General features: G+C 38.5%; 66 protein-coding genes and 2 riboswitches (1 of these 68 running past the window's edge). Of the genes, 52 read left to right on the top strand and 14 right to left on the bottom strand.

Annotated features, from left to right (window positions below):
* From DX933_RS03705 to DX933_RS03535, 34 genes are all read left to right on the top strand, one after another.
* Positions 1-69: the final stretch of an acetyl-CoA C-acetyltransferase gene (locus DX933_RS03705; RefSeq protein ID WP_123315132.1), read on the top strand. 1107 nt of this gene lie to the left of the window's left edge; 69 of the gene's 1176 nt are visible here — the last part of the coding sequence; its start codon lies off the left edge, out of view; its stop codon occupies positions 67-69.
* 49 nt (positions 70-118) lie between these two features.
* Positions 119-1903: an acyl-CoA dehydrogenase family protein gene (locus DX933_RS03700; protein WP_123315131.1), complete on the top strand. Its 1785-nt coding sequence runs from the start codon at positions 119-121 to the stop codon at positions 1901-1903.
* Positions 1904-2063: 160 nt separating this feature from the next.
* Complete coding sequence (locus DX933_RS03695; RefSeq protein WP_123315130.1) at positions 2064-2432, top strand: arsenate reductase family protein; 369 nt, start codon at positions 2064-2066, stop codon at positions 2430-2432.
* 63 nt (positions 2433-2495) lie between these two features.
* Positions 2496-2879 (top strand): glycine cleavage system protein GcvH, encoded by a 384-nt coding sequence (gcvH, locus tag DX933_RS03690; protein WP_123315129.1) that lies wholly within the window; start codon positions 2496-2498, stop codon positions 2877-2879.
* Positions 2880-3194: 315 nt separating this feature from the next.
* Entirely contained in the window at positions 3195-3548 is a 354-nt protein-coding gene (locus tag DX933_RS03685) for a toprim domain-containing protein (RefSeq protein WP_223805860.1), read from the top strand.
* Positions 3549-3564: 16 nt separating this feature from the next.
* Positions 3565-3888 (top strand): thioredoxin family protein, encoded by a 324-nt coding sequence (locus DX933_RS03680; RefSeq protein ID WP_123315127.1) that lies wholly within the window; start codon positions 3565-3567, stop codon positions 3886-3888.
* Between the two features lie 61 nt (positions 3889-3949).
* Positions 3950-4057: riboswitch (SAM riboswitch) on the top strand.
* Positions 4058-4199: 142 nt separating this feature from the next.
* The gene (locus DX933_RS03675; RefSeq protein ID WP_123315126.1) at positions 4200-5231 is read left to right on the top strand and encodes a methionine ABC transporter ATP-binding protein; all 1032 of its coding nucleotides are present in this window, start codon (positions 4200-4202) and stop codon (positions 5229-5231) included.
* The gene (locus tag DX933_RS03670) at positions 5221-5889 is read left to right on the top strand and encodes a methionine ABC transporter permease (protein ID WP_123315125.1); all 669 of its coding nucleotides are present in this window, start codon (positions 5221-5223) and stop codon (positions 5887-5889) included. Before DX933_RS03675 ends, DX933_RS03670 begins: the two co-directional genes overlap by 11 nt.
* Positions 5890-5938: 49 nt before the next feature.
* Positions 5939-6799 carry a MetQ/NlpA family ABC transporter substrate-binding protein gene (locus DX933_RS03665; protein ID WP_123315124.1) on the top strand — a complete coding sequence of 287 codons (861 nt, stop codon included), beginning with the start codon at positions 5939-5941 and terminating at the stop codon, positions 6797-6799.
* Positions 6800-7026: 227 nt separating this feature from the next.
* Positions 7027-7812 carry a Fe-S cluster assembly ATPase SufC gene (gene sufC / locus DX933_RS03660; protein WP_123315123.1) on the top strand — a complete coding sequence of 262 codons (786 nt, stop codon included), beginning with the start codon at positions 7027-7029 and terminating at the stop codon, positions 7810-7812.
* 16 nt (positions 7813-7828) lie between these two features.
* Positions 7829-9139 (top strand): Fe-S cluster assembly protein SufD, encoded by a 1311-nt coding sequence (gene sufD / locus DX933_RS03655; RefSeq protein ID WP_123315122.1) that lies wholly within the window; start codon positions 7829-7831, stop codon positions 9137-9139.
* Between the two features lie 2 nt (positions 9140-9141).
* A complete protein-coding gene (locus DX933_RS03650; RefSeq protein ID WP_123315121.1) occupies positions 9142-10362 on the top strand; it encodes a cysteine desulfurase in 1221 nt (406 codons plus the stop codon).
* On the top strand, positions 10352-10786 hold the full coding sequence (gene sufU / locus DX933_RS03645; protein ID WP_123315120.1) for a Fe-S cluster assembly sulfur transfer protein SufU: 435 nt from the start codon (positions 10352-10354) through the stop codon (positions 10784-10786). The genes DX933_RS03650 and sufU overlap by 11 nt, the downstream gene beginning before the upstream one ends.
* Before the next feature lie 65 nt (positions 10787-10851).
* Positions 10852-12249, top strand: a complete 1398-nt coding sequence (gene sufB / locus DX933_RS03640) for a Fe-S cluster assembly protein SufB (protein WP_123315119.1) — start codon at positions 10852-10854, stop codon at positions 12247-12249.
* 271 nt (positions 12250-12520) lie between these two features.
* Complete coding sequence (locus tag DX933_RS03635) at positions 12521-13240, top strand: PepSY domain-containing protein (RefSeq protein ID WP_123315118.1); 720 nt, start codon at positions 12521-12523, stop codon at positions 13238-13240.
* Positions 13241-13441: 201 nt separating this feature from the next.
* A complete protein-coding gene (locus tag DX933_RS03630) occupies positions 13442-14278 on the top strand; it encodes a class II fructose-bisphosphate aldolase (RefSeq protein ID WP_123315117.1) in 837 nt (278 codons plus the stop codon).
* Positions 14263-14988: a triose-phosphate isomerase gene (locus DX933_RS03625; RefSeq protein ID WP_223805862.1), complete on the top strand. Its 726-nt coding sequence runs from the start codon at positions 14263-14265 to the stop codon at positions 14986-14988. The genes DX933_RS03630 and DX933_RS03625 overlap by 16 nt, the downstream gene beginning before the upstream one ends.
* 3 nt (positions 14989-14991) lie before the next feature.
* Complete coding sequence (locus DX933_RS03620) at positions 14992-15504, top strand: YjbQ family protein (RefSeq protein WP_123315115.1); 513 nt, start codon at positions 14992-14994, stop codon at positions 15502-15504.
* Between the two features lie 47 nt (positions 15505-15551).
* Positions 15552-17582: a BglG family transcription antiterminator gene (locus DX933_RS03615; protein WP_123315114.1), complete on the top strand. Its 2031-nt coding sequence runs from the start codon at positions 15552-15554 to the stop codon at positions 17580-17582.
* Between the two features lie 48 nt (positions 17583-17630).
* The gene (locus DX933_RS03610; protein WP_123315113.1) at positions 17631-18092 is read left to right on the top strand and encodes a PTS sugar transporter subunit IIA; all 462 of its coding nucleotides are present in this window, start codon (positions 17631-17633) and stop codon (positions 18090-18092) included.
* Between the two features lie 17 nt (positions 18093-18109).
* Positions 18110-18394: a PTS sugar transporter subunit IIB gene (locus DX933_RS03605; protein ID WP_123315112.1), complete on the top strand. Its 285-nt coding sequence runs from the start codon at positions 18110-18112 to the stop codon at positions 18392-18394.
* A 14-nt stretch (positions 18395-18408) separates the two neighbouring features.
* Positions 18409-19731, top strand: a complete 1323-nt coding sequence (locus DX933_RS03600; RefSeq protein ID WP_123315111.1) for a PTS galactitol transporter subunit IIC — start codon at positions 18409-18411, stop codon at positions 19729-19731.
* Between the two features lie 24 nt (positions 19732-19755).
* Positions 19756-20397 carry a ribulose-phosphate 3-epimerase gene (gene rpe / locus DX933_RS03595; protein ID WP_123315110.1) on the top strand — a complete coding sequence of 214 codons (642 nt, stop codon included), beginning with the start codon at positions 19756-19758 and terminating at the stop codon, positions 20395-20397.
* A 184-nt stretch (positions 20398-20581) separates the two neighbouring features.
* A complete protein-coding gene (locus DX933_RS03590) occupies positions 20582-22063 on the top strand; it encodes an aldehyde dehydrogenase family protein (RefSeq protein WP_123315141.1) in 1482 nt (493 codons plus the stop codon).
* Between the two features lie 183 nt (positions 22064-22246).
* Positions 22247-22618 (top strand): GntR family transcriptional regulator, encoded by a 372-nt coding sequence (locus tag DX933_RS03585; protein WP_123315109.1) that lies wholly within the window; start codon positions 22247-22249, stop codon positions 22616-22618.
* Positions 22619-22624: 6 nt separating this feature from the next.
* Positions 22625-23497, top strand: coding sequence for an ABC transporter ATP-binding protein (locus tag DX933_RS03580; RefSeq protein ID WP_123315108.1), 873 nt, complete (start codon positions 22625-22627; stop codon positions 23495-23497).
* Positions 23481-24098 (top strand): ABC-2 transporter permease, encoded by a 618-nt coding sequence (locus DX933_RS03575; protein ID WP_123315107.1) that lies wholly within the window; start codon positions 23481-23483, stop codon positions 24096-24098. The genes DX933_RS03580 and DX933_RS03575 overlap by 17 nt, the downstream gene beginning before the upstream one ends.
* 25 nt (positions 24099-24123) lie before the next feature.
* Complete coding sequence (locus DX933_RS03570) at positions 24124-24411, top strand: hypothetical protein (RefSeq protein ID WP_123315106.1); 288 nt, start codon at positions 24124-24126, stop codon at positions 24409-24411.
* Between the two features lie 85 nt (positions 24412-24496).
* Positions 24497-25906, top strand: coding sequence for a bifunctional metallophosphatase/5'-nucleotidase (locus tag DX933_RS03565; protein WP_123315105.1), 1410 nt, complete (start codon positions 24497-24499; stop codon positions 25904-25906).
* A gap of 71 nt (positions 25907-25977) precedes the next feature.
* Positions 25978-26280: a YunC family protein gene (locus DX933_RS03560; protein WP_123315104.1), complete on the top strand. Its 303-nt coding sequence runs from the start codon at positions 25978-25980 to the stop codon at positions 26278-26280.
* Positions 26281-26371: 91 nt separating this feature from the next.
* A complete protein-coding gene (yunB, locus tag DX933_RS03555; RefSeq protein WP_223805859.1) occupies positions 26372-27145 on the top strand; it encodes a sporulation protein YunB in 774 nt (257 codons plus the stop codon).
* A 50-nt stretch (positions 27146-27195) separates the two neighbouring features.
* Positions 27196-27398: riboswitch (Lysine riboswitch) on the top strand.
* A 143-nt stretch (positions 27399-27541) separates the two neighbouring features.
* On the top strand, positions 27542-29101 hold the full coding sequence (locus DX933_RS03545) for a Na+/H+ antiporter NhaC family protein (protein ID WP_123315102.1): 1560 nt from the start codon (positions 27542-27544) through the stop codon (positions 29099-29101).
* Positions 29102-29358: 257 nt separating this feature from the next.
* A complete protein-coding gene (locus DX933_RS03540; RefSeq protein ID WP_123315101.1) occupies positions 29359-30894 on the top strand; it encodes a sodium-dependent transporter in 1536 nt (511 codons plus the stop codon).
* Between the two features lie 2 nt (positions 30895-30896).
* Positions 30897-31004, top strand: a complete 108-nt coding sequence (locus DX933_RS03535; RefSeq protein ID WP_123315100.1) for a methionine/alanine import family NSS transporter small subunit — start codon at positions 30897-30899, stop codon at positions 31002-31004.
* Between the two features lie 65 nt (positions 31005-31069).
* On the opposite strand, the gene DX933_RS03530 is transcribed toward DX933_RS03535, so the two are convergent.
* Together DX933_RS03530 and DX933_RS03525 are read right to left on the bottom strand one after the other, a co-directional pair.
* Positions 31070-32056 (bottom strand): M23 family metallopeptidase, encoded by a 987-nt coding sequence (locus tag DX933_RS03530; RefSeq protein ID WP_190279397.1) that lies wholly within the window; start codon positions 32054-32056, stop codon positions 31070-31072.
* A gap of 50 nt (positions 32057-32106) precedes the next feature.
* The gene (locus tag DX933_RS03525) at positions 32107-32664 is read right to left on the bottom strand and encodes a YhcN/YlaJ family sporulation lipoprotein (RefSeq protein WP_190279395.1); all 558 of its coding nucleotides are present in this window, start codon (positions 32662-32664) and stop codon (positions 32107-32109) included.
* 132 nt (positions 32665-32796) lie between these two features.
* On the opposite strand from DX933_RS03525, the gene DX933_RS03520 reads away from it, so the two are divergent.
* Positions 32797-33078 carry a YutD family protein gene (locus DX933_RS03520; protein ID WP_123315098.1) on the top strand — a complete coding sequence of 94 codons (282 nt, stop codon included), beginning with the start codon at positions 32797-32799 and terminating at the stop codon, positions 33076-33078.
* A gap of 181 nt (positions 33079-33259) precedes the next feature.
* Here DX933_RS03520 and DX933_RS03515 read toward each other — a convergent pair whose 3' ends face one another.
* A complete protein-coding gene (locus tag DX933_RS03515) occupies positions 33260-33526 on the bottom strand; it encodes a cytosolic protein (RefSeq protein ID WP_123315097.1) in 267 nt (88 codons plus the stop codon).
* Between the two features lie 87 nt (positions 33527-33613).
* The gene (locus DX933_RS03510) at positions 33614-35035 is read right to left on the bottom strand and encodes an amidase (RefSeq protein ID WP_223805858.1); all 1422 of its coding nucleotides are present in this window, start codon (positions 35033-35035) and stop codon (positions 33614-33616) included.
* Positions 35036-35265: 230 nt separating this feature from the next.
* Between DX933_RS03510 and DX933_RS03505 the strand changes: the two genes are divergently transcribed.
* Positions 35266-35706 carry a DUF86 domain-containing protein gene (locus tag DX933_RS03505; protein ID WP_123315096.1) on the top strand — a complete coding sequence of 147 codons (441 nt, stop codon included), beginning with the start codon at positions 35266-35268 and terminating at the stop codon, positions 35704-35706.
* 11 nt (positions 35707-35717) lie between these two features.
* Complete coding sequence (locus tag DX933_RS03500) at positions 35718-36362, top strand: helix-turn-helix transcriptional regulator (RefSeq protein ID WP_190279394.1); 645 nt, start codon at positions 35718-35720, stop codon at positions 36360-36362.
* 100 nt (positions 36363-36462) lie between these two features.
* Here DX933_RS03500 and DX933_RS03495 read toward each other — a convergent pair whose 3' ends face one another.
* Positions 36463-36975, bottom strand: a complete 513-nt coding sequence (locus tag DX933_RS03495; RefSeq protein ID WP_123315094.1) for a phosphatidylglycerophosphatase A family protein — start codon at positions 36973-36975, stop codon at positions 36463-36465.
* 82 nt (positions 36976-37057) lie between these two features.
* On the opposite strand from DX933_RS03495, the gene DX933_RS03490 reads away from it, so the two are divergent.
* Complete coding sequence (locus DX933_RS03490; protein ID WP_123315093.1) at positions 37058-38023, top strand: protein kinase family protein; 966 nt, start codon at positions 37058-37060, stop codon at positions 38021-38023.
* A gap of 63 nt (positions 38024-38086) precedes the next feature.
* The gene (locus tag DX933_RS03485) at positions 38087-39055 is read left to right on the top strand and encodes a 2-hydroxyacid dehydrogenase (protein WP_223805857.1); all 969 of its coding nucleotides are present in this window, start codon (positions 38087-38089) and stop codon (positions 39053-39055) included.
* Positions 39056-39114: 59 nt separating this feature from the next.
* Here DX933_RS03485 and DX933_RS03480 read toward each other — a convergent pair whose 3' ends face one another.
* Entirely contained in the window at positions 39115-39339 is a 225-nt protein-coding gene (locus DX933_RS03480) for a NifU family protein (RefSeq protein ID WP_123315091.1), read from the bottom strand.
* 200 nt (positions 39340-39539) lie between these two features.
* Between DX933_RS03480 and DX933_RS03475 the strand changes: the two genes are divergently transcribed.
* From DX933_RS03475 to DX933_RS03465, 3 genes are all read left to right on the top strand, one after another.
* On the top strand, positions 39540-39872 hold the full coding sequence (locus tag DX933_RS03475) for a YuzD family protein (protein WP_123315090.1): 333 nt from the start codon (positions 39540-39542) through the stop codon (positions 39870-39872).
* Between the two features lie 109 nt (positions 39873-39981).
* Positions 39982-40341: a HesB/IscA family protein gene (locus tag DX933_RS03470; RefSeq protein ID WP_123315089.1), complete on the top strand. Its 360-nt coding sequence runs from the start codon at positions 39982-39984 to the stop codon at positions 40339-40341.
* Positions 40342-40456: 115 nt separating this feature from the next.
* A complete protein-coding gene (locus tag DX933_RS03465) occupies positions 40457-41161 on the top strand; it encodes a Crp/Fnr family transcriptional regulator (protein ID WP_123315088.1) in 705 nt (234 codons plus the stop codon).
* A 507-nt stretch (positions 41162-41668) separates the two neighbouring features.
* On the opposite strand, the gene DX933_RS03460 is transcribed toward DX933_RS03465, so the two are convergent.
* Complete coding sequence (locus DX933_RS03460; RefSeq protein WP_123315087.1) at positions 41669-42655, bottom strand: NAD(P)/FAD-dependent oxidoreductase; 987 nt, start codon at positions 42653-42655, stop codon at positions 41669-41671.
* Between the two features lie 324 nt (positions 42656-42979).
* Here DX933_RS03460 and DX933_RS03455 point away from each other — a divergent pair, with 324 nt between their 5' ends.
* The 3 genes from DX933_RS03455 (at position 42980) to DX933_RS03445 (ending at position 45393) form a co-directional block, all read left to right on the top strand.
* A complete protein-coding gene (locus DX933_RS03455; protein WP_123315086.1) occupies positions 42980-44200 on the top strand; it encodes an NAD(P)/FAD-dependent oxidoreductase in 1221 nt (406 codons plus the stop codon).
* Between the two features lie 107 nt (positions 44201-44307).
* Positions 44308-44619, top strand: coding sequence for a YuiB family protein (locus tag DX933_RS03450; RefSeq protein ID WP_123315085.1), 312 nt, complete (start codon positions 44308-44310; stop codon positions 44617-44619).
* A gap of 87 nt (positions 44620-44706) precedes the next feature.
* A complete protein-coding gene (locus tag DX933_RS03445) occupies positions 44707-45393 on the top strand; it encodes a 3D domain-containing protein (protein ID WP_397315788.1) in 687 nt (228 codons plus the stop codon).
* 47 nt (positions 45394-45440) lie between these two features.
* On the opposite strand, the gene DX933_RS03440 is transcribed toward DX933_RS03445, so the two are convergent.
* The 3 genes from DX933_RS03440 to deoD form a co-directional block, all read right to left on the bottom strand.
* Positions 45441-45917 carry a divergent PAP2 family protein gene (locus tag DX933_RS03440; RefSeq protein ID WP_123315084.1) on the bottom strand — a complete coding sequence of 159 codons (477 nt, stop codon included), beginning with the start codon at positions 45915-45917 and terminating at the stop codon, positions 45441-45443.
* A gap of 122 nt (positions 45918-46039) precedes the next feature.
* Positions 46040-46645 (bottom strand): biotin transporter BioY, encoded by a 606-nt coding sequence (locus DX933_RS03435; protein ID WP_123315083.1) that lies wholly within the window; start codon positions 46643-46645, stop codon positions 46040-46042.
* A gap of 385 nt (positions 46646-47030) precedes the next feature.
* On the bottom strand, positions 47031-47738 hold the full coding sequence (deoD, locus tag DX933_RS03425) for a purine-nucleoside phosphorylase (RefSeq protein WP_123315081.1): 708 nt from the start codon (positions 47736-47738) through the stop codon (positions 47031-47033).
* A 213-nt stretch (positions 47739-47951) separates the two neighbouring features.
* Here deoD and DX933_RS03420 point away from each other — a divergent pair, with 213 nt between their 5' ends.
* From DX933_RS03420 to DX933_RS03410, 3 genes are all read left to right on the top strand, one after another.
* The gene (locus tag DX933_RS03420) at positions 47952-48215 is read left to right on the top strand and encodes a phosphocarrier protein HPr (protein WP_123315136.1); all 264 of its coding nucleotides are present in this window, start codon (positions 47952-47954) and stop codon (positions 48213-48215) included.
* 203 nt (positions 48216-48418) lie between these two features.
* Positions 48419-48907: a cation:proton antiporter regulatory subunit gene (locus DX933_RS03415; RefSeq protein ID WP_123315080.1), complete on the top strand. Its 489-nt coding sequence runs from the start codon at positions 48419-48421 to the stop codon at positions 48905-48907.
* A 6-nt stretch (positions 48908-48913) separates the two neighbouring features.
* Complete coding sequence (locus DX933_RS03410) at positions 48914-50089, top strand: cation:proton antiporter (protein ID WP_123315079.1); 1176 nt, start codon at positions 48914-48916, stop codon at positions 50087-50089.
* A gap of 252 nt (positions 50090-50341) precedes the next feature.
* On the opposite strand, the gene kapB is transcribed toward DX933_RS03410, so the two are convergent.
* Positions 50342-50737: a sporulation phosphorelay system protein KapB gene (gene kapB, locus DX933_RS03405; protein ID WP_123315078.1), complete on the bottom strand. Its 396-nt coding sequence runs from the start codon at positions 50735-50737 to the stop codon at positions 50342-50344.
* A gap of 152 nt (positions 50738-50889) precedes the next feature.
* Here kapB and DX933_RS03400 point away from each other — a divergent pair, with 152 nt between their 5' ends.
* On the top strand, positions 50890-51093 hold the full coding sequence (locus tag DX933_RS03400) for a hypothetical protein (protein ID WP_190279393.1): 204 nt from the start codon (positions 50890-50892) through the stop codon (positions 51091-51093).
* Between the two features lie 144 nt (positions 51094-51237).
* Positions 51238-51825, top strand: a complete 588-nt coding sequence (locus DX933_RS03395; protein WP_317843076.1) for a superoxide dismutase family protein — start codon at positions 51238-51240, stop codon at positions 51823-51825.
* A gap of 42 nt (positions 51826-51867) precedes the next feature.
* Here DX933_RS03395 and DX933_RS03390 read toward each other — a convergent pair whose 3' ends face one another.
* The 3 genes from DX933_RS03390 to yugI all read right to left on the bottom strand — a co-directional run bounded on the left by DX933_RS03390 (position 51868) and on the right by yugI (position 55312).
* Positions 51868-53043, bottom strand: a complete 1176-nt coding sequence (locus tag DX933_RS03390; RefSeq protein WP_123315077.1) for a MalY/PatB family protein — start codon at positions 53041-53043, stop codon at positions 51868-51870.
* Between the two features lie 343 nt (positions 53044-53386).
* Entirely contained in the window at positions 53387-54736 is a 1350-nt protein-coding gene (locus tag DX933_RS03385; protein ID WP_123315076.1) for a glucose-6-phosphate isomerase, read from the bottom strand.
* 186 nt (positions 54737-54922) lie between these two features.
* Complete coding sequence (gene yugI, locus DX933_RS03380) at positions 54923-55312, bottom strand: S1 domain-containing post-transcriptional regulator GSP13 (RefSeq protein WP_123315075.1); 390 nt, start codon at positions 55310-55312, stop codon at positions 54923-54925.
* Positions 55313-55623: 311 nt separating this feature from the next.
* Between yugI and DX933_RS03375 the strand changes: the two genes are divergently transcribed.
* Both DX933_RS03375 and DX933_RS03370 read left to right on the top strand, forming a co-directional pair.
* On the top strand, positions 55624-56250 hold the full coding sequence (locus DX933_RS03375) for a hypothetical protein (protein WP_123315074.1): 627 nt from the start codon (positions 55624-55626) through the stop codon (positions 56248-56250).
* Between the two features lie 159 nt (positions 56251-56409).
* A complete protein-coding gene (locus DX933_RS03370) occupies positions 56410-56724 on the top strand; it encodes a 2-acyl-glycerophospho-ethanolamine acyltransferase (RefSeq protein WP_123315073.1) in 315 nt (104 codons plus the stop codon).
* Positions 56725-57671 lie beyond the last annotated feature (947 nt).

The following is a 57671-nucleotide window of genomic DNA, read 5'->3' as shown; positions in this document are numbered from 1 at the left end:
CAATTCGGAGTGGTGACGATGTGTATTGGTGGCGGCATGGGTGCTGCAGGTGTATTTGAACTGATTTAATCAGCTAATCAATAGAAGGAATTATTTTAAAAGGAAAGGAATGGAGAGCATGGGAGAAACAAAAGAAAGTTTATTCAAAGGTGGCGCATTTCTAATTGAAGATTTAACTGGTGAGGATATCATTACACCAGAAGATTTTACAGATGAGCATAAGATGATTGCCAAGACAACGGAAGATTTCGTTGTTGGCGATGTGTTACCAAAGGTCGATAACCTGGAGAATCATGAATTCGAACATTCCGTTGAACTATTGAAAAAAGCAGGGGAGCTAGGACTACTTGGCGCAGATGTACCTGAGGAATACGGCGGGCTTGCATTGGATAAAATTAGCTCGTCCCTCATCACTGAAAAATTTGCACGTGCAGGTGGTTTTTCCATTACTCATGGGGCACATGTCGGAATTGGATCATTACCGATTGTATTTTTTGGGAATGACGAACAAAAAGAAAAATATTTACCTAAGCTGGCAACTGGTGAATTATTGGCAGCATATGCATTGACAGAGCCCTCATCCGGGTCAGATGCACTTGGCGCCAAAGCAACTGCTAAATTAAATGAAGCTGGTACACATTATATTTTAAATGGAGAGAAGCAATGGATTACGAACTCAGCCTTTGCGGATGTATTTATCGTTTATGCGAAAATTGATGGAGAGCATTTCTCGGCATTTATTGTTGAAAGAGATTATCCAGGCGTATCCACGGGACCAGAAGAGAAGAAAATGGGAATTAAGAGCTCTTCTACGCGTACATTGGTTTTAGAAGACGCAGAAGTACCAGTTGAAAATTTACTCGGTGAAAAGGGCCGTGGCCACATTATCGCATTCAACATTTTAAATGTTGGGCGCTATAAGCTTGCTATAGGTGGCGTGGGTGGTGCCAAGCGTGCACTGGAGCTAGCGGTTGGTTATACGAATCAACGCAAGCAATTTAACACTCCGATCTCCAGTTTTTCTTTGACAAAGGAAAAGCTCGGAACAATGGGGGCACATACGTACGCAAATGAAAGTGCAGTTTACCGGACAGTAGGCTTATTTGAGCAACGGATGGGATCATTGACAGATGAACAGCTTAAGGATGGTCGGGAAGTTGCACGGGCTATTGCTGAATACCAAATCGAATGCTCGATGAATAAATATATGTGTACGGAGCTACTTGATTTCGTAGCAGATGAAGCGGTTCAATTGCACGGTGGTTACGGGTTTATGCAGGAGTATGAAGTGGAGCGAATCTATCGAGACTCCCGTATAAACCGCATTTTCGAAGGCACAAATGAGATAAACCGCTTGCTCGTTCCAGGCACCTTACTGAAGAAAGCCATGAAGGGTGAATTGCCGTTATTTGAAAAAGCGACAACATTACAGGAAGAGCTCATGATGATGATGCCGGAGGAAGTCGGAACCGAAACACTGGAACAGGAAAAGTACCTTGTTCGCAATGCAAAGAAAATGGTTTTGCTTGGAGCTGGTTTAGCAGCCCAGAAATATATGCAAAAAATTGAACAGGAGCAGGAAATCTTAGTGAACCTCGCAGATATGGTAGCAGAAGTATATAATATGGAATCCGCTATCCTTCGCACTGAAAAAGCAATTCAACAATCCGGTGAGGAGAAAAATAATCTCAAAGTCTTGTATACACAGGTTTACGTACAAGAGGCATTTAACCGTATTGAAGCAGATGCAAAGGAAACACTTATTGCTGTCGAAGAAGGAGATACATTGCGGATGATGTTATCATCGCTTAGAAAACTAACACGTCATACGCCAACAAATGTGATTGCCAAAAAACGTGAAATCGCTGCACAAATCATTGAAGCTGAAAAATATATTGTATAATTGAAAGTCAAAAGCCTTCCATCTCTTTTGGAAGGTTTTTGACGTGTATGATTTAATCACTTTCCGAACGAAAAACAAAACTTGTAATAGCATGTTCGTGTTTTTTAACAAGCTTTTCTGGTATACTTCAAGTTAGAAAATGTAGATGGGAGGGAATGTCATGCGCCTATCATTTTATTGGTATCCCAATTGCAGCACCTGCAAAAATGCGAAAAAATGGTTAGATGAACATGAAGTGGATTACACTGCTATACATATTGTTGAGGAAACACCATCGCAGGAAGAAATCCTTCATTTTATTGAAACAAGTGGATTACCAGCTAAACGCTTCTTCAACACAAACGGAAAGAAATATCGTGAACTAAATATGAAAGAAAAAATCAAGGACGCCACCATAGAAGAAATGGCTGCCTTCCTTGCATCTGATGGAATGCTTATCAAACGACCAATCACCACAGATGGCAAGAAAACAACGGTAGGATTTAAACCAGAAATTTTTGAAGAAACATGGGCCGCAAACGATAATTAAAGCTAGCATTCTATAAGATAAACTTGTATAGTTAAGATGCAATCAATTTACGGAGGGATTCAAATGAATTTACCAAACGATCTATTGTATTCAGAAGAACATGAGTGGGTAAAAAAAGAAGGAAATAAAGTACGTATTGGCATTACTGATTTTGCTCAAGATGAACTTGGAGATATTGTATTTGTTGAGCTTCCAGAGGTTGGAGAAGAAATTGATGCGGATGAACCATTTGGTAGTGTTGAATCGGTTAAAACCGTGTCCGAGCTATATGCACCAGTAAGTGGAACTGTAGTTGAAATAAATGAAGAATTGGAAGATAGCCCGGAATTTGTAAACGAATCCCCTTATGAAAATGCATGGATGATTGTAGTTGAGCTTTCAGATGAAGCTGAACTGGATAAATTACTATCCCCAGAAGCATACCAAGCATTTGTAGAAGAGGACTAATATAGTGAAACTTCAATCAGTGGGGGCTTTTAGCTCTTTCTCCACTGATTGTTAGTTGAACCAATCGGGCCTTTACTGGCTGTTGATCCCCCATTTACCATTCTGGTTATCAGCAAAAATCTTGATGTGTGGGTCTTACAGCCAGTTAATCTGTGATAAAGAGGAAGCTGTTTATACAGGATGACTCCCTTATTTGGAGAGAGTCATCTTTTTTATTGGTGGCGTAAACTGCGAACATTTAAATTTTACATCAATATGCTATAATAAGACCAATTGATGTTTAGAATGATGAAACATATGGGAGTGCTATGTGACGTGTCGGTTGATTCGGATAAAGTCATCATTGTAGAAGGCTTAACGGATAAAAGGCAGCTTAGCAAGATCATCTCAGAGCAATTAGAGATAATTTGTACCAATGGAACCTTTGGAATAGGTAAATTTGACGAATTATTAGAACAATATGATTTGGATAATAAGCATGTATTTATATTTGTGGATGAGGACAAATCTGGAATTGCGCTCAGGAAAGAGTTAACAAAAGAGCTTCCACATGCAGAGCATTTATATGTTAGCAGTGATTATCGGGAGGTTGCAGCTACCCCAGAGCATATTCTGGCAGTTGCACTCACTGCAAAGTACATTGCAGTAGACCCAAAATATTTAATTTGATGAACCAGGTGATTTTTTGCAGCAGATAACAGAGACAGTTTTGACACAAGATCATTATTTACTATATATTCATACTCCATTTTGTGGAACTTGTCATGTAGCGAGAAGTATGCTTGCTGAGATTGAACGAGCCCATCAACAGGATATTTTCTTTGAAATGAATGCATCGCTTCACCCGGAATTTATGCAAACAAATCAAGTGGAAAGTGTTCCTTGCTTATTCATAAAAGATAAGGGAAAGGCAGCAGAGAAAATCTATGCTTTCCAATCGATTCCAAATATATATTCGTATTTACTGAAATACGAGCCTGCCTTATTTTCCCCTGCTAAAAATCAATAATTGACAGGTGCATGAATCGGTGCTATGATTTGAATGATGATTTTAATTGAATACGTGATATCTCTTATTTCGAGCGGTGGAGGGACTGGCCCTGTGATACCGCGGCAACCTCAATTATGATTTGAAAGGTGCTAATTCCTGCAAGGCAATGTGCTTTGAGTGATAAGGGAACTTAAAGATTTTATAATTTACGTCTTTCTGTTCACTTAGCAGAAGGCGTTTTTATTTTGTGTAGATTGTAGGTCATAAGTCTTGTAAGGGATGAAACAGAAGCAATATAGGCACGGTAAAGGCAACAGGGAGGATTCGCTTTGATTTCAATAAATAATTTAAGTAAGCAATTTACGATAAAAAAACAAAAGATAAAAGCTGTGGACCAGCTCACCCTCGACATCAAGGAGGGCGAAATATTTGGTGTTATTGGCTATAGTGGTGCAGGTAAGAGTACGTTTGTACGACTTTTGAACCGATTAGAAGAGCCAACAACCGGTGAAATTAAAATAGCAGGAAAAAATATCACCGCCATGAAAGGGAAGGAGCTTCGCTTAGCTCGTCAGGAAATAGGCATGATCTTTCAACATTTCAATCTGCTGTGGTCAAGAACAGTGGAACAGAATATTGCATTTCCACTTGAGATTGCTGGAGTCCCGAAAACGGAGCGTGCCAAACGCGTTCAAGAGCTTATTCAGTTGGTTGACCTATCAGGTCGAGAAAACGCCTATCCATCTCAGCTGAGCGGTGGTCAAAAGCAACGGGTCGGGATTGCACGTGCCTTAGCTAATAATCCAAAGGTTTTACTCTGTGACGAAGCAACTTCCGCACTTGATCCGGAAACAACCAATGCAATTCTTGATCTACTTGTAGATATAAATGAAAAACTTGGACTAACCATCATTTTAATTACCCATGAAATGCATGTCATACGAAAGATTTGTCATCAGGTTGCAGTAATGGAAAATGGTTCGATTGTAGAGCAGGGAGATGTGTTGGACGTATTTCATCGACCACAACAGGCTGTCACAAAGAAATTCGTCGAACAGATTATGGGGCTTACAGATGATGAAGATGAAGTAGAGCCGATATTGGCTACTTATAATCAGGGGAAAATGATTCGTTTACATTTTCTTGGAGAAACGACGAATCAAGCTCTAATCAGTCAGTTATCCAAGCAATTTGCTATTGAAATAAATATTGTACAAGGAAAAATAACCCACACGAAACGGGGAGCATATGGAACATTATTCGTGCAGATGCTGGGGGAACAAGCAGAAATGGATGCTGCAATTGCCTATGTTACCAATGAAACATCAGTAGAAGTGGAGGTGATTCAGCATGTGGAATGAATTGTTTCCTAATGTAAAGGCAGATGCATTATGGGAAGCCACTTATGAAACTTTCTATATGACAATCATTTCGATTGCTGGGACCTTTATTTTAGGAATTTTATTGGGATTATTACTTTATCTAACCAAAAAGAATGGAATTTGGGAAAACAAATGGCTGCATTTCATCACGGCTGCATTTGTAAATGTATTTCGTGCCATTCCGTTTATTATCCTTATCTTTTTGTTATTTCCGGTAACACTAATTATCGTTGGTACGATCCGTGGTCCAGAAGCTGCACTACCAGCACTTATACTAGGCGCTGCACCATTTTACGGTCGTTTGGTTGAAATTGCGTTAACGGAAGTAGATAAAGGTGTTGTAGAAGCCGCGAAAGCGATGGGGGCAAAGACACGTACAATCCTATTTAAAGTACTGCTGCCTGAATCCATGCCGGCACTTGTATCTGGAATTACAGTTACAGCCATTGCTTTAATTGGTTATACCGCAATGGCAGGTGCTATTGGTGCAGGTGGCCTTGGGAATTATGCATATTACTTCGGATTTCAACGACGTGACTATGACATCGTATTGGTTTCCACAATTGTTATTGTATGTATCGTGTTTATCTTTCAATTTATCGGTGACATGATTGCCAAGAAATTGGATAAGCGCTAAATCATAAAAAAAATGAGATGTAAAACATCGGGAAAGAGGAGAAATAAAGATGAAAAAGCTTTGGACGATTTTGTTTTTATCATTGATTTTATTACTAGCTGCATGTGGAAAAGGGGATGCAGACAAGTCAGCTGATGGAGATAAAGATTCCGGTAATGCAGATGGAGAAAATACTGAAATTATTGTCGGCGCTTCAAGTGAGCCGCATGCAGAAATCTTAGAAGAGGCTAAGCCACTTTTAGAAGAAAAGGGAATCGCTTTGGAAATTGAACCATATCAGGATTATGTATTTCCTAATGATGATTTAGAAAGTGGTAAATTAGACGCTAACTTTTTCCAGCACATTCCATACCTAAAAGAAACGATTGATAAAACGGGCTATGACCTTGATTATATCGATGGTATTCATATCGAACCGATGGGTGTATACTCTAAGGATATCGCGAGTATAGATGATATCCAGAAAGGTACAGAGGTTATCATGAGTAACTCTGTTGCTGATCATGGACGTATTCTTTCTTTGTTTGAGAAAAACGGTTTACTGAAGCTTGATCCAGAAGTAGATAAAGGTTCGGCAACCTTGGAGGATGTTGTAGAGAATCCCAAGGAACTGAAATTTTCACCAGAATATGAACCAGCATTATTGCCTGAATTTTATCATTCAGAAAAAAATGTTCTAGTAGCAATTAACACAAACTATGCGATTGGCGCTGATTTGAATCCGTTAGAAGATGCACTATTCATTGAAGATGAAGATTCAGAGTATGTGAACGTTATTGCAGTTCGTTCCGAGGATAAAGACAATGAAGCATTGAAAACACTTGTTGAAGTATTGCATTCTAAAGAAATACAAGATTTTATTCTTGAAAAATATGACGGTGCGGTCGTACCTGTTGGTGGCAATAATTAATTAACTGAGAAAAAGTGCTGGTTTCCTACAATTGGGGACCAGCATTTTCCTTGCACATCATATTCGTGTTTGTATAGAAACCCAATTAAATCTTATGATTGCTATTGTTTTGGTAAACCTAAAAAAGTTGATATTAAATTTGAAATGCTTTAAGATTGGAATGAGTATAAATTGAGAACGGACAGTGGTTCGCACTCAATTAATTTAATATATTTGGAGGTATCGTTATGGCAGGATCAACACTGGAAATTAAGAATCTTCATGTTTCTATTGAAGGAAACGAGATATTAAAAGGTGTAAACCTTACGATAAAAGGAGGCGAGTTTCATGCGGTAATGGGACCAAATGGAACTGGTAAGTCTACACTTGCCTCCGCAATTATGGGTCATCCAAAGTTCGAAATCACCGAGGGAAGCATTACCCTTGATGGGGAAGACGTACTGGAAATGGAAGTAGATGAGCGTGCACGTGCTGGTCTGTTCCTTGGTATGCAGTATCCAAGTGAAATTAGCGGTGTGACTACCTCCGACTTCTTACGTTCTTCTATTAATGCAAAGCGTGGAGAAGGTAATGAAATTTCTTTGATGAAATTTATTAAAGAGATGGATGAAGCACTGGACTTTCTTGAAATTGACAAAAACATGGCACAGCGTTACTTAAACGAAGGCTTCTCAGGCGGTGAGAAGAAACGTAACGAAATTTTGCAGTTGATGTTGTTGAAGCCTGAAATTGCAATCTTGGATGAGATTGATTCCGGCTTAGATATTGATGCGCTAAAAGTTGTTTCCAAAGGGATTAATAAAATGCGTGAGGACAACTTTGGTTGCTTAATTATTACGCACTATCAGCGTTTACTAAACTATATTACTCCTGACCAAGTTCATGTCATGATGCAGGGACGTGTCGTTAAATCAGGTGGACCTGAGCTAGCACAACGTCTAGAAGCAGAAGGATATGAATGGATTAAGGAAGAATTAGGTATTGAGGACGAAACTGTAGGACAAAACGCATAACGTTAGGAGGGGTAATATGACTGTTGAAACAAAACTACCATACGATAAAGATTATATCGTTCAGTTTTCTCAAGATCGTAATGAACCAGATTGGATGAAAACATTACGCCTTCAAGCGTTGGAACAAGCAGATTCCTTAGATATGCCTAAGCCGGATAAAACAAAAATTGATCGCTGGAATTTCAGCCGTTTTAATCCGAATTACGCAGAAGGTCATGCTATTTCATCCTTAAACGAATTGCCAGAGGAGCTTAAAGCACTTCTGGATGTGGAAAACCCACCAAAAAACCTATTAATTCAGCGGAACCATTCCGTAGCTTATCATACATTAAGTGAAGAACTTAAAGAAAAAGGTGTTATTTTTACAGACATCTTTACAGCCATGCAAAATCATAGTGACTTAGTAGAGCAGTATTATATGAAAGATGCAGTATCTGTTGATGAACATCGTCTAACTGCTTTACACGCTGCACTGATGAATGGTGGACTATTTGTATATGTACCAAAAAATGTACAAATTGTAGAACCTATTCAGGTTGTTTTCTGGCAGGAAAATCCTGAAACTGCTCTGTTTAATCATGTGCTAGTTGTAGCAGACGAGAGCAGTTCATTAACGTATGTAGAAAACTATCTATCCCAAAACGAGACAGAAGAAACCGTTGCAAATGTTGTTACGGAAGTCATTGCAAAGGATAATGCAAAAATTTCTTTTGGTGCTGTGGATCATTTTGCAGCCGGAACAACGACTTATATGAATCGTCGCGGTGTAACCTATCGTGATGCATCAATTGATTGGGCATTAGGTCAAATGAATGATGGGCACACAGTGTTTGAAAACCTAACCCATTTGATTGGTGATAATTCCTCCGGTCATGCCAAGATGGTAACAGTAGGTCGGGGTAAACAAATTCAAAACTTTACGACAAAAAGTTTGCACATTGGTCAGGATTCTGATGCGCACATCCTACAGCATGGTGTCATGAAAGAAGGCGCAACAGCCATCTTTAATGCGATCGGTAAAATCGAACACGGTGCAACACGCTCAAATGCCGAGCAAGAATCTCGCGTGTTAATGCTAAGTGAAAAAGCACGTGGTGACGCAAACCCAATCCTGCTTATCGATGAAAATGATGTAACTGCTGGACATGCTGCATCTGTTGGACGTGTAGATCCAATGCAGATGTATTATTTAATGAGTAGAGGTATTTCTCAAGCAGAAGCAGAACGATTGATTATTCATGGTTTCTTGGCACCTGTTGTAAAACAATTGCCAATCGCTTCTGTTCGTGAGCAATTAACCGAGCTCATTGAGAGGAAGGTATATTAAGAATGGATGTGCAAGCCATTAGGCAGCAGTTTCCGATTCTTGACCAAGAAATAAATGGGAAACCACTCGTTTACTTAGACTCTTCTGCAACATCACAGAAGCCACAGTCGGTCATCGATGCGGTTGATTCCTATTATCGATTTGCAAATGCAAATGTGCATCGTGGGGTGCATACACTGGGCTCGCGTGCAACAGATTTATACGAAAACGCGCGGGAAAAGGTTCGCCAATTTATTCATGCAGATTCCACTGCAGAAGTAATCTTTACTCGTGGTACGACTACGGCCATTAATCTTGTAGCATCAAGCTTTGGACGCAGTAATCTGCAAGCCGGTGATGAGATTGTTCTGACACCGATGGAGCATCATAGTAATATCATTCCTTGGCAGCAGGCTGCAAAGGCAACTGGTGCAAAGCTCAAATATATACCATTACAGCCAGATGGAACGGTAACACTTGATGCAGTACGTGAAACAATCACGAACCAAACAAAAATAGTTGCCATTGCACACGTATCCAATGTACTTGGAACGATTAATCCGATTAAAGAAATTGCAGAAATTGCCCACCGTCATGGTGCGGTTATTGTGGTGGATGGCGCACAAGGAATTCCACATTTAGAAGTAGATGTAAAGGAATTAAATTGTGATTTTTATGCTTTTTCAGGACATAAAATGTGTGCTCCAACAGGTATTGGTGTTCTTTATGGTAAGCGTGAATTACTTGAAAATATGGAGCCAATTGAATTTGGTGGAGAAATGATTGACTTTGTTCATTTGTATGACTCCACCTGGAAAGAGCTACCTTGGAAATTTGAAGGCGGTACCCCCATCATTGCAGGTGCTGTCGGCTTAGGCGCTGCCATTGATTTCTTATCTGAAGTTGGAATGGATGCCATTTTAGAGCATGAACAGAAGCTTGCAGCCTATGCGATGGAAAAGATGCGGACAATTGAAGGTATATCTATTTATGGTCCAGAGCATCGGGCCGCACTCGTTACGTTCAACCTGGATGATGTACATCCCCATGATGTAGCTACGGTGTTAGATGCAGAAGGAATTGCTGTTCGTGCAGGCCATCATTGTGCACAGCCGCTCATGCGCTGGCTGGATGTTACTGCAACTGCAAGAGCGAGCTTTTACTTGTATAATACGGTAGAAGAAGTGGATATCCTGGTTGATGGACTTTTGAAAACGAAGGAGTATTTCGGTAATGTCTTTTAACAATCTAGATACACTATATCGACAGGTCATTATGGACCATTACAAAAATCCACGCAACAAAGGTACGCTAGGGGAGCAGTCTTTCTCAGTTGAGATGAATAATCCTTCCTGTGGCGACCGTGTTCAACTGCATCTTTTAGTGGAAGACGATGTGGTAAAAGATGTTAAATTTGAAGGGGAAGGCTGCTCTATCAGCATGTCTTCCGCCTCCATGATGACAACTGCGATTAAGGGCAAGAAGCTATCCGAAGCATTGGAAATGTCAAAGATTTTTTCTGATATGATGCTTGGGAAAGAGATTGATGAAACAGAATTGGATTTAGATGATATTATTGCTTTGCAAGGTGTGTCTAAATTTCCAGCTCGTATCAATTGTGCCACACTTGCCTGGAAAGCAATGGAAAAGGGCGCAAAAGAAGAATAATAGGGAAGCCAATGAATACATGCTTTTATTCATAAAGCATGAACTATCTAAGGAGGTTTTAATTAATGGCTAAAAATGTACCTGAAATAGATGGATATAAATATGGTTTCCACGACAAGGATGTTTCTGTTTTTCGGACGGAAAGAGGCTTAACGAAAACAGTCGTTGAGGAAATTTCCCGGATGAAGGAAGAACCAGAGTGGATGCTAGAAGAACGCTTGAAGGCATTGGATATTTTCTATAGTAAACCAATGCCACAATGGGGCGGCGACCTAAATGGTTTAGACTTTGATGAAATCGTCTACTATGTAAAGCCTTCTGAGAAACAAGGTAGAACATGGGATGAGGTTCCTGCAGAAATCAAAGAAACATTTGACCGTCTTGGAATTCCAGAAGCAGAACAAAAATACCTTGCAGGTGTTTCTGCTCAGTATGAATCTGAGGTTGTATACCAAAGTCTTGAAAAAGATTTGGAAGAGCTGGGAATTATTTTCACGGATACAGACTCCGCATTGAAGAAACATGAAGATCTATTTAAAGAATACTTTGGTAAAGTTATTCCAGCATCTGATAATAAATTCTCAGCATTAAATACGGCTGTGTGGTCCGGTGGTTCATTTATTTATGTTCCAAAGGGTGTAAAAGCAACTGCACCATTACAAGCATATTTCCGTATTAACTCGGAAAATATGGGACAATTTGAGCGGACATTGATTATTGTTGATGAAGGCGCATCTGTTCATTATGTAGAAGGTTGTACAGCACCTGTATTTACAACTAACTCACTGCATAGTGCAGTCGTAGAAATCTTTGTTAAACGTGACGGTTATTGCCGTTATACAACCATTCAAAACTGGGCCAATAACGTATATAACCTAGTTACGAAGCGCGCAACTTGTGATGAGAACGCCACGATGGAGTGGATCGATGGGAACATGGGCTCCAAGCTAACCATGAAATATCCTTCTGTTCTGCTTCGTGGAGAAGGTGCACGTGGTATGACAATCTCTATCGCACTTGCGGGTAAAGGACAGCACCAGGATGCCGGTGCAAAAATGTACCACTTGGCACCAAATACGTCTTCATCGATTGTATCTAAATCAATATCCAAACAAGGCGGAAAAGTGACTTATCGTGGTATTGTACACTTCGGACGTAAAGCAGAAGGTGCAAGATCTAATATCGAGTGTGACACATTAATTCTTGATAATGAGTCTACCTCTGATACAATTCCATACAATGAAATTTATAATGATAACATTTCATTGGAGCATGAAGCGAAAGTATCCAAGGTATCAGAAGAACAATTATTCTATTTGATGAGTCGCGGTATCGGTGAACAAGAAGCAACAGACATGATTGTGATGGGCTTTATTGAACCATTTACACGTGAACTTCCAATGGAATATGCAGTTGAAATGAACCGATTGATTTCCTACGAAATGGAAGGAAGCATTGGATAATTAAATATAGGAAGGCCAGAGGAAGACGATTTCTTTTGGGCGGGAGACGGACTACTATAGTTCGTCTCCTTTTATTTTTTACATCCAGCATGACCACCTTCCAATGTACGGTCTTTCAAAAATATATACAATCATCATAGAGATGCTTGAAAGATATGTTTTTATATAAATGTCCACCTGATTTTGCATATGTGATTCATGTTTATTTATAGAAGTTTTGTGGTAAAAAATCATACTATTACACTTGAATTTGTCATAGGGGGACGTCTAAATGAAAGTAAAACCCATCATGATACTTATAACATGTTCATTACTGGTCCTGGTTTCCTGCAATAAAAACATTAACCAATATAGTAATGGCAAGCACCTAGTGAATCAGGAATCGTTTCATTTGGAAGATATACACGTTGACCTTGGAGGAAATGTTGAGAAGTTAAAAGGGAATCAATATGTGTTGAATTTGGCTATCGAGGGAACGAATGACACTTCATATGGTATCAACGAAAAGGACGAATTATATATTGCGGTTCATTTACCTGAAACAGTGCAGGTTGATTCTTCAGCATTGAAAGGAAATAAGATTCCCGTGCAGGATAATTGGGTAGGACTACGAATTGTAGGACCAAAAGGGGAACAGTTCATGCATGAATACACCATACCTTTAATCAATAAGCCAGCAAATTCAGATTCCCAATCCGTAGAAAAGCGATTCGCCTATGTAAATGATAAGAACGAATTAGAAACAAGAGGTCCATCTCTTCCTAAAGGGAAGGATCAGATTGTATTTACTGCACAAGTATCTAGAGAAACAGCTGCAGAAATCGCGATTGAAAAATATGGTGGCCACGTTGTCAGTATGGAAGAAGATAGACGTAAAAACGACAAGCTATATTATATAGCCGAGATTGAAAAAGCTAATCATAACCACTTGGAAGTGGAAATCGATGCGGAAACAGGTGAAGCCAGTTCCATTAATCTCCCTTCAGATTAGATTGTCATTAAAATGAATTAACAAAATGACCATTATATGGCATGATTTTCTTTAACTTTTCTTTCAGTTGGAGAAAACATATCGTATGGGTCGTTTTTTTTTTCAACATTATTATGGAATGAAAACAAAATGATAAGCAAGCGCTTACATGATAATTTGTAAATAAGCACGATAATTGTTAAGGAAAAGGAGGTTTAGTTGGTGTTAGTTACATCTAAGAGATTGTTTGATGCTGCATTAAAAAGTAAATTTGCTATTCCGGCAACCAATTTTGTAGATCAATATACACTCAGGGCCTATATAGCTGTTGCGGAACGGCAGCAATTACCGCTGATTATTTCCTTTGCACAAGCACACAACGAAGTAATGCCTTTGGAAGAAGCTGCTGTCCTGGGTAGGTATTATGCGGAATTAGCCCGAGTGCCGATTGTGCTTCATTTGGATCATGGGGAAGATGTGGATTTTGTTAAGCGTGCAGTTGATTTGGGTTTCACGTCTGTAATGATAGATGCTTCTCAGGATACGTTGGACGAGAATATTCGTAAAACAAAAGAAGTGATTGCCTATGCACATGAAAAGGGTGTTGTTGTCGAAGCTGAAATTGGTCATGTGGGTTCAGGTGATAATTATGAAAATCATGACCATAGTGATTCGATTTATACGACTGTTGAGGAAGCAAAGCATTTCTATCAAGCGACAAATGTCGATTCCCTCGCTATTTCCATCGGTACAGCACATGGGAATTATGTAGGTCTACCAAAAATTAATTTTGAACGATTACATGATATTGCTGAATCGGTTGCGGTACCACTTGTACTTCATGGTGGTTCTTCCTCAGGAGATGATAATTTATCGCGCTGTGCTGGTAGTGGGATTGTAAAGATTAATATATTTACAGATATTATGAATGGAGCTGTCCGCAATTTAATTGTTGAAGGAAAGAGCTATTTCGATATACAGGAACAAATGCGTGCGGGTATGGAAGCTTGTCTACAGCATTATTATCACATATTTAAGACAAAATCCGTCAACCTGTAAATAGAAAGGAGGAGCAAACCATTCGAAACATCAAGGCACCATTCTTTGTAGTTAATCCAAAAAGTTTTATGTATGGAAATGCATTGCAGGATTTAGCATTGGAAGCGGATCGTTTAGCAGAGACATATGATATAGACATTTTATTTACAGCTCCTATTGCTGAACTAGCTGGTATTGTAAGCACCTGCCCGAATTTAATGGTAACTTCACAGCATATGGACGATACGAACCCTGGTGATTCCATGGGACGGGTTTTTGCCGAATCCTTATCGCATATTGGCGTGCAAGCTGTTGTGTTAAACCATGCTGATCATCCTATGTCATTTGCATCGCTTGCTCGAACGGTGCGACGTGCATATGAAAACAATCTCCAAACCATTGTTTGCGCTGATTCAGTTGCTGAAGCAAAAGCTGCTGCTTTACTTGATCCAACGATTGTCTTGGCAGAACCGACTGCATTGATTGGTCAAGAGCAAATGAGTGACCGTAAATACGTTACCTCCACAATAGAGGCCATCAAAACAGTCAATCCAAACGTGTTGGTGGAACAGGGTGCAGGGATTCGGTCAGCAGCAGATGTAGAGGAGCTATTACAGCTTGGGGCAGATGGAGTTGGTGTAACAAGTGGGATTGTAAAGGCAGACAATCCAATACAAATGATGGAAAATATGGTGAAGGCTACAGCAGCTTTTAAACATGACAGGAGGTAGAACATGGCTGTATATACTGGGAAATTGACGCTTACCTCTAAGGGGAATCGTGTTACTTATCATGAAATTACAGAACAAGTAAAAGAACATGTTCTGAAAAGTGGAATCAAGGAAGGAATATGTGTCGTTGCATCCCCACATACAACCTGTTCCGTAATCTTTGAAGAATTATCTTATGATACGGATTTTTATGGCTATGATTATCTTCAATTGGACTTGAATGATCTACTGGATCAACTGATTCCCCAATGTAAAACTCAAGGGCAATATCATCATCCTGGACCGGAGCATATAAGAGTGGGACTGGAAGACTTTAAGGGGAAAATTAGCCCGGAAGCTTATACAATGCTAAATACGGATGCACATTTAAAGAGCACATTACTAGGAACAAGTGAAACATTTGTAATCGAAGAAGGCTCCCTGCAAATTGGGCTCGTTGGTTATATATATTTTATCGATTGGGATCAGCTTCGGGTGCGCGACCGTGTTTGTCACATTAAAATCATTGGAGAGTAGCTGATGTTTCTGCAGGTCTGTTAAAATAGGAAGCATTAAATATTTATATGAAAGCGGTAACGAGCTTTTGTGATATGATTCTGATTATTAGTGCAATTACCGCATATGAGGAAGTGTTCATATTGTTTGATATTACAACTCGACAAGCAAAGCTAATAGAGTTAATGGCCAGCAAACAAGGATATGCACCTGCAAAATATTATGCAGATCTTCTAGAAGTATCTGAAAGAACAATCTTTAATGATTTAGCGAAGCTGGAGGGGATATTCCAATCTGTTGAGCTTGTTGTTGATAAAAAGCCAAATCAAGGCATAAAGCTCACTGGTGAACTCCAATCATCCGGTAATCTTTGTCAACATATCAGGAAGCTGACACAGCCAGATGAAGTGCCATTATACTCCCCCTTCGATCGACAAATACAAATTGTCAAATGGTTGCTGTTGGAAAATCAAACCTTAACATATCAATCCATGTCATTGGATTTATATGTCAGTTCCACCTCGATTATCAAGGATTTAGACAAGATTAAACGATTGATGAAGGACGAGGTTACGCTGATCTCAGACATTAAGGGAACGCGGGTTAAAGGTACAGAAATCGATATTCAGAAAACCCTCAAGCGCTTTGCATATCATGTCATTGAACAAAGTCAGCATAACTTTTCTATCGCTTCTTATGCCAAAAATATGGAGTCATTATTTGATAGGAAGGCCATTCAAGCAGTACGAGCAGCGATGGAAGAATTGGTCTCCGTCTTGGGGAGTGAAATCTCGGAGCAATATTTAAAATCTCTCTTTATTTGCTTACTCATTTTAACAGAGCGGTCGTATCAAGGGCATCATCTTCAGCAATTACCGAAAGTTGATCTAAAAGGGGCGACAGAATTAACCAATTATCCGTTAGCGATACAAATCAGTCACAGTATTTCATCAACTTTAAACTTTACCTTTACGGAAATGGAGCTTCGTTATATTAGCAATCAATTGTTTGCCCATCGTGTGGAGGTAAAGGTAAATAATCCATATATTGAAAATCTGTTTACAAAGGATATTCGTCATATTATATCGGAGGTTAGCGCTGCAATGGATATCAATCTAACCAAGGATGAAAAATTGTATGATACGCTAATCTACCATATGTTTCCCATGATTTATCGTGTGAAATCAGGCATTGCCGTATATAATCCCTTATTAACAGAAATCAAAACAAATTATGGCATTTTGTTCAGAATGATTTGGTATGTAATGGAATCCTTTGAAAAGAAATACGGTATCAAGCTTTCGGAGGACGAGGTGGCATTTATTACAATCCATTTCCAAGTTGCAATGGAAAGGATTGTGAAAATGACGGACATTCTAGTGGTTTGTCAAACTGGCATTGTGACTTCCGATTTAATTATTAGTCGAATCAAGCGACTGTTACCAGCTAATATTCGTTTCAAATTAATTGCAAAGCCGTATCTTCAACAAGAAAATCTGACCAAGGTTGATTTCATTATTTCATCTGTACAATTACCAAAGGTAGCATGTCCTGTTGTGTATGTTTCTCCGCTTGTGAGAGATGCAGATTTAATGAATATCTATTCCTATTACTTGGAATATTCTTCTACCCGTCAGGAAGAAACGGATAAGCTGGAAGTTGTAGAACCATCCAATTATTTTGATGAACGATATATCTTTTTACAGGAGGACGTGGATTCAAAAGACGCCTGTTTGGACCATATGCTTGATCGCCTAGAAGATGATGACATTGTAAAACATACGTTCAGGCAATCTGTATATGAACGTGAAATGCTTGGAAATACAATCATCCAACAGTGGATTGCTGTGCCACATGGACAGCAGGCGATGGTGAATGAAACCAAGATTGCGATGATGACAACAAAGCAGCCTGTAAAATGGAGCGAGGATGCTCAGGTATCTTTCATTATTTTGCTGGCAGTTGCAGAAAAAGATATCGGCAATATTCGTCAATTATTGGGATATCTATATAAAAATATTATCCAATCAAAAACCTTAAATAGAGACATAAAAAATATCACCAATTCCCAAGCACTATTGAATTTATTTAAAGGGTAAAAAGTCGAACAACATTGTTGTACATCAATTCATATTGGAGGAACCATCATGTATGTGGAAACAGACTTAGTTTTCTATAATCTGCCTGTCTTAGACCAAAATGAACTTTTTGACTTTATGGCCGATCGATTAGAAAAGAAAGACTATGTTACCGAAGGGTTTAGAGATGCAATTAAAAAAAGGGAGAAAGAATTTCCGACAGGACTGCAGTTACAGGATATGAATGTTGCTATCGTTCACACAGAAGCAATGTATGCTAAAACGGAAAAGTTAGTCGTCATCAAACCGGAACAATCCATAACCTTTAAAAACATCGAGAACCTGGAACCGATTGAGGTAGATTTGGTATTTGGACTGATTTTGAACAACAGTGAGGAGCATCTTGAAATTCTACAGAAAATCAGTCAATTGCTCCAACAGGAGACGATTATCCAGTCCATCTTAAATGTCACTTCAAAGGATGAATTAACAAATTTTATGCAACAGCATTTTAACAAAACAAATCATTGAAAGAAGGAGCGAGAAAGATGACAAAAAGAGTCGTTATTGCATGTGGAGCGGGTTTGGCAACATCAACCATGATATTGGAGAAGGTACAAGGAATTTTGCAGGAGGCAGGTATAGATTTTTCCATATCACAATCACAAATATATGAACTGGATTCATACGACGGCAAGGCCGATCTCTTTGTGACCTCGATGAAACTGGATGAGACGAAGTACAAAACACCAATCGTAGTTGGTACACCATTTTTAATCGGTGTAAATGAAGAAGAGGCGAAAGAAAAGATTATTAACATATTATCCAAATAGGGAGGAATACCAGTATGGGGATTATTGATTATTTTCTATCGCTAGGATCAACTGTCTTTGTACCGATTGTTTTAATAATCATTGGTATTATTTTGGGACAAGGGATTTTACGTTCCATTCGAAGTGGTATCACAGTTGGAGTAGGGTTTATTGGTTTGAATTTAGCCATTTCTCTCATATCCAATGTGTTGGAACCCGCAGTTAATGAAATTATGAAGCGCTTTGATTTTAATTTGACAGTTATCGATATTGGCTCCGGTGCTGCTGCAGGTGTGGCTTTTTCCACTGTAGTAGGAGCCTTAATCATCCCCGCAGTGTTTCTATTAAACCTTCTGCTGCTTGTAGTAGGTTTTACAAGGACTATGAATATCGATATCTTTAATTATTCGCATTATGCATTTACGGGTGCAGTTGTGCATTTAATGACAGGGAGTATCGTTATTGCAATGGGGGCCAGCCTTATCCAAGCAACCTGGTCATTATTATCAGCGGACTATACGGCGAAAAAGGTACAGACGATGTTAGGTGTAGATGGTATATCAATTCCACAAGGGTATGCAGCAAGTACGGTTCCGCTATTTGCCTTGTTGGACAAGGTATATAATCGAATTCCATTTCTCCGTAATTCCAAATTAGATTTATCCTATTTACAGGGGAAAATTGGGATGTTCGGTGATCCTGTCATCATTGGTGCGTTTTTAGGAACTATATTGGCCTTGTTAGCTGGTTATAATTTTGTAGATGGTACAAATTTACTGATGGGTGTCGTAGCTATTATTGTTCTGTTCCCACGAATGGTAAAAATCATCGTAGAAGGCTTACTGCCAATCTCAGAATCTGCTAAAAGCTTCTTTAATAAGCATTTTAAAGGTAAAGAGGTTTTCATCGGTTTGGACTCTGCACTTACTTTGGGGCTGCCAACAACACAAATCGTTGGTACGATGCTTATTCCACTTACCTTAATCTTGGCAGTTATTTTGCCTGGGAATAAGGTACTTCCTTTAGGAGACCTTGCTTTTGTAGCATTTTTCACTTGTATGGCAACCATTATTCACAGTAATAATATCTTGAAGACAATCATTAGTGGGATTATCAATATGATTGTTGTTCTGTATATTGCAAGCTGGTTTGCACCTTACTTTAGTAAGCTGGCAGCGAATAGTGGTGCGACGGATATAAAAGGACAAACGACAGCACTATGGAATGGTAATGTATTTGACTTTATCATCGCGAATATTGGACGAATTGGTTATATCGGGATTATCATCATGATTCTTATCACGATTCCAATCGGCTTCTATGTCAAAAGGTCTGTGGCAAAGGATCTTTCTAAGTAATCATTGGAAAGGCAGTTGATTGTGATGCTTGTATCACCTTCCATTTTAAATGCGGATTATGTCCGTTTGGCAGAAGATATCCAACGCCTGGAAGTTGCAGGGGCGGATGCCATTCATATCGATATCATGGATGGTATATTTGTAAATCCAATCACCTGGGGTCCTCCAACAATTGAGGCAATCAGAGGGGTTACGGATTTATGTTTGGAAGTCCATCTTATGGTTGATAAACCGGAACGCGTGTTGGATGCCTATATAAAAACAAATGCAGATCTATTGATGATCCACCCGGAAAGCACAGTTTATTTAAGGAAATCATTATTGGAAATGAAAGCCCGTGGTGTAAAAGCAGGGGTCGCCTTAAAACTGGAAACTCCCGTTCAAGTGCTGGGAAATTGTCTCGAGCTCGTAGATGTTGTTTTGCTACTTACTTGTGATGAAGGGTTTGGTGGACAAACGTTCCAAGCGCTATCACTAGATAAAATTGCAGAAGTAGCACAATTACGTGATCGGTATGGACTGGACTTTCAAATTGAAGTAGATGGTGGAGTAAATATGGAAACTGCCAAGCAATGTAAAGCAGCTGGCGCAGATGTACTTGTTGCGGGATCGTATGTATTTAAGCAAGATATGAAGCAGGCTATTACTAGTTTGCAAGCTTTATAGATGTGATTTTGATGATCATCGGGCCGGTTGATTTTAATTACAGTGATGTTATATTTGCAATAGAAAACGTCTTTCGGAAGGGGGAAGTTTTTTCAAATAAAGATGTGATGGATGGGCAAAGAGATTTTTGCACAGAAAATTAACGGAACATTTGAAAAACATTATGGAAACGGAGGATTTTATCATGACAGAACATGGCAAGCTCTCTCCAAAGGTAACGCAATTTTTACAAGGTACAAAGCAAATGTTTATCAATGGGAAGTTTGTAGATTCCTTATCGGGTAAAACTTTTGAAACATATAATCCAGCTAACGGAGAAGTATTAGCACATGTGAGTGAGGCACAGGCAGAGGACGTAGACCGGGCAGTCAAATCAGCAAAGCGTGCATTTGACGATGGTCCATGGTCTAAAATGAGTGCAGCAGATCGTGGGAGATTGATGTATAAATTAGCTGAATTGATTGATGCGAATAAGCAAGAACTGGCTGAAATCGATTCACTGGATAATGGAAAGCCGATACATGAGGTGTTAGGTAATGATATACCAAATGCAGTTGGCCAATTCCAGTATTATGCAGGCTGGACTACGAAAATAGTTGGACAAACGATACCTGTTTCAGGCTCCTATTTTAATTATACGCGCCATGAACCAGTTGGTGTGGTTGGACAAATTATCCCATGGAATTTTCCATTAATGATGGCTGCATGGAAAATCGCTCCAGCACTTGCTACTGGTTGTACAGTGATTTTAAAACCTGCCGAACAGACACCTTTGTCCGCATTATATTTAGCAAAATTGGTGGCGGAAGCAGGATTTCCGGACGGAGTCGTTCAGATCGTACCTGGGTTTGGTGAAACAGCAGGTGATGCGCTTGTGAAGCATCCGGATGTAAATAAGATTGCGTTCACCGGTTCAACCAAGGTTGGGAAAGCCATCATGAAAGAGGCTGCAAATACAATGAAGCGGGTCACGTTAGAATTAGGTGGGAAATCCCCAAATATTATTTTACCTGACGCCGATTTAACGAAGGCTGCCCCAGGTGTGTTTTCCGGTATTATGGCGAATCAAGGTGAAGTGTGTAGTGCAGGCTCGAGGGTATATATTCAGAAAAAAGAATTTGATCATGTCATGTCAGACCTGGTTTCATTTGCCAAAAGTGTTAAACAAGGAAGCGGATTGTTGCCGGATACCCAAATGGGACCCCTCGTATCGAAAAAACAACAAGAACGGGTCGTAAACTATATTCAAAGAGGGAATGAGGAAGGCGCAACCATGCTAACTGGTGGGGGTCATACAACAAAAGGCTATTTTGTAGAACCAACAATATTTTCAGATGTGGACGATCGCATGACGATTGCACAAGAAGAAATATTTGGCCCAGTTGTTGTAGCAATGCCATACGATGATTTAGATGAAATCATCCATCGAGCTAATGATTCCTCATTTGGACTTGCAGCAGGCTTATGGACAGAAAATTTAAGACAGGCTCATTATGTCGCCAACCGCTTAAAGGCTGGATCTGTATGGGTAAATTGCTATAATGTAACCGATCCTGCATCTCCATTCGGTGGCTATAAAGAATCTGGATTTGGTCGGGAGATGGGCTCCTATGCATTAAATAACTATACAGAAGTTAAAAGTGTGTGGATTGACTTAAACGAATAAAAAAATGTGTAAACGGAAAAACATCACCTTTTGAGGTGGTGTTTTTTTCTTAAATAGAACCAATTGACGTATCGGAATTTTGTTTAATAGTTCATTATTATTTTGTGATTTTCAAAAAAGCGGTTGTTTATATTGTGTATAATGTATATAGTGTATATATAATATAATAAAAGGGAGTAACATATGAATATATTTATTTCCAATCGGTCTAAGGAATCAATCTATAATCAGATTAAAAATCAAATAAAAGAGAAAATTATCGCTGGTGAGTTGCAAGAGGGAGATGCATTACCATCGATGCGACAATTGGCAAAGGATTTACAGATTAGTGTCATCACAACAAAACGAGCATATGAAGAACTAGAAAAGGAAGGATTTATTTATTCCATAGTTGGCAAGGGATCTTATATAGCCGAGCAAAACATGGAGGTAATGAAAGAAAAGAAACTGACAGCAATTGAAGAAAAGATATTAGATGTAATTGCTAATAGCAAAGCTGTAGGACTATCCCTACAGGAGCTAAAGGAATGGGTAACTATCTTATATGAGGAGTAGATTAAAATGGAAAATGTGATAGAACTGGAGCAGGTGAATAAATCTTATCCATATTTTCAATTGAAGGATGTTTCACTTCAAGTGAAAAGGGGTTTCTTTACAGGATTTATTGGACCCAATGGTGCGGGGAAATCAACTATAATAAAGCTAATCCTTCATTTAATTCGACCTGATTCTGGTAGGATACGCATTTTAGGCATGGACTATCAGAACAATGAAAAAGAAATAAAGGAGAAGATTGGATTTGTATATAGTGAAGAGCTCCTGTATGGAGATTTAACCTTACAAGATATGAAGCGGATTATTTCGCCAAGCTATTCTAATTGGGATGACGCTATATTCCAACAATATCGCGAGCAATTCGAATTACCATTACGACAGAAGCTAAAAACTTTTTCTAAAGGAATGAAAATGAAAGTTTCTTTAGCAATTGCGCTTTCCCATCATGCGGAATTATTAATCATGGATGAACCGACTGCAGGACTTGACCCCATCTTTCGGAGAGAATTTATGGAGATATTACAGGAAGTGATGCTGGACGAAAATAAAACAATCCTTTTTTCTACCCATATTTTAAATGATTTAACATCCATTGTGGATTACATTACGTTAATCCAAAATGGCCAAATATTATTTTCGAAGGAATCGATTGAAATTGAAGCGGATTATGGCATTGTTCGTGGGGAATCGGAATTATTGGGTCGTGACACACAACGATACTTCACCAAGGTGAAAAAGACAGCAAATGGATTTGAAGCTTTAACAGATAACGTAGCAGAAGTAGAAAAAATATTTGGCCATTCGGTCATTATCGAGAAGGCAAGTTTAGAGGAAATTATGTATTATTCAAGGGAGGATAAACATGCTTCAGCTTATTAAAAAAGACATCATGATCCATAAGCTTTCATGGCTGCTATATCTGGGAATGCTCGTATTTTTCATGCTATTTCATAAAGATATTATATTTGTGATTGCTTTAATGAGTGCGATCGTCATTATGAACACGTTTTATTTTGAGGAAGATGCCAATGGCCATAAATTATGGAATTCGCTTCCCTTTACACGAAATGAAATTGTCCATGCACGATATATTAGTATGCTTATATTTACGTGTATCATGACTGTTGTAACGGTACTTGTCCAATTTGGATTAGCTGGTTCATTGGATAGTTCGCTTTGGAAAGAGCTGTTTGGCGGAATTTTTATGATTCTTTTGGCTGGTGGTATTTGTATACCATTGTTTTATTATTTTGGACAGCAGCGCATTGTGTTATTTTTATTTGTATTATTTATGTTATTGATTATTTTTGGTGTTCACGCATTTTATTATGTTTACGAATTTTTTATTGGGGGTTTTTCATCACCACTTGTACCAGCAGATATGATTGTTATAAGTATCGGAACGGTAGTAGCAATCGCATGTTATCTCCTTTCTTGGATTTTATCGATTCGAATTTATCAGGCCAAGGAAATAATATAAGTTTTAGAATGAGGGGGATGCCCGAATGAATGTGGCTGCAAGCTGGTTGCCTAAAAATAGTTTTTGGATGCATTGTATGATTTTCATATTATTTCAATTCCTGTTTATCTACTTGGATGGTGCAAAGATATGGAAATGGTTTCAACTTAATCCATTAGGAGAATGGTTATATACAAAGCTGGATATGTTATTTCGTTTATTTCAGTTTTATGTAAGCCCTGAATTAAATAGAATATCTCTCGTGTGGATAATCGTGCTGTTCATCCACCTATTTATAACGATTGGACGGTCATTGCTGCAAAGGAAAAAATAAATTATCGTTAGTGTTTATTGATAGCGTATGATGTGCATGCCTGTTATATTGCTTATAAGGAAGGTATGAAAAAGGGGATGTTGCCGTGCAAGAAAAAATATATATTAATTATACAAACGATTTACATAGTAATTTCGAGCAATGGCCGCGGGTAGCAACCTATTTCAAACAGGCAAGGGCTAAACACATGCAGGACGAGGAAACCCACTGGATTGTTGATATTGGTGATCATGTGGATCGGGTGCATCCCATTTCAGAAGCATTTATGGGAAAAGCAAATGTGGAATTAATGAATACGATTGCGTATGATGTAGCAACGATTGGAAACAATGAAGGCATTACGCTCTCTCATGAAGATTTATATCATCTTTATGACCGGGCTAGCTTTGATGTTACGTGTGCAAATTTGGAAAGTTTAACTGGCGATATGCCTCATTGGTTAAACATGTATACAGTACGTACATCTGATTCAGGTGTACGGGTGGCGATGATTGGAATGACGGCACCATTTAATGATTATTATCACTTACTGCAATGGCATATTGCTTCTCCATATGAAAAACTGCAAGCGTATGTGCCCAAAATAAAAGCAGAAGCAGATATTATTATTTTGCTCTCCCATCTTGGGTTAAATGAGGACCAAGAAATTGCCCGCAGGTTCCCAGATATTGATGTTATTATTGGTGGCCATACACATCACTTGCTGAGAACTGGAGAACTGGTAAATAACACTTTATTGACAGCTGCGGGCAAACATTGTGCTTTTGTAGGGGATGTCATTTTAACCTGGGATCATAAGCGGAAAAAATTGATAAATAAAGAAGCGTATACGACAGATATTACCCATTTGCCACTGGATCAACAAACGGTCGTGCAATTAAATGATTGGGAAGAAAAAGCAATTCACAAGCTGAACCAGACAATCGTCCAATTGGATGAACCTATTGAAATCAAATGGTTTCAGCATACGGAAATCATGCAGTTATTAACGGATACGGTGTGTGATTGGACAAAAGCAGATTGTGCGATGTTAAACGCTGGCTTACTTTTAGACGATATACCTGCTGGAAAGGTGAGCTATGGCACCGTCCACCGGATTTGTCCCCACCCGATTAACCCTTGTGTAGTTCCATTAAACGGAAGACAATTAATGGAGGTAGTTCGGCAGTCCCTTGCGAAGTCATTTGTTGAGTTGAAATTAAAAGGCTTTGGCTTCCGTGGTGAAGTAATTGGTCAAATGATTTTCTCCGGACTAAACGTTGTCACGGAAACCCATGAGAATGGAGAAGTTTATGTCAAGGATGTGCACATGGATGGAAAACCGCTCCAGCCTGACATCATTTATCAAGTTGCGGTTCCTGATATGTTTACTTTTGGCAGGTTATTGCCAGAAGTTGCTCGCTCGGAAGAAAAGCATTATTTTCTACCAGAATTTTTAAGGGACTTGCTCGTAGTTACACTTGAAAAAAACTTTGACAAGAAAAATTCCCTTTAAATAGTTCAAGCGTGTCAAAACCACTCTTTGAAGCATATGCTGTAGCGATATGTAGAAGGGAGATGGCTTGCATGATTACGATTAATCCATTAGAGGTGGAAGGGCTATTTTTTACTGCGATTCGTGTGGAACTGCCAAAAACGAATTTGTTAATCATCTCAAATGAGGTTGGCTACATCATGTGTGCTGCCTTGGATGTAGATGTATTGAATGAGAAGCTCAAAGACAGACAGGTTATTGCGGGAAGAGCCTCAGGTGTGCGAACCATTGATGAATTATTGCATGCTCCATTGGAAAAAGTGACAGATGCATCAAGGAAGCATGGTTGGAAGGAAGGGATGAGTGGCAGGGAAGCATTACTCCGTATCGCTTAGGATAGGGAACATTCCACGCTAATTTGACACGTTATTTATGATTCTAACCTTTTTGAAACAAGCATATGTTGTTTCAAGGGGGTTTTTCATATTGAGGCGTCGATACGGATTCAAACGTGCAAAGGGACCACCTCCTGCCAGTACTGTATTAATGGTTTCTTTTTTCTTATTCGCAGCAATGGTAGTATTTAGTATTTGGTTAATTGATAGAGGAATCAAACCAACCCTGATGGAGATTGCCCAAGTTAAAACTACTGAATTTGCTACAAGAGGAATCAATTCTGCCGTGAAATTTGCCGAGAACTATGAATTTGGAGATATTGCCATACTAACTAGAAATAATGAAGGGTATATATCGGATGTAGATTGGAATTCCTCTGTAGTGAACACGATTAATCGTGCAGCAACGGATCGGGTAGAGGAGTTTTTTCATAGTATGAACCGTGGAGAGCCACCAAATTATGAGAATCCTCTGGATGAACCGAAGCAATATGGTGATACAGTAGATGAATTGGTGGAACGGGACCCTACTGTGGTAGAAATTCCACTAGGGCAAGCGACAAAAAATACAGTATTTGCAAATTTAGGGCCGAAAATTCCTGTTAATTTAGAACTGGTTGGAAGTGTACGAACAGAGCTGATCGATGAACGTGAAGTATTAGGCATTAATAATGTGTATGTTTCGCTCTATGTAGAAGTAGAAGCAGATGTGCAGATTGTCATTCCATTTACTACAGAATTGACAACCGTTAGTACCCGAATTTTAATTGGAAAACAACTCGTTATGGGTGCGGTACCCGATTTTTATGGTGGTGGAGGTGGACCTTCCATCGCTGTTCCAAAGGAGGACTTGAAGGGAGAATAAAATTGTAGTATAGTTGGAAGCATAATTAAATAGCAAACCTTATCTCAGATCGGTGAGGTAGAGGAGCAGTAATGATGAGTAATTTGCAGGAGGATGACAACGGTGAATGCAAATGAAAGGTGTTATTGCCGAAGCATAATAGACGTCAAGGCTACTATTGCTGATATGTCATTGAATAGGTGGCATATTGTCATGTGTGATTGGATCGTTTCAACCGTATCCTTTCCGGAAAACATGGAGAACTACAGATCGAAATGGAGGATAACATACACGATTAAACAATGGTAGGTTATTTTCTATCATTGTTTTTTATTGTCTAAAAATAAACAACAAGACAAACTCCATGGATTCTGGAAATACACATAGCAAGCTATACATCAATGGAGGTATTCAAGAATGGAAGGAACGGTTTTATCAGTTGTTCCTGCGATTGTAATGCTCGTACTTGTTTTGACAACAAGACGTATTTTGCTTTCGTTAGGAACAGGAATTGTATTGGGAGCATTACTGATTCATCAATTTCATTTTATCGATTCCATGAAAGAAATATGGATGGTATTTGCAGATATTTTTTATGTGGATGGTGCCATTAATGAAGGAAATTTATTATTGTTAGGCTTTTTATTATTATTAGGTATTATGGCTGCTTTATTGCAAGCATCTGGTGGTAGCCAGGCATTTGGTGAATGGATGATTAAGCGGGTAAAAACAAGAACAGGTGCCCAGCTAATGACAGGCGTACTAGGTGTTATTATCTTTATCGATGATTATTTTAATAGCCTTGCAGTGGGACAAATTGCTAGACCATTGACAGATCGTCATCGTATATCGCGTGCGAAATTAGCCTATTATATCGATTCAACCTCTGCACCAGTGACAGTCTTGTCTCCAATTTCAAGCTGGGGGGCATACATTATTGGAATCATTGGCAGTATCTTCGCAGCCAATCAAATTACAGATATTCAACCACTGGAAGCATTTGTGAAAATGATTCCATTGAATTTATATGCTTGGGCGGCATTACTGCTCGTCTTTATGACCGCTTGGTTTAAACTAGATGTGGGACCGATGCGAAAGCATGAACAAAAGGCAATGAATACAGGAAAATTGTACGATGAAACAAAAAAGATAACTGGTGATTTGAGTAATACATTTGAACCCCATACACAAGGGAAAATATATCATCTATTATTACCAATTATCGTGCTGGTCGTAGTAACGGTTGGTGCTATGATTGTTACAGGGGTGATGGAACGCCCACAGGGGGAAACAGGCATATTAACCATTTTTGCCAATACAGATGTTAATCTATCCTTATTTATTGGAGGATTTGTGTCTGTTGCATTAGCAGTTGTACTTTTGTTAGGTCAGTCCAAACCTAGGGCAAATTTACTCACCGTCTTTGTCGAAGGAGTAAAAACAATGCTTCCAGCTATCTATATTTTAATTTTGGCTTGGATGATTGGCTCGGTAATTGGAACACTTCAAACTGGTGAGTATATGGCTGGTCTAATTGGAAAATTATCCATTGCTCCAGCTATGCTGCCGTTTTTATTTTTCCTTGTTGCCGCTGTGATGTCACTCTCAACTGGTACTTCTTGGGGAACATTTGGTATTTTATTACCAATCGCTGCAGAGGTTTCTGTTGTGACAGACATGACGATGCTCTTGCCTACGATGGCAGCTGTATTATCAGGATCTGTATTTGGAGATCATTGTACGCCAATTTCGGATACGACAATCCTATCCTCAACTGGTGCAGGCGTAAATCATATTGATCATGTGGTGACACAGCTTCCATATGCATTTATTGCTGCATTTGCAGCTGGTTTAGGGTATTTAGTTATTGGTTTAATGGATGTTTTATTTGTTGGTCCGATCCTTGCATTGATTGTATTGGCCATATTGATCCCGCTTGTACCAATGCTATATCGAAATAAAACATCAAATATTTAATGAAAATCCTCGCTTCGGCGGGGGTTTTTATTTTTTGGGTATATTTACCAACCAAAAATTTCTTTAGGACAAAAATCCTGTATAACTGCTCATATCAAGCAGGCCTTTCGTATAAGTTAATTATTAATATACTTTGACAGACTTTATGCATACCGTTATAATACAAGCATAATATCTTAAATAATTGCACTATTTCAAACATTGTTTCTTTCCTGAATTAAGGCGGAAGCAATGAAATAAAAAAAGGAGGTTCATTTATGGAAACACGTTCACAATGGGGAACACGAGCAGGTTTTATTCTTGCGGCGGTAGGTTCAGCAATTGGTTTAGGAAATATATGGCGGTTTCCTGCTGTTGCATATGACAATGGTGGAGGCGCGTTTTTCATTCCTTATCTGTTTGCGTTACTGACCGCAGGAATACCAATTCTCATCTTAGAATTTACGATGGGTCATAAGTACCGTGGATCAGCACCATTAACCTATAAGAGAATCAATAAAAATTCAGAGTTTATTGGTTGGTGGGCTGTAGCAGTAGCCTTTGTCATTTCAACCTATTATTCAGTCATCATCGCATGGGCTATTTCTTACTCTGTCTTTTCATTGAAATTAACCTGGGGTGAGGACACAGGCGCATTTTTGATGAATGATTATTTACATCGAACTGTTGACCCTGGACAAGTGGGAAGTCTTGTACCTGGTGTACTTATTCCATTAATTATTGTATGGATTGTTGTATTAGGCATACTGTTTAGAGGGGTTAAAAAAGGTATTGAAATCGCCAACCGAATATTTATTCCGGCATTGGTCATTATTTTCCTCATCATTGTTATTCGTGCAGTAACCTTACCGGGCGCTGCAGCAGGTTTGGATGCCTTCTTTAAGCCAGATTTTTCAAGGATTTTTGAATCTGGGGTGTGGGTGCAAGCATATGGACAAATTTTCTTCAGCTTGTCGATTGCATTTGCTATTATGATTACGTATTCCAGCTATCTGCCTAAGAAATCAGATATTACCAACAATGCTTTTATAACTGGATTTGGTAACTCTGCATTTGAATTATTGGCTGGTATTGGTGTTTTTGCGGTACTTGGATTTATGGCCACTCAGTCGAATTTGCCGATTGATGAGGTTGTTGAAGGCGGTGTAGGACTTGCGTTTGTTGTCTTCCCGCAAATTATCAACCAGTTCCCTGCGTTAAACGAGCTGTTTGGGTTCTTATTCTTTGCCTCGCTGGTGTTGGCAGGATTGACATCACTCATGTCGATAACAGAAACTTATGTAGCTGGTCTCGTTGATAAATTCAATATTTCACGTACGAAGGCAGTACTGTTCGGTGGAGGACTGGCAGCTATTATTTCATTCTTGTTTGCAACACAGGGTGGACTATTCTTCCTAGATGCAGCAGACTACTTTATTAACCAATTTGGTGTAGCTTTGCTAGGACTTGTTGAAGTAGTTCTGATTGCTTGGGTATTCCGTAAGCTTGGTGAATTTAAATCGCATGCAAATGAAATTTCGGATATTCGACTTGGATCTTGGTGGACGATTAGCCTCGGCTTAATCACACCACTTGTCCTAGGTTATATGATGTTTGATTTATTAAAGACGAACCTATTACGTGAATTCGACTCACCAACAGGGAACTATGAAGGTTATTCGGATACATTTATATTGTTTGGTGGTTGGGCAGTTGCGATACTTGCGCTTATCGTTGGAATTCTCTTTGCCACTTCAAAATGGAAAAAGGATCCTACCTATGTAGAAGATACCGATAAGAAGGAGGTAAACTAAATATGAGTGCTGGTGCAATTACTGTAATGATACTGGGAATGCTCATTTTATGGGGAGGTTTGGCAGCAAGTATTGCACATGCTGTTAAAAGCGGTAAATCAAAAGGATAATGATCAAATGTCTGCAATTGGGGGGAATTCCCAACTGCAGACATTTTTTCTGTGCTTTATTTGCATTATTTTTTGTCTTTGGCCATTCTTTCCCATCGTTTCAAATATGGGTAAGGATCAAAGGACCATTCACTATGTCCATTATCTTTATACATTCCATAGTGCAGGTGTGGCGGGAACTTTCCTGAGGTACCTGGAGGTCCGTAGCCGCTTGAGCCGACACTGCCGAGTACATCCCCTGGTTTCACGACCTGTCCTACTTGGATATTTTTATCATAGCTACTTAAATGTGCATAATAATGATAAATATTGAAGATATCGCGTATTCCAATTCGCCATCCACCATATAAATTCCATCCCTTTAATTCCACGACACCATATGTGGTGGACTTCACGGGTGTCCCATAATCAGCAAAAATATCTGTACCTTCATGAATTCTTAATCCACCGAATCCACGGCCATCTCCCCATGTACTTCGGTAGCTGTATCGATGTTGAAGCGATACGGGAAAATCTCGGTCTGTTAGATGAATTTTTTGAAAGGTACGGAAAACCTTTGCTGTATTCTTAATGGTATGAACTGCTAAATCACGCTTATACACATTCCATATTCCAATGCGTATATCCTCTTCCGTGGGACCATATTCCATGATCTGGGTTGCTATGGTATATAATGCATCTTCTGGATCATCCGGGTCTGCTAATCCATCCCCATTTCCATCCCTGCCAATCCCTTGGAAAAAATCAATACTTGCTACGTCTTTCTTTTTTTCCAGATTACCTGGACCATACCATGCTTCATCGGGGAATTGGATAGAAATGATGGGGTCAGCATTTGTATCTTCTAGTATTTGTCTTTCATATTGGTCAATCGCTGCAAGATAATACCAAGGGATTTGTGTTAGTGCTGCTGTTTTTTTGTATAAAGCCATGCGTTGGTCATAGCGGTCCTGATCTTCTTCCGCGAACACCACAGCATTTGCAACAAATGTATAAATCCCTAGCATCAGGATTGTGAATAGGCTGGATTTCAGCCAGTGGACTCGATTCATTTGTTTCACCTCACCATCCTTTATCTGTGAAGAGGGACCTGCTTTTGATCTTACTCTGTTTTTGTTTTATCCAATCCTTGTGGGTATCTCTTCATTTCAACAATAATTTGCTGTAATGTTTGATTGTCAATTGAATCATTTGTAGTTGATAAATGGAGACTGTGGATACTTCGAATATGATTTTCGTTATGGGAAACGTATACTTCAAAGAATCTTGGCAGCAGTGTGTAAGCAGTTTGTTTGGCAATGTCTGCTGCTTGTTCATCCGTTAGCCGCTCATTTTTTTGATAAGCAATCAGTACTTCCCTATCTGTGACAAGTGCAGCAACCTGCTCAAATCCTGAATTTTGTAATACCAGTCTGGCAATTTGGTCTGCCAATTGATTCCGGTCAAAAGAAGAGATTTCTTGTTTTTTCTGGTTAGCAACTTGTCCCCTTGTATAATGGACGTATCCTAACCGACTATCCCATTCCGGATCCTCTTTCGATAAATGATTTTTAGTCGGATCAAGTTCCTGAGCATTTTTTTCCTGATCGGTTACCGTTCGATTCATGGAGCAACCACTAGCCAAGAAGGCGATGATAATAGTTAACATGATAAAACGCATATTATTCCTCCTAACTGTTCTACATTCTTCTGTAGTTAGTTTGGTATATCTAGATAATTTCATACAGGAAATAACAGGATTCATCTATAGAAATGTGATAAACTATAGACATGTTAAGCGGGGTGAATGTTAGTGATTGAATTATTCGGGAAAAAATACGAAATTGTAGAGAATGTAAAAGAAGGACTTCAGGAAGAAGTGCTGAAGGAAAGATATTCGGATATTCTAAAAAAATACGATTATATCGTCGGTGATTGGGGCTATGACCAGCTTCGTTTGAAAGGCTTTTATGAGGATCATAATCCAAAATCATCATTTGATACGAAAATTAGTTCTGTTGAGGATTATTTATATGAGTTTTGTAATTTTGGTTGTGCCTATTTTGTGATAAAAAAGGTGAATAAAACGAGTTGATAAAGCTTGGGCGAAACCCATTGAAACACAACAAAAAGAGGTCAGTAAATAGGCGGAAAATTGAAGAAAACATACTACCAGTTCCCATCAAATTCTCAATAAAAAACGGTCATGTTTATCACGAAAGATAATCATGACCGTTTTTTCATCATGAGGTACTATTAATGTTCCAGCATCTTCATTATGGTTGCTTTTCATTTGGTTCGTCATGAAGTGGATGTGCGCCTGGTGCTTGGCGTGGTATATCTTCATGGAATGCTTTATCTTCATATACATACGCACTTCTGCTGCGCTGCCCTTGTTTCCAAGGTGTTGATTTACCAGTGACTGGTTCATTTGCACGTATTGTTGAGCCTACAGATCCTTCAGGAAATTCTTCTGGATTGATATATTCTCTCATTTTCTCCACATTATCGAAATCTGTATATTTTTCGTTACGATCAGACATGATTGATTTTCCTTTCTTCGTGTCTATGTCTGATTATCATTTGTGCATATCGTCTCATTCATGAAAGCCAATAAATGGAACGGGATGTTAGTTATAGCGTTGATAGCCGCGGAACTGCTTTTCTAATAGGTGCCCAAGCTGGAAGATAGCGGATTCATTTCCGATACGACTTATTATTTGTATGGCTATTGGCATATGATTTTCGTCCTGTCCAATTGGTATCGTTAACGAAGGAAGTCCCCACACATTCGCATACGCAACAAATGGCATATGCTTTTTAAATGTTTTACGGATGGAAAAAATATCTTTATATAATTTTCCATGCTCCACTGCTCCTTGTCGGTAAACAGGCAGAATGAAAAGACTTCTGTTTAGCATATGATTGATTTGATTGTCACCTTTTGCAATGATGTCATGTATTTCTTGAATTCGTGGAGCGGACGGTGTAAACATTGCTGCACCAATGAGTGCCCACGATAAGTAGGGGTGATGAATCGAATTTCCAAAGACTTTCTCTTTTATAAAAGCATGAACAGGGGAAGATATCCGATCACTATATGCAAGCATTCGCAATGATTTTGCACCATCGATAGACATGATTTCCTGCCAGAGCTGAGCACTTTCATCAAAAAATGGCGGCTTGGCATAAGAAACTGATACCGATGCATGAAGTGATTGTTCTATTTTTGACAATACCAATTTGGATTGTGTGGTAAGAATTTTTATATCCGCATGTGGCAGCATGTGTATGGCATATTGATCCAAATCTATCTCCTTTGGTTGATAGGTGGATATCAATTGATACAAAAGCTCCATATCCCTAACGGATTTTCCCATTGGACCGATGCCTAGCATCCGATTTTGCAACGGGATATGATTGGAAGGGAAATGGCCTTCAGCATTGACTTGAAACATCCCTGGTTTAAAGCCAACCACTCCGTTCAAATGACTTGGAAATCGAATGGAGCCACCAATGTCAGACCCAATCCCCGCTGCTGCTCCGCCAAATGCCAGTAATGCACCTTCACCACCACTTGAACCACCAGCTGTACGAAGGATATCCCATGGATTATTCGTTCTTCCATATAGTTTATTATCTGTTTCCTGACAAAAGCATAATGCTGGTGTATTTGTTTTACCTAAGATAATCGCACCAGCAGCTTTCAGTTTTTGGACAATTGCCGCATCTGTTTGAGCAATTAAATCCTTTCTTTGGACGAGTCCTCCCGTTGTTTTCATCCCAGTAACGTCGAAAGCCTCTTTCATACTTATCGGGACGCCATGTAAAGTTCCAATCGGTTCATCTGCCATATCCAATTTTGCCGCCTCTGCAAGTGCCTTGGTAAATCTATCTTCAACCATTGCTCGTATTTTAGGATTGTATTTATTAATTTGTTCGATATATGTTTGTACAGCAACAGTGCTGGATAGGTTACCCTGTTTGATTTGCTTGGCGATTTCCACTGCATCCATATCTAAAATGGATGTAGGAACCGTCGTTGTTAGCATTTTATGAATCACCTCTGCCATTTGAATTTTCTAAAAACATCTATCTGTATTGTAACATGCATCTGGGAAGGTTGTTGCTTTTTAATGAAGTAACGCAGCATGGATAAAACTGTTCAAAGGATAGACAAATCCCTAGTGAAAACAGTATGAATTAAGTAGGATTGTCACTTCCATCAGTCAAAAATATGGTATGATAAAAGTAGCAGGAGTAGTGGGGGGCAGGAAGAAAGATGTACTTTGTGAATCGACAAGAAATTGAAGCAATTTTAGCTTATATGGAAACATTGCTGGAGGAATCGAAACAACATCGTTTTGAAAGTAAATTGGAAAAATTGGCGTTGGAGCGGCTTGTCCATATGCTGATTGAGTCTATTATAGATGTCGGAAATAAAATGATTGATGGCTTTATTATGCGTGATCCTGGAAGTTATGAGGATATTATCGAGATTTTAGTGGATGAAAAAGTGCTGCCACAGGATGAACTACCTCATTATGTTGCATTTATAAAGCTCCGGGATATGCTTGTACGTGAATATCATACAGTAAATCATGAACAGCTTATAACCGCGATGCAACGCAATCAACAGATGCTTGGGGCATTTAACGAACATATAACGAGCTATTTAGATAATGAATTGGGTGTAGCAAATACTTTTTCAAATGAAAAATAAGGATGATGACATTGAAAAAACGTACACCAACAAAACAAAAATTACTTACCATTTTAAAAAAAGATCATCTCCTTACAATTGAGGAGATGATGGTCTATTTTACGATTTCCGAGATTGCAGTTCGACGACATATCCATGAACTGGTGGAACAGGGATTCATCCATAAGGTTGCAGTCAAACAGGAAATAGGCAGACCATTTTATCGTTACGAATTAACGAAAAAAGGCCATGCTACTTTTCCAAATCAGTATGAAGCGCTGCCTGTTGAATTATTACGTGATTTGGAAGAGCTACAAGGAAAAGAAGCCGTAAAGGAATTGTTGGAGAAGCGAATGGATCGGGAAAGAAGCTTTTTTGAAGAAACGATTGAGACGGATGATTTTGATAAACGCGTTGCAAAAGTGGCTGAAATTCAAGATGAAAAAGGTTATATGGTTGAATACGAAAAAACGGAAAATGGCGATTACGAAATGAAGCACTTTAATTGCCCAATCTCCAATATTGCTTCCGCATATCGCCAGGTCTGTAAAAATGAAAAAAGTGTTTTCCAAGATGTATTTCCAGGTAGTGAAGTTACTTCCCATTCCTGTATTACGGGTGGGGACGCGTATTGTAAGTGGCTTATTACGAATCCAGCTAAAAAAACCAAGCACTAATTTATATCTTAACTAAAAAAGAACTGCCTCTCGTGCGTTGGAAAGGAGCAGTTCTTTTATTTTGTCTTGTTAACAACGGTGCAATTGCCGTGTATCTGAATTAATTGTCCAATGAGCCTTCCTCATCTGCGCTAGCATGTGCCAAGCGACTTGATGCAGCCGCCGCAATGGCGCCAACAATATCATCAAGGAAAGTATGGCATTCTCCAGTTGTCCGGTCATTTAATCGCTTCAGGATACCAGGTTTTTGTTTATCAATAAATCCATAATTGGTAAAACCGATGGAACCATAAACATTCACGATAGAAAAAGCAATAATCTCATCTATGCCATACAAACCTTCATCTGTTTGAATCGTTGTTTGCAGTGGTTCTTCCAGCAGATTTTTTTCCGCCAATACGTCAAGCTGTATACCGGTGAGAATTGCATTTTGCACTTCTCGCTTTGTCAACACACGATCTACATTATATAAGCAATCCTCCATTTTTAATTCTTCATGATATTGTGCCTGAAGGTAATATACCAGCTCTGCAATATCACTTAATTCGACTCCGCGTTCTTTTAACCATTTTCTTGCTTTAATTTCTAACTCACTTTTTTTGATGTTTTCCATCTACATCACCCATTTCTTTTATATCGTAAAACCATCTCTTCAAGCATATAAATAAAATAATAACGTGCTGGAGGAGATTGATGTGGAACAATTACTTCATCGTTACTATGGTGTACAGGCAAATAATAAAGTCATCTGGGATCATCGGGAAGGATTACAAGATTCCACTTTTTCCTATTTTATCATTCCTTCAGCAAACAAGGAAGAACTATTGCTGGAGCAGGGAGCATTGGCTCAATATTTAGCATACGCAGGTTACCGTCATGTGACTGTTCCCATGTACACATGGCAAGGAGAATGGTTCACCAACGAGGAACCAGCAAGGCTCGGTTTAAAAGCGCAGCCTTTACTCCAATCCAGAGGTGAAGAACCCGGAAAACAGCTTGCTGCATTTCATGATCTGGGTTCTCAATATCCATATGAACCGATTTTGCTCTCCAGTTATGGGCAATGGAGGGAGCTCTGGATTGAGAAACTAACCGCATTTGAATCAAAACTAATGGAAATAGCAAAACAGCATAAACGGGATTATGATGCGCTTATAGTTGATAGCTTACCATATATCGTTGGCTTAAGTGAAAATGCGATACAATATGTCCAAGAAAGTGTCCGGGAAACAAAACATAGCCCCCATGATCAAGGATCCATCGTGTTTTGGAGATATACCAATCAATTGCAAAAACCAATTATTTGGATGGAAGACCTCGCATTTGATCATCCAATGCGTGATGTGGCGGAGTTGGTTCGTAATGAGCTAATGAAGGAAAATGGGATTGTTGCTGCTGTAGAAACATTACGTAGCTACAACGACATCCGACCTATATCTACTTTTGGTTGGCGATTATTATATGCAAGATTATTATTTCCAGTTCATCTATTCGATTGTTTGGAGGAAGGGTTAGCAACCGAAAAACCGGAACAGGCGTATCAAAGGCTATCCAATACCTTGGACCAACAAACCAAGTATGAGACAGGGGTCAGGGAACTATTTCATTGGATAAGGGAAGAATATGCCGCAATCAACATTCCTATGGTAGACTGGTTATAAGTGAAAGAGCTTCCAACAATAAAAACATAGGTCGACATGAATGAGATAGGAGTGGGTGTTAACTTGAAACCATCGATCTATATCAGTCGCAGTATTCCAAAAAACATCATAGATCAATATGCCTCTAAGCTGGATATTCATATGTGGGAACATGAAGCGGTACCGATACCACATACCACTTTGATGGAAAAAGCCCAACAGGTAGATGGATTAATTTGCATGTTGTCTGATCAAATTGATGAAGCGTTTTTGGCAGCAAATTCACATCTAAAGGTTGTTTCCAATTTAGCAGTTGGTTATGACAATATTGATGTTGCGGCTGCTACAGCTCAAGGGACAGTAATTACGAATACACCAGATGTCTTGACTGAAACGACAGCGGATTTGGGGTTTGCACTGTTAATGGCAACAGCAAGACGAATACCTGAGGCAACTAATTTAATCAAAAATAATGGCTGGAAGGAATGGTCTCCTTATTTCATGGCTGGTGCTGATATCCATCATAAAACAATTGGCATTTACGGGATGGGTAGAATTGGTGAAGCAATTGCTAAGCGGGCGAAAGGCTTTGATATGAATGTCTTATATCATAATCGAAGGCGCAATAAAACCGCTGAAAAAGCCATCGGAGCTTCCTATGTTTCCATTGAACAATTATTAAAGGAATCCGACTTTGTTGTATCTGTCGTACCACTGACTCCGGAAACAAGCCATACATTTAATACCAAAGCATTCCAGTTGATGAAGGAATCAGCAATTTTTATCAATATATCTCGTGGGAAAGTTGTGGATGAAACAGCTTTGCTTCATGCATTAGAAACTGGCAAGATTAGAGGAGCAGGTTTGGATGTTTTTGACCAGGAACCAATTGATGGGAGTCATCCCTTATTAAAGCTAGAGCAAGTTGTTTGTTTACCGCATATTGGCTCTGCTAGTGAAGAAACGCGTACAGCGATGATTAAGCTCTGTTTAGATAATTGCTGCAGCGTACTTTACGGAGCGGATGCACGTACACCGGTTTTGGACAAATAGCTGTGAGAAAAAATAAAAAGCAGGTCACCTATTCGGAGTACCTGCTTTACATATCTATTTTAAAATACCTGTTCGATTTCTTTAACGCCAGGGACTTCAGTTCGGAGGGCACGTTCAATTCCAGCTTTTAACGTAATGGTTGAGCTTGGGCAATTTCCACATGCTCCCATCAGACGAAGAAGCACAATGCCATTTTCATCTACATCAACTAGCTCTACATCTCCACCATCGCGTAGTAGAAATGGTCGTAATTTATTTAAGACTTCCTGTACCTGTTCATGCATTATCCATCTTCTCCTTTCTATTTCATTATAAAACGGATTGCATTAAAAATCTATCATGAGAATGAATTTCAATTAAATCAATTACTTTTATTTTATCTTTTAATAAAGATTTTGTAAAATAAAAGTAACTGTAAGGATATTACTTCAAATGATGAACATAAAAAGTATAGAAAAATATGTAGATTTAAGGGGGCATAGATATGGAAACGAAAAAAGTATTAATCACTGTTTATGGTGCAGAGCAAATTTGTGCAAGCTGTGTAGGAGCACCAGGATCAAAAGATACGTATGAATGGCTCCAAGCTGCTATTGGGAGGAAATATGTGGATGATTCCATTGATTATGAATATATCGATATCAATGAACCACCTGCTATAAAAAAGCATCAGGACTTTGTGGAACGAATTTTTGAAGAGGATTTATTTTATCCGATTGTTTTTGTAAATGAAGAGCTTGTAGCAGAAGGTATACCTCGTTTGAAAACCATTTATCAGGAATTGGATAAGCATGATGTTGTACAACAAGCAGAATAGATATCTATAATTAGAATGACATGATAAACATGCTTCATCATTCGTAATGGTTGAATCGATAATCAGACATTTGTATACTAATAATAGTGGAAGAAGAGGAGGGTATGCAATGGCAGCTATAACAATAACGGATAACGCTCGTCATCAAATTAAAGAAATGATGCAGGATGAAGAGGGAGATGTACGTCTGCGCTTTGGGATTAAAGGCGGCGGCTGCAGCGGATTGTCTTATTCACTCGGCTTTGATCAAGAGGTTAATGAAGAGTTGGATTTAACAGATATGATCAATGAAATTCCAGTCGTTTTGTTTAAACAAGATATTCCAATCATTGAAGGTACAAAAATAGATTTCAAGCAGAACATGATGGGGGGAGGCTTTAGTATAGACAATCCAAATGCAATTGTTTCCTGTGGATGTGGTTCATCATTCCGGGCGAAGGATCATGAAGGCTCCCCTGAAAAATGTTAATGTAGTTTAAGTTTAAGCACCATACCTCCAGGACGTCCATCGCTTCGTCCTGGTTTTTTTATGAGATAATTTATATGTTATCCCAGCCAACAACGTCTGAAAAGAGGTAAATCTAATGACACATCATTGTAATCATGAAACGGACCATGATCAATATCTATGTGTTTCTAAAGTACCCATTTTTAATCACTTGTCTACGAATGAGATGGAGAAAATTGTTCGCTTAGCAAGTAATAAAGTGTTTCAAAAAGGGGAAATACTTTTTCGAGATGGCGACCCTTTAGAATACTTGTACATTGTTCATACGGGGCAAGTTAAAATGTATCAGCTCTTTGAATCTGGAAAAGAGCAGCTATTGCGCGTGCTAAACCCTGGAGAATTCATGGGTGAGCTCGCATTATTTACAGAAAAATATATTGACAGCTATGCAGAGGCAATGAAACCTACCAATATTTGCGCCATCCATCGAAAAGATATCCAACAATTAATGCAGGCTTATCCTTCTATTGCAATGAAAATTGTAGAAAAGCTAAGCAGCAGGCTGGAAGAAACAGAAGAACTCGTAAGCCAGCTAAGTGTTAAGGATGTGGAAACACGTACGGCAAGTTATTTGGTAAAATTAGCGGAGAAGGAGAATTCCTTGCAAATCAAACTGCCCATTAGTAAAAAAGATTTGGCATCTTTTTTAGGCACAACACAGGAAACGATTAGCAGAAGACTTTCTACCTTTCAAGCTAATGACTGGATTGAACAAAAAGGTCATCGTAACATAACGATACGAAACCTTGAAGCATTAACTGAAATAGCCAATGACACATGACAATAGAAAGGGAAATTATCTAACTCTTATATCATTTCGCTGAAAACGGAAAGAACAAAAGCTTTAAAGTATGTGACATCGTATTTTTTTCAAAATGGAGTAAGATAATCAGCATTTAAGTTACGTGACATCATGAATTTTTCAAATAGGAGTAAGATAAACAGCATTTAAGTTACTCGAAATCATGTATTTTCCGAAATGGAGTAAGTTAAACAGCATTTAAGTTACGCGAAATCATGTATTTTCCGAAATGGAGTAAGTTAAACAGCATTTAAGTTACGCGAAATCATGTATTTTCCGAAATGGAGTAAGTTAAACAGCATTTAAGTGACGTGACATCGTGTTTTTTCCAAAATGGAGTAAGATAAATCGCATTTGAAGTAAGTTAAATCGTAAAAAAGGAAAATAAGTTAGGGTTATTTCCATGCCAAGAAATGATGTAACAAAAATGCAGACTTGAATCCGGATATGAGGACTCAAGTCTGCATTTTATTCTCGGCATTACTTTTAAAACATACTGGTAGAGTGCTTTGGTTGAATTCTAGCTTTTGGATCCAAATATTGCATGGCATTATTTACTGCAGTTGGTCCTTCACCAAATCCTGTTGCAATAAGCTTCACTTTACCAGGGTATGTGTTAATATCACCAGCCGCATATACGCCTGGGATATTGGTCTCCATTTTGGAATTAACGACGATACTGTTTCTTTCAATTTCTAAGCCCCAGTCTTTGATAGGGCCAAGTGTTGAAATGAAACCATAGTTACATAAAATCGCGTCAACATCGAGCGTGATTTCACGTTCTCCTTTTACTTCTTCCAGTCTTAACTGTTCAATTTGTTCAGTAGCGATAATTTCTTTCGGAACAAAAGGCGTGATAACTTCAACGTTAGAAGCAAGTAACTTTTCAACACTATGCTCATGGGCACGGAATTGATCGCGTCGGTGTATCAATGATACTTTCTCTGCTATTGGTTCAAGCATCAATGCCCAATCGACAGCTGAATCTCCACCGCCTAAAAGTGCTACACGTTGTCCGCGATAGCGATTCATATCTTTTACATGATAATGTAGATTGATATCTTCAAATCTTTCGCTATCTCCAATATTTAAGCGACGTGGCTGAAACGCACCGTTACCAGCAGTAATAATGACACTTTTCGTGTAATGAACTTCGTTTGTGGAAGAAGTTAAACGGAAAGTATCATCATCCATTTTTTCCAGTTTCTCAATAGCTTGGCCGAGCACAATTTCTGTATCAAATAGCTGCAATTGTTCCTCTAAATTATCGATAAGCTCTTGCGCACGAATTTTAGGGAATCCAGCAACGTCATAGATGTCCTTCTCTGGATATAAAGCGGTAAGCTGACCGCCTGTATGTGGAAGACTTTCAATTAATTTTACACTGGCCTGGCGCATACCGCCGTAAAAAGCAGTAAATAATCCAGCGGGTCCAGCACCGAGTATGGTTATATCATAAACTTTTTCTGCCAACAGTAGTACCCCCATTTCTTTCAAAACACATAACTATAATAGCATACATCATGGTATTTTGTACGGTTTGAAAATCGGAAACAGTGGAAAACGATGCATTGAAAATAAAAAAAATACAGGAAAGGGTTGAAAATTCGACAAAAAAGTAATAATATTGACAAGGGATTATGTTACGATTGTGTAACAAAGCAAAGGATTTGTATTTTAATTGAAATCAGCGTATACTTGGCAACTGCCAATTTTTTTATTGGATAGATAGTGAAATGTGTCACAAATATAAGAGATGCAATTCAGAATAATGCCAGGAATGGAAGGGAAAGTAAGATGAATAAACCACATATTGTACTATTAGGCGCCGGTTATGGCGGTATGATGACTGCAGTGAATTTACAAAAGCAGTTAGGAGTAAATGAAGCAAATATTACCTTGGTAAACAAAAATGATTACCATTACCAATCCACATGGCTACATGAAGTTGCAGCTGGTACGATTCACCACGACCGTGCACGAATTGCAATCAAAGATGTTATAAAAACAAACCGAATTACGATTCTTCAGGATACCGTAGTTGAAATTAAACCAGATGAAAAGAAAGTAAAGCTTGAAAATGCGGTGCTTGATTATGATATTTTAGTAGTTGGGCTTGGCTTTGAAGCAGCAACATTTGGGATCCCAGGCTTGGAAGAAAATGCATTTATGATTGGTAATATTGATAGCAGCCGGTTGCTACGAGAGCATCTGGAGTATCATTTTGCTCAATATAATAATGAAAGAGATAAAAAGCAAGCACGCTTAAATATCGTTGTTGGCGGCGGTGGATTTACAGGCATTGAATTTGTCGGTGAACTTGCGAATCGCGTCCCAGAGCTATGCGAGGAATACGATATCAACAAAGCACAGGTACGGATTATTAATGTGGAAGGGGCACCAACTGTATTACCTGGATTTGATCCGCAGCTTGTCGAGTACGCCATGAACTCTTTGGAATCACGTGGTGTGGAGTTCGTGCTAGGGGCAATGCTGAAGGAATGTAAACCGGACAGTATCGTATACGAGAAAGATGGAAAAATGGTTGAGGTTCCGACGATGACAACGGTTTGGGCTGCCGGTGTTAAAGCAAATGGCATTGTGGAAAACTCTGGTTTTGAAACGAATCGTGGCAAGATCGAGGTAAGAAAAGATATGCGTACGCCTGAGTATGATGATGTATTCGTCATTGGAGACTGTGCACTTATTATGAATCCTGAAACAGGCCGACCGTTCCCGCCAACAGCACAAATTGCGATTCAGCAATCATATACGGTTGCTAAAAATATTAAAGCATTGGTACGCGGTGGTGCAGAACTAGAAACATTTGAACCAAACATTTTAGGGACAGTGGCATCCCTTGGACATAATGATGCTATCGGCGTTGTTATGGGCGACCATAAAATTTTTGGTTGGTCAGCTACAGCAATGAAGAAGATTATTGATAATCGTTATTTATTAAAGCTTGGCGGAATCGGTTTATTAATGAAAAAAGGAAAATTTAATTTTTTCTATTAAAAGGAAATGAATGTCATATAAGCAAAGGCGGTCAATTGCCTTTGCTTTTTCTATCAATTGATATAAAATTGGGTTGGATTACTACATACGTGAAGGGGACATTTACATTGATACAGCTCGTTGTTTCCGTGTTATTATTTTTCGTGATTTTTTTCGGATTGGCTTTTATATTAAATATGTTATTACGTAGAACATGGTTGATGGCTTTTATTTATCCATTTATCGTGTTACTAATTGTTGGCGGCATCTCCATTACAGAGTATTTTAAATCACCGGTCGCTTCCTTTTCATTAGCCTTTGAAAAGTTACTATTAATTACACCTGTCGATATGATCATTCTATCATCCGGCTTGGTTGGGACCATCGTGTGCGGTTTTGTCATTAAATTTCTACGTAAAAGTGGATATCAAATGTTTTAATCAACCACGGCTTGTTTTAAAAAAATAAATAAATATGAATAAAAATATACTTGTTTGGACATGATGACATCCAGAGAGGTGTTAGGATTGAAAACAAGTAAAATATTGAAAAAAACAAGCATGTTATTGTTGATTATCATCGCGTTTCTTACGACAATAACGAGTATTTCGGATGTGTCTTTTGCTAACATGCAGCTTGCAATGGACAGCGGGAAGCAGGCAAGCAAATATGAGGATAAACCTTTTCATTTTAGAAAAGTAGCTTTAAAGGAAAAGCAGCTTCATACCGTGGAGCAGTCAGGTGTGCTCATTTCCAGTGAACAAATTGAAGGCCCGAAAACATTGGAAGAAGCAATTAATCTGGACCAATATTCCTATCAAACCGTTGTTGCAACAGGTTATACTGCTGGAGTAGAATCAACTGGGAAAACGCCAAATCATCCCGAGTATGGAATAACTTATTCTGGTGTTCAAGTGAAACGAGACTTATATTCTACTATTGCTGCTGATTTATCCGTTTATCCGATTGGAACGATTTTATTCATCCCTGGCTATGGATATGGTGTTGTAGCAGATAAGGGTGGAGCCATTACAGGAAACAGAATTGACTTGTACTACCCGACTGTAGAGGATGTTTATTCTCAATGGGGGAAACGTGAGGTTGATGTTTATTTAATTGAAAAAGGAAATGGGACACTGACAGAGCAAGAATTAATAGACCTGAATGAGAACGAAACATTACAGGTCTTCCGGGAACAATTGAATAAAAGTTAAAAAAAGCAGTTGCTTGGTTTTATGCCAAGCAGCTGCTTTTTCAATGCTTATACGTATAAAAGAGCAAGTAAAAAAGCGATACCAACACCTGATAATGCACCGAAAAATACTTCAATCGGTTGATGTCCAAGTAATTCCTTCAGTTCTTGTCTTTTTTCAAGATTGCCTTTTTGATTCCAGTCTTTCGCACCTTCTACAAAGTATTGAAAATCCTTGATTAATTGATTTAACACAACTGCTTGTTCACCAGCTTGTCTGCGAACTCCTGAAGCATCGAACATAATGATGATGCTGAATACACATGATACGGCGAACAAAGGTGAATCGACACCGGACACAATTCCAATCCCGGTTGACAGTGCGGCAACGGCAGCCGAATGGCTACTTGGCATTCCACCTGTACTAAATGCGAGACCAGGCTTAAACTCCTTTGTAACGATGAAACGAATCGGTATTTTAATAACCTGGGCAAAAACAATTGCTGATAAGGCAGCCCATAATGGAAAATTTTGAAATAATGTCATAGCTGGCATCCTTTCCAGTTTGCTGCTTTTTTCTAGCATATGCCAAAATGAATGATGGATGTATATTTTATCATATTGACATCAGAAAAGCATGAACCAGGGATACCAACCTTATCTGAACATTACCCATTTGTTGACGTACGTGCTGTCCGAAAAGCATATGGTACACGTTTAGCAAAGCTGATCATAAATACGGCAGCAAGACAAGCTAGCGCACCATCTTTAATTAGAAATGGAATCATGCCTTTCCATGCAAGCGAATAAGTAATAGATAATTCCAACCAAGTATTCATGGATAAGTATAAAAAGCTAACTCCAATCCCATAATTTACGATGAGTCCAATCAATGCGGCAAAGGTATACATAGCAATGGATGGTTTCTTAGCAAAATCTGCAATCCAGCCCACAATAAATGCAACACATATAAAAGAAATGATGAATCCGCCAGTAGGTGTAGCCAATGCCATGGGGCCAGCCTGTAGATTTGCAAATACCGGAACACCGGCAACACCAACAAGTGTGTAAACAATCATCGATAAACTACCAAGCTTTCTGCCTAGCATAAGTCCAGCTAATATCGCAAAAAATGTTTGTAAAGAGACAGGAACGGTAGCACCGCCAATTGGTACCGCAAGTACCGGGAACCAAACGGTAATATTAGCCCCGATTGCCATTAAACAAACAAAAACTGCTCCAAACGTTAAATCAACTGTTTTTAATTTACTCATTTCTCTGTTTCCCCCTTCTTCCTTACATGATCATAAACGGTGTTTGCGTATATTGTCAACTCTATTTTTGAACAGTTAACAATGGAGGGGTAATGTTAGCGCACGATGATAGATTTGGGGGAAAAGAACAACTATATCCATTGAAAAGAAAGCATGGAAAGGAAACAGAATGAATAAAAAAATTGCAGGCTGTCATCCACATCACCGGATGCAACCTGCAGTGCTCTTAATATTTTTTCACAGATTAACTGGCTGTAAGCCCCCCACTTCAAGCGTTTTAATTGATGACAAGATTGGTATGTGGTGGATCAACAGCCAGTAAAGGCCTGATTGGTTCAACTAACAATCAGTGGGGACGGGCTAAAAATCCCCACAGATTGAAGTTTCACTTTATGATCGTCTCTAAAGCCATTTCCATCATTTCATGGAAAGTAGTCTGTCTTTCTTTTGCTGTCGTTTCTTCGCCGGTTATAATATGATCTGATACGGTTAAGATCGACAAAGCTTGGCGATTAAATTTGGCAGCCAATGTATAAAGTGCCGAAGATTCCATTTCTATTGCTAATACTTTGTAGGCCGCTAATAATTCATTTACTTGTTGGGCATTATCCCGATAGAAGCTGTCACTGGTGAAAATATTTCCCACACGTATCGTTTTCCCCATTGTTTCCCCAACATCATGTGCACGCTTTAGTAAATCAAAATCAGCGATTGGCGCATATTGAATTCCATTAAAAATTAATTCATTCTGCTTGGAATCCGTTGTAGCCCCTTGGGCAAGAATGACATCTCTTACATGCACATCCTTCTGAATCGCACCACAAGTTCCAACCCGGATGAGCTTTTTTACATTATAGCTTTGAATCAACTCATTTACATAGATGGATATGGAAGGTGCACCCATGCCAGTACCTTGAACAGATACGCGCTCCCCCTTGTATGTTCCCGTATAACCATACATGCCTCTCACATCATTATATTGCTGTACCTCTTCAAAATAGGTTTCAGCAATATATTTAGCGCGTAATGGGTCTCCCGGCAGCAATATGTTTTCTGCGATTTCTCCCTGTTTTGCCCCAATATGTACACTCATATTCATTCCTCCTGATTATAGCTTCATGTAACCTGAATCCAACGTATCACAATGAAAAAGTAAAAACAATCTGGAATAACATTTGTTTTAGAAAACCATAGCATTTTTGTTTAATTTATTTCAGATATTGTATATAATGGAATCAGTTCAATTTTTCACAAACAAAAGGACTAAAATAGGATAGGTCACATGACCGTTGAAAGGATGAATGAAATGAAGGAACAAACATTTACAATTACTGCCGAGACTGGAGTACACGCACGACCTGCAACATTGCTAGTTAATAAAGCAGGACAATTCGAATCTGAAATCGAAATTGGTTATAATGATAAAAAAGTAAACCTAAAGTCGATTATGGGTGTTATGTCACTCGGTATTCCTAAAGGCGCACAAATTACAGTAAGTGCGGATGGTAGCGATGAAGAAGCTGCACTTGCAGGTGTTACTGAGATTATTAAAGAACATCTTGGTGAATAATAATAAAGGCGGGAGATATACTCTCTCGCCTTTTTGCTTTTTTAATAGAGTAATTCGATAGTTTGTGATTCATCAGGTATTCGAATTTCTTTATAAATAACGAAGAAATGGATAACATAATGGAACACTTTATGCGAAAATAAATATAAAAAATTCTGGGAATCTGCCCAGGTGCAATGTTAAGATATTAACGAGGTGATTTTATGAAAATTTCTTTATCCCAGTTACCTGGAATCGGACAAAAAATATCGATGAAAACGTCCGAGGATAATATGCTCGTATTAATTGTACATCATACGGGTAAACGGGAACTGTATTTTTTTGAAGATAGTGATAGTGATGAGGCGGATTTTGCATTGGACTTAACTCCTGATGAAACGAGAGAATTTGCAGCACAGCTACTTGGTGCGACTTATCAGCCTGTTGATATTGAAAAAATGCGCTTATTTAAAAAACAAATTATGGTTGATTATATCAAGCTAAAAGAAAATTCAAGTCTAGCTTATAAGACCATTGAGGAATCAGATATTCGCAACCAAACTGGAGCAACCATTATTGGCATTGTGCAGGGGGAAGATCTTATTGCCATCCCGGAAGCAGATACAAAGCTGGAGCCAGGTGATGTGTTAATGTCAATTGGAAAAGACGAACAAATCGCAGCACTAACACAGCTTTGTAAGGGTGAGGAATGATGTCCATTGTTAAATGAATTGCCCATTCTATTAGATGCAGGACTTGTTTTACTTGGCGTTTTTGTGCTTGGGTACATGGCATTAAAAACGAAATTTCCAAATGTTATTCTTTACATTTTATTTGGTATAGCCATTGGACGATTGTTTACGGATAATGTCATCCTTTATTTGGCTAGTGAAGTTGCAATTGTATTATTATTTTTCATTCTTGGACTTGAATTTAATACGAAGCGGCTTGGAAATATAGCAAAGAAAATTTGGAGCGCGGGATTATTAGATGTATTTTTGAGCCTGGGCGTATCCATGGTAATCGTACTCGCTTTTGGAGCGGATTGGTACACTGCATTTTTAATTGGTGGAATCGCTTTTGCTACCAGCTCTACGATTACAGCAAAATTGTTAAATGATAAAGGGCGAATGGCAAATGCAGAGACAGAATTTATGCTCGGTGTTCTCATTTTTGAAGATCTTGTTGCACCGATTATTGTTGCTGTACTGATTGCGCTTAGCTCAGGAGCAGAATTTACTGGATTCGACTTTATCATATTGATGGGAAAAATACTAGGACTTGCATTATTGGCCATTATCCTAGGGAAAACTGCCTTTAAGCGGTTCGAGGAGTTTTTAATGAAGATCGATGACGAGGATATAAAAATTGGCCTACTCGTCGGTATTGCAACCACATTCGGTGGGCTCGCCTTATTTATTGGATTATCAGAAGTACTCGGTGCCTTTTTAGCAGGTGTGATGCTAGCTGAAATTGGCAAAGTAGAACGAATTCAAAGTGTGGTTTTGCCTGTACAGGATTTATTACTGCCTACTTTCTTTATCTATTTTGGTACAACCATTCATTTAGGGGATGGGATACCGATGCCTGTTTTACTAGCGGTATTAATCATTTGGTCAATGCTTGCTAAAATACTTGTTGGAATGATTGGAGGCAAATGGTATGGTTTGTCTAAACGTGTGTCATTGCGGGCAGGATTATCCATTTGCGCTCGTGGTGAATTTTCTGTTGTTATCGCAAGTATTGCAGTTGCTTCTTTAAAAGTATTTGCGGGGGTGTATGTTGTTATCTCTGCATTTATCGGTATGATGCTGTTTAATTATGCACCAAAGATTGTGATAAAAATTTACGGTCAACCGGAGAAAAAGAAGAAAAGCTTGAAGGTTCCAACATAAAGCGGACAGGCTTATGAACTGTCCGCAGTCTTCTGTGGCTGGCTACTTTTATCACAGATTAACTGGCTGTAAGTCCCCCACTTCAAGCGTTTTAATTGATGACAAGATTGGTAAGTGGGGGATCAACAGCCAGTAAAGGCCTGATTGGTTCAACTAACAATCAGTGGTGCAGTGCAAAAACCCCCACTGATTGAAGTTTCACTTTATCACAGATGAACAGGCTGTAGGACCTCCACTGATAGAAGTTTCATTTTATTCGGAATAAATACTCTCATAATACGTTTTTTCCAGCATATTTATGGCCTGCAGTGCCTTGGTATTATATAGCGACTCCTTGGCTTCCAGCTTTTTCCTTGCTTCATCTACTGCCGCCTTTAAGGAAGCAGCATATGCTGGTAATTCCCCGTCGAATGGATGAACAGCCGCTTTTTTTACATTCATCTTCTCCAAATATGCCAGTGCTTTTCGTTCATGAAAATAGACATCCTCGACACGGTTTAATTGGTGAAGATCTCCCTGTAATGGATGTTTATGTACAGCATGCACTTCTATCAAAAATCGGTCTCCACGATCCTCTAACACTTTTCCAATATAAGTTCCTGAATTATAATGGGCACGTACCCAATCTCCATTGTTAAATGCTTTCATGCTTGTCCCTCCTTGAATACTTCATCGTCCATCTACTGTTAAAAATTTATTCTATAATCATATTGTGCCAAAACTGTCACGGAAAGACCAATATTTGCTTTTCGAAATCCATATAGATTTGCTATACTAGGGAATGAAGGAAGTGATTAGTTATGAATATGGAATTTCTTTATTTTCCGGAAGATAAGATGGAATATATCCCAGCGATAATTTCGCTGATTATTTTTATGGCAGGGGCATGCTTTGCGATGTACTTCTTATACAAAAAATCAAAAAAAGATGAAAAGTTAGCCGATGAAAAATATGGCATGAATCAGATAGAAAACCAACAAGAGGAACAGAAAAAAGATTCGTAATTCACCATCCGCACATGGATGGTTTTTTATTTGCACTAAAATCAGGGTGTTTTATCCAATGCATTGTTAAAAAATATTCCCTTATGATTATTGCTTGATAATTGGTAGATACTAAAAAATACAAGCAGAAAGGGGGAATATTTTTTGTATAGAATCGTTCTTGTTGGATTGGTAGCCTTACTTCTTATGACAGGCTGTGCTTTGAAAGGCAGTACGAATGTTAAAAAGGTGCAAATGTATGATGCCTCAGGAAGTGTGATTGGAACAGCTACACTTACAGAGCAAGAAGATGCCATAAAAATGAAAATAAAAGTAGAGGGCCTTACACCAGGATTTCATGGTATCCATATTCATGAATATCCGATATGCGAGGGACCGGATTTCAAATCTGCGGGGAACCATCTAAATCCAGAAGGTAAGGAACATGGCTTAATGAATCCAGACGGGTCACATCTTGGGGATTTGCCTAATATTAAAGCAGATGCTGATGGCTTGGTGGAAAACGAACTGATACTTTCAGAAGCCACGTTAAAAACAGGGAGAAAGTCACTTCTTGCTAGAGAAGGAAGCTCTCTTGTGATTAGCGAAGAAATGGATGATGGAGTGAGTCAGCCAAGTGGTAATGGCGGGACCCGAATAGCATGTGGGGAAATTAAGCATAAAAATGAAAAGGCAAATAAAAAGCCTCCAACCGATCCTGCACAATTGGAAAAGCCGACAGACAAGAAATAAAGCGCGGAATTCATTTTAGATTCCGCGCTTTTCATCATAGATTTATACAGGATGACTTTGCAATGCATCCACGATTCGCTGAACACCTTCAGCAACCGTTTCTTTTGGACAGGCAATATTCATTCGCATATATTGTGCCCCATCTTCACCGTAAGCAATTCCAGCATTTAGTCCGACTTTCGCTTTTTCAATCATAAATTGTTTTAATGCTTCAGCCTCTAATCCGAGCGCACTACAATCTATCCAGACTAAGTAAGTACCCTCCGCTTGAATTACTCTTAATGCAGGCGCATGCCTGTGTAACGTATCTACAACATATTGATAGTTTTCGTTCAAGGTTTGTAGCAATTCTTCCAGCCATGCCTCACCACGCGTATACGCTGCTTCCAATGCAATATTTCCCATCGTATTAAGTGAATTAAGTCCAACACGAGTTAATTCTGCATCTATTTTACTGCGAAGTGCTGGGTTTTCGGTAATGATGTAGGATACCTGTAATCCAGCAAGGTTAAACGTTTTGGTAGGAGACATGCAAGTGATTGTCTGGTTCGAGATTTCTTTAGAAATAGATGCGATTGGCGTATGATGGTTACCTGAATACACTAAATCCGCGTGAATTTCATCGGAGATAATCAGCACATCATATTGCAGACAAAGCTGCGCCATTCTGGTTAATTCATCTTTTGTCCAAACCCTTCCAACTGGGTTATGTGGTGAGCATAAAATAAAAGCTTTTACTCCTGCTTTAAATTTAGCTTCTAAATCATCAAAATCAATTGTAAAACGATCCCCTTCACGGACAAGTGGATTTTTAACAATATGACAGCCTTGACTTTCAATCACCTGATAAAATGGTGGATATACTGGTGTCTGAATTAAGACATTATCTCCTGGTTTAGTGAATGCTTTAACAGCCAAATGCAGGCTTGTAACCACTCCAGGGCTAAAGGATAGCCAATCGGATGAAATATTCCAATTATTTCTGTTCTGCTGCCATTGAATGACAGCGTTTTTTACATTATCATCAATTACTGTATAGCCGTAAATTCCGTGTTCGATTCTATTTTTCAATGCATCATTCACCGCTTGTGGTGCTTGAAAGTCCATATCTGCAACCCACATCGGCAGTACATCTTCGGTCTGGAAAATAGCTTGAAGTGAATCCCATTTAACAGATCGGGTATTTTTACGACTATGTTTTACATCAAAAGCTAACATAATTTTACCCCCTAAAATTTGCACTATTCCTAGTATACCGTAAATATGAGTTGCTGCCAGTGATTTTTCAAAAAAATCTACTCTTCGATTAAAAAAATTTTAAAGTAAAAAAAGACAATAAAAAAAGCAAAGCGATAAACGCCTTGCCTACAGGGGGAATACGAGAAAGTCTTACATTACTAGTAATACCCCGTAAAACAGATAATAAACATATTTTGGTGAAATTTTTATAAAAAACGTAAAAAAATGTGGAATCGATTGTTTTTTTCCTGTTTTTCCTTGTTTGTAGCGATGTATATAAGAAAAAAGTCTGTTTACCAAACTGGCAAACAGACTTTCATGATTAGTTTAATCGGTCTTCCAGTTTGGCTCTTTCTTCTTCAAAGCCTGCTTTACCTAATAGAGCAAACATATTACGTTTATATGCTTCTACACCCGGCTGATCAAATGGATTTACACCAAGCAGATATCCACTTATCGCACATGCTTTTTCAAAGAAATAGACGAGGTAGCCGAAAGTGTAAGCATCCAGTTTTGGAACTTCAACAATTAGATTCGGTACGCCACCATCTGTATGTGCCAATAAGGTGCCCTGGTAAGCTTTATCGTTTATTTCATGAATGGTGCGACCGGCAAGATAGTTTAGGCCATCTGAATCCTGTTCTTCTGATTCAAGGGTGATTTCTTTTTTAGGCTTTTGTACATGAAGTACAGTCTCAAACAGGTCCCTGCGACCTTCTTGAATATATTGTCCAAGGGAATGCAGGTCTGTTGAAAAATTGGCGGATGTAGGAAAAATACCTTTCTGATCCTTTCCTTCACTTTCGCCAAACAATTGCTTCCACCATTCCGCAAAATATTGCAGCTGTGGCTCATAATTAATCAGCATTTCAATTGTTTTACCTTTGCTGTATAGTACATTTCGAACCGCTGCGTATTGATAAGCAGGATTTTCAGTTAATGAAGGTGTAGCTAAATCTGATACAGCAGCTTGTGCACCCTTCATCATTTCTTCTATAGAAATACCACCAACAGCAATTGGCAATAATCCTACAGCAGTTAAAACAGAATATCGTCCACCAACATCATCTGGAATGACGAAAGTTTCATACCCAGCACCATCTGCAACGGTTTTTAAAGCACCTTTTGCTTTATCTGTTGTAGCATAAATCCGGGATTTCGCTTCTTCTTTGCCATATTTTTCTTCGAGGTATTTCTTAAATATACGAAAAGCAATTGCTGGTTCTGTCGTTGTTCCGCTTTTTGAAATGACATTGATCGATACATCTTTACCATCTAATATATCAAATAATTCTTGAATATACGTTGAACTCATATGATGTCCTACGAAAATCACTTGTGGCGCTTGGCGCTGTTCTTTACTTAATAGATTTTGAAACGAGTGCGTTAGCATTTCCAAGGCAGCGCGCGCTCCAAGGTAGGACCCGCCAATACCAATCACAAGCAGGATATCTGAATCACGGCGAATCTTTTCAGCTGCTTGTTGAATACGAGTAAATTCTTCTTTGTCATAATCATTTGGGAGATTAACCCAACCAACGTAATCATTGCCTTGTCCTGTTTTATTGTGCAACGCATCATGTGCCTGCTGCACGAAATCACCTAAGTAATCTATTTCATGTTGATTGAAAAAATCCAATGCTTTACTGTAGTTGAATTGAATATGTGTCATATGCATTCCTCCTAAGGACCATTATATAGTTTTACTTTAGCGGACGAAAGCTTGGAAAGCAAGAATCAGCACCGCATGTAACAAAACTGTCATGGGTGGGGCAAGAACAGGCTGCTGATTCGTATCAGATAACAAATAAAAAAGCATCTTGCCTTTTAGGGGCAGATGCTTTTACAAAAGAAAGGATTAGTTTTTAAAAGTGCCTTCACGCTCTTTAGACTGTTCAATCCATTCTTCTAGCTTGTCTTTTAATGTGTTAAATCCAGCGTTGTTATCTTGTTGCTGATTAAAAGCCGGTTTGTTTTGTGGCTTACTTGCTGTTTTCTTTGGTGCTTCCTCTGTTGCACGGATTGATAAAGAAACTTTATTGTTTGCTTCATCAATGTTGAGAACTTTTACAGATACTTCATCGCCAATCTCTAAATGATCATTGATATCTTTTACAAAGCCGTGCGTTACTTCTGATATATGAACCAAGCCTTGAACTTTATCGTTAAGTGCAACGAATGCTCCGTATGGCTGAATTCCTGTTACTTTTCCCTGTAAAATTTGTCCTGTTTCGATTTCCATTGTCATGCTGAACAACTCCTATTTTCAATTCGATTCTTTTCACACATTTAAATATATTAACATAGGATGTTCGGTTAGGCAACTTTAACAGGAGAAAAAAAGATTTTCCAATGGCTAGACAAAATCCAACAGGTTAATATATTAAATGTGATTTAACTGATACAAAATATTTTCAAAATGAAGATTTAATGTATTGTAGCAGCTCCTAATAATAAAACTGCAAAAGTTAATTGGTCAGATTATTCTGGAAAATGATTGAGCTTTTATAGTGTGCTTGATATGATAGATGAAAATGGTCAAAAGGAGTGTGGGGATAAATGAAAAGGGTGTTAATTCTAGGACTGATGGTCGCAGGTATTATTGGTGCAACTTTTGTTGTTGCTTTAAATTGGGATAATAAAACGATTACGGTCAATGCTGATGAATTAATTGCAACCGAGGAAACAGAGGATTCATTAGCGGAACAACTTGAGACAAAAGGGCACTTTGCAGCTGATAAAATTACGGATGATGAAATTCATAAAAAAATAAAAGAAATGGTTAAATCGGGAGAATTGGACCCTTATGATGTTACAGTTAATTCATCAGATTTCGATGCAGAAGAACAACTGACAGTTGGTGGATTTAATGAACCTGTTTTCTATACATCAAATTTTGAATTGTTTAATGCACATTCAATCATAGCAACTTTGTTAGTAGAAACTGACTTTGAAAAACATAAAGATAGCGCTTTAGATGGTCTTTTGGGTTTTTTACAAAAAATTAAATATGATAAAGTGGAGGAAGAACAGCAAAAAAAGATGGATAAGGTAATAGAATTAACAAAAGTTGCTGCCAAGAATGATATAAAGCAAACTAATCCTATTTTGTCTGAAATCCATTCTTTATTACATGAATTAGATGAACATTTCAATATTGATCCTTATGCCCATGAAGACAATTAGATTGAAATTTGGATAATGAAATAACCAGTTTAAAGGTCATTTTTAGTTTTATTTTATTGGTACTTTTGAAATTATAAGTTAGTGACGGGCCTTCAGTTATAATCAAAGAAGTAAATTTACTTATAATTTACTGCTTTATTTTTAAAGTGAGGTGAAAATTTGAAAAGGAAAGATCTGAAGATATTCACAACAATCTCTTTTTTTACAGCGTTGGTTGTTATTCTTGCTATTCCGCCCTTCATATACAAAAAACTAATTCAGGATGGGGATGTAGGATATATCTTAAATTTATATCTATCTGTGGCAATTCTGGTTTCTTTTTTTGGCATACCAATAAGCATGGTTTCCATGTTCTGTAAAGAAAATTTAGTTAAAAGAATTTTTGCGATAATTATAAACCTCATACCATGCAGCCTTTTAATTTATGCTATAGCTGTGGAATCTATAAATGAATTTCTCGGCACTGCACCTTGAATGAATCTTTTAACAGAATTACATTTTAAACTGAAAAAACAGTATGAAACCAGTTCATCCCACATTTTCAACTTTTTATATATACCAATCCAATTTGGAATAATTTTTTATAAATACACGCATATTCAAAATTTATCCGAACGAAGTGCAGGTGGTTTGTTTGATGGCATTATTCAAGGAATTGAAGAAAGGATAGATTGAATCTAATTAGCGATACAATCTTATGTTTCGCTAATTAGAGTATTGTAAACATAGGTTAAATTACTTTATATCATCTACAATATTTGAGGTTTTGTATCCGTTGTTACCTACATGAGTATGTACCCTAGCGACACCACTTACATGTCCTAATAAGGTGTAACCGATTACATAACCGCAGTAAGTGTAACGAGTTGAAGTCTCATGTACTCTTCCTACAAATAAATTCTCGGAATTTATTGTTCCAGCAATCGCATACGTTGGATGGTAAACCCTAACAATATAATCATTATTTGCCCCGGATCGAATGACAGCCTCCGTTTTAAATTGTAAATTTACAAGGCCCGTAGCCTAATAGGATTTAATTATATATGTTCCGGACGACTTAGGTTTAAATGCCATTGGATTAATTTCTCCATCACCTTTATACTCCTTGTAGTTCCCCAGCGACTGCAATGTTGGACCCCATTAGTACAATTGCAATGATTGATATTAAGACAAAGATTTTTGATAATCCCCCCATAATACATTTAATACTATATAGTTCTACATAGATGTATACTTTCTTCTCAAATATTCAAAAAAGGCACAGAAGTATAAATAAATTGAATTTAAACTTTTTATTAATCTTTTTAAACCACAGGCTCTGCCTGTGTGCAAACGAAACTTTTAGAGTTGTATCCAAAAAAACTCCAAACGTTATAATAGAAGATGGCCGTCAAACCAACTTTAAATAACGAGAGGAGCCT

Origin of the sequence: Ornithinibacillus gellani, from assembly GCF_003730295.1 — a bacterium.
Lineage (GTDB): Bacteria > Bacillota > Bacilli > Bacillales > Amphibacillaceae > Ornithinibacillus_A > Ornithinibacillus_A gellani.
This window is presented reverse-complemented; position numbering and strand designations above follow the sequence as displayed.

Excerpts from the sequence above, each read along its gene's own strand:
- DX933_RS03570 (WP_123315106.1), top strand. The coding sequence starts at position 24,124 with ATGAATGTGGCTGCAAGCTGGTTGCCTAAAAATAGTTTTTGGATGCAT.
- sufB (WP_123315119.1), top strand. The coding sequence starts at position 10,852 with ATGGCTAAAAATGTACCTGAAATAGATGGATATAAATATGGTTTCCAC.
- DX933_RS03505 (WP_123315096.1), top strand. The coding sequence starts at position 35,266 with ATGTACTTTGTGAATCGACAAGAAATTGAAGCAATTTTAGCTTATATG.
- rpe (WP_123315110.1), top strand. The coding sequence starts at position 19,756 with ATGCTTGTATCACCTTCCATTTTAAATGCGGATTATGTCCGTTTGGCA.
- DX933_RS03530 (WP_190279397.1), bottom strand. The coding sequence starts at position 32,056 with ATGAATCGAGTCCACTGGCTGAAATCCAGCCTATTCACAATCCTGATG.
- DX933_RS03605 (WP_123315112.1), top strand. The coding sequence starts at position 18,110 with ATGACAAAAAGAGTCGTTATTGCATGTGGAGCGGGTTTGGCAACATCA.
- DX933_RS03560 (WP_123315104.1), top strand. The coding sequence starts at position 25,978 with ATGATTACGATTAATCCATTAGAGGTGGAAGGGCTATTTTTTACTGCG.
- DX933_RS03545 (WP_123315102.1), top strand. The coding sequence starts at position 27,542 with ATGGAAGGAACGGTTTTATCAGTTGTTCCTGCGATTGTAATGCTCGTA.
- DX933_RS03385 (WP_123315076.1), bottom strand. The coding sequence starts at position 54,736 with ATGACACATATTCAATTCAACTACAGTAAAGCATTGGATTTTTTCAAT.
- DX933_RS03580 (WP_123315108.1), top strand. The coding sequence starts at position 22,625 with ATGGAAAATGTGATAGAACTGGAGCAGGTGAATAAATCTTATCCATAT.
- DX933_RS03615 (WP_123315114.1), top strand. The coding sequence starts at position 15,552 with ATGAAAGCGGTAACGAGCTTTTGTGATATGATTCTGATTATTAGTGCA.
- DX933_RS03700 (WP_123315131.1), top strand. The coding sequence starts at position 119 with ATGGGAGAAACAAAAGAAAGTTTATTCAAAGGTGGCGCATTTCTAATT.
- DX933_RS03435 (WP_123315083.1), bottom strand. The coding sequence starts at position 46,645 with ATGAGTAAATTAAAAACAGTTGATTTAACGTTTGGAGCAGTTTTTGTT.
- DX933_RS03415 (WP_123315080.1), top strand. The coding sequence starts at position 48,419 with ATGAAAATTTCTTTATCCCAGTTACCTGGAATCGGACAAAAAATATCG.
- sufD (WP_123315122.1), top strand. The coding sequence starts at position 7,829 with ATGACTGTTGAAACAAAACTACCATACGATAAAGATTATATCGTTCAG.
- DX933_RS03635 (WP_123315118.1), top strand. The coding sequence starts at position 12,521 with ATGAAAGTAAAACCCATCATGATACTTATAACATGTTCATTACTGGTC.
- sufC (WP_123315123.1), top strand. The coding sequence starts at position 7,027 with ATGGCAGGATCAACACTGGAAATTAAGAATCTTCATGTTTCTATTGAA.
- DX933_RS03375 (WP_123315074.1), top strand. The coding sequence starts at position 55,624 with ATGAAAAGGGTGTTAATTCTAGGACTGATGGTCGCAGGTATTATTGGT.
- DX933_RS03540 (WP_123315101.1), top strand. The coding sequence starts at position 29,359 with ATGGAAACACGTTCACAATGGGGAACACGAGCAGGTTTTATTCTTGCG.
- DX933_RS03390 (WP_123315077.1), bottom strand. The coding sequence starts at position 53,043 with ATGTTAGCTTTTGATGTAAAACATAGTCGTAAAAATACCCGATCTGTT.
- DX933_RS03670 (WP_123315125.1), top strand. The coding sequence starts at position 5,221 with ATGTGGAATGAATTGTTTCCTAATGTAAAGGCAGATGCATTATGGGAA.
- DX933_RS03620 (WP_123315115.1), top strand. The coding sequence starts at position 14,992 with ATGGCTGTATATACTGGGAAATTGACGCTTACCTCTAAGGGGAATCGT.
- DX933_RS03575 (WP_123315107.1), top strand. The coding sequence starts at position 23,481 with ATGCTTCAGCTTATTAAAAAAGACATCATGATCCATAAGCTTTCATGG.
- DX933_RS03590 (WP_123315141.1), top strand. The coding sequence starts at position 20,582 with ATGACAGAACATGGCAAGCTCTCTCCAAAGGTAACGCAATTTTTACAA.
- gcvH (WP_123315129.1), top strand. The coding sequence starts at position 2,496 with ATGAATTTACCAAACGATCTATTGTATTCAGAAGAACATGAGTGGGTA.
- sufU (WP_123315120.1), top strand. The coding sequence starts at position 10,352 with ATGTCTTTTAACAATCTAGATACACTATATCGACAGGTCATTATGGAC.
- DX933_RS03525 (WP_190279395.1), bottom strand. The coding sequence starts at position 32,664 with ATGCGTTTTATCATGTTAACTATTATCATCGCCTTCTTGGCTAGTGGT.
- DX933_RS03510 (WP_223805858.1), bottom strand. The coding sequence starts at position 35,035 with ATGCTAACAACGACGGTTCCTACATCCATTTTAGATATGGATGCAGTG.
- DX933_RS03495 (WP_123315094.1), bottom strand. The coding sequence starts at position 36,975 with ATGGAAAACATCAAAAAAAGTGAGTTAGAAATTAAAGCAAGAAAATGG.
- DX933_RS03475 (WP_123315090.1), top strand. The coding sequence starts at position 39,540 with ATGGAAACGAAAAAAGTATTAATCACTGTTTATGGTGCAGAGCAAATT.
- DX933_RS03600 (WP_123315111.1), top strand. The coding sequence starts at position 18,409 with ATGGGGATTATTGATTATTTTCTATCGCTAGGATCAACTGTCTTTGTA.
- DX933_RS03585 (WP_123315109.1), top strand. The coding sequence starts at position 22,247 with ATGAATATATTTATTTCCAATCGGTCTAAGGAATCAATCTATAATCAG.
- DX933_RS03440 (WP_123315084.1), bottom strand. The coding sequence starts at position 45,917 with ATGACATTATTTCAAAATTTTCCATTATGGGCTGCCTTATCAGCAATT.
- deoD (WP_123315081.1), bottom strand. The coding sequence starts at position 47,738 with ATGAGTGTACATATTGGGGCAAAACAGGGAGAAATCGCAGAAAACATA.
- DX933_RS03695 (WP_123315130.1), top strand. The coding sequence starts at position 2,064 with ATGCGCCTATCATTTTATTGGTATCCCAATTGCAGCACCTGCAAAAAT.
- DX933_RS03465 (WP_123315088.1), top strand. The coding sequence starts at position 40,457 with ATGACACATCATTGTAATCATGAAACGGACCATGATCAATATCTATGT.
- DX933_RS03400 (WP_190279393.1), top strand. The coding sequence starts at position 50,890 with ATGAATATGGAATTTCTTTATTTTCCGGAAGATAAGATGGAATATATC.
- DX933_RS03650 (WP_123315121.1), top strand. The coding sequence starts at position 9,142 with ATGGATGTGCAAGCCATTAGGCAGCAGTTTCCGATTCTTGACCAAGAA.
- yugI (WP_123315075.1), bottom strand. The coding sequence starts at position 55,312 with ATGACAATGGAAATCGAAACAGGACAAATTTTACAGGGAAAAGTAACA.
- DX933_RS03515 (WP_123315097.1), bottom strand. The coding sequence starts at position 33,526 with ATGTCTGATCGTAACGAAAAATATACAGATTTCGATAATGTGGAGAAA.
- DX933_RS03535 (WP_123315100.1), top strand. The coding sequence starts at position 30,897 with ATGAGTGCTGGTGCAATTACTGTAATGATACTGGGAATGCTCATTTTA.
- DX933_RS03420 (WP_123315136.1), top strand. The coding sequence starts at position 47,952 with ATGAAGGAACAAACATTTACAATTACTGCCGAGACTGGAGTACACGCA.
- kapB (WP_123315078.1), bottom strand. The coding sequence starts at position 50,737 with ATGAAAGCATTTAACAATGGAGATTGGGTACGTGCCCATTATAATTCA.
- DX933_RS03455 (WP_123315086.1), top strand. The coding sequence starts at position 42,980 with ATGAATAAACCACATATTGTACTATTAGGCGCCGGTTATGGCGGTATG.
- DX933_RS03665 (WP_123315124.1), top strand. The coding sequence starts at position 5,939 with ATGAAAAAGCTTTGGACGATTTTGTTTTTATCATTGATTTTATTACTA.
- DX933_RS03480 (WP_123315091.1), bottom strand. The coding sequence starts at position 39,339 with ATGCATGAACAGGTACAGGAAGTCTTAAATAAATTACGACCATTTCTA.
- DX933_RS03610 (WP_123315113.1), top strand. The coding sequence starts at position 17,631 with ATGTATGTGGAAACAGACTTAGTTTTCTATAATCTGCCTGTCTTAGAC.
- DX933_RS03470 (WP_123315089.1), top strand. The coding sequence starts at position 39,982 with ATGGCAGCTATAACAATAACGGATAACGCTCGTCATCAAATTAAAGAA.